The sequence below is a fragment of the Streptomyces sp. NPDC057616 genome (assembly GCF_042800575.1).
GTDB lineage: Bacteria > Actinomycetota > Actinomycetes > Streptomycetales > Streptomycetaceae > Streptomyces.
In genome coordinates, this window is the sequence record NZ_JBHVGU010000010.1 from 43,232 (window position 1) to 86,192 (window position 42,961).

The following is a 42,961-nucleotide window of genomic DNA, read 5'->3' on the forward strand; positions in this document are numbered from 1 at the left end:
GGTGTCCCCCCCCCGCCCCAACTGGATAGAAATGGAGGAGCTGGGGGGTTTGCGAAAGACCGCCGAACACGCACTGCGGGGAGGGAAAAACGCGCCGCGAAACACGGCGCGTTCCCCCCTTCGTGCCGTTCCCGGCCTACTCCTCGAAGACGAGGCAGAAGCCGTCGTGGCCGGGCAGTTCGACGTTCAGGGCGTGCAGGTCGTCGACGACGCCGACCTCCGTGCCGGTGAGGGCGTCCCGGGCCCGCGCGCCCGGCCGGAAGTGTTCCGAGGCCACCGAGCCGGCGACCGGCGTCGAGCCGAAGTTGAGGACGGTCGCCTGGATCTGCCCGCTCTCGGGGATGCGGTGGACCATGACGAGCAGCGCCGGGTGCGGCACGGCCGGGATCTCCAGCTGGTCGGCGGTGGCGATCCCGGTCTCCTCGCGCACCTTCAGCAGGTGCTTCAGGCTGGACGCGAAGGAGTTGGGGTCCGCGAGCTGGGAGGGGAGGCTGCCGTAGAGGCTGTGGCCCTTCGGCATGCCGGAGCCGGACGCCGTCGCCTCGGGCCGGTAGTCCATGAGGTCGTAGGCGGCGCGGTGGATCCAGCGGGTGTCGCCGGTCGCGAGCAGGGCGCCCACCTGTTCGCGCGGCAGCGTCAGCATGCCGCACAGGTCCCAGCCGGAGAGCGAGAACACCCCGGGCTGAAGGGCGTTGAACATCGCCAGGAGCAGATGTGCCCTCCTGATCTCGCGTACGTCCTGGTTGGCGAGGCCGTCCAGCGACGTGTGCCCGAGCGCGGCGGCGATGACGCTGGCCGTGGTGGAGGCGATGCCGTTCGTGGTGAAGATGGCGTTGTAGGGCGCGTCGGGGCCGGTCAGCGTCTGCACCAGCTCGGCGCGGATGTGCTCGGCGAGCTGGCCGCCGGTGACGTCGACGCCGTGGTACGTGAAGTGGTCGTCCTTGTGCAGCGTGGCGAAGTGGACCAGCTCGTAGGTGAGTTCGTCGTGGTTCTGCAGCGCGTGGACGAGGCTGGCGGCCGCCACCCCGCTCTCCATCGCGATGCCCAGGGTGAGCCGCAGGAACTCGGTGTCCTGGGTGGCCAGTGCGTGGTGGTAGGCGGGCCGGTTGACGAAGTCGTACGACAGGTCGGCGCCGGCCTCGGAGGTGATCCGGATGTCGTCGACCGTCAGGTTGAGCTCCTGGAAGGTGAAGCCGCCGAGTTTGCGCACCATGCTGGCGATGAGCTGGTTGGCGGCCTCCGACAGCGGGTGCCCCTCCGACCAGGCCGGCAGGCCCTCCGCGCTCTTCTCCACGCCGAGGAAGCCGTTGGCGTCCAGGCGCAGCGCTCCCGAGCCGAGGTCGCCGATGGAGTGCAGGGCGTCGCCGATGACGAGCCGCATGCCGGCGAAGGTCGGGTCGAGCCAGTTGATGGAGGGCTGGCCGGCCTTGAAGTAGTGCAGGTAGACCCAGCGCCGTTCGATGCCGTCGGGTCCGAGGACGGGGGCCGTCGCGCTCCAGTTGGTGTCCTTGACGCCCGGGTCGTGGAAGATCACGCGTTGCAGGGCGCCGATGATGTAGCCGGCCTTCGCCAGCGCCTCCTCGGCCTCGGTGTCCAGGTTGGCCGAGTCGCGTCCGGGCGGCACGTCCGGCAGCAGGTGCCAGTCCTCCGGCTCGATCTGGACCATGTGGTAGATGCCGGGGTAGTCGCCCACGTTCATCTCGGCCAGCCGGAAGTCGGGCCCCTTGCCGGTGTGGCCGGGCACGATGTCGTCGATGATCGTGCCGCCGTGGTCGGCGGAGACCTGGCACATCCGCCGGAAGTCGTCCTCGGTGCCGAACGCGGCGTCTATGGCGGTGCTGATGCGGTCGAAGTGGCCGTCGACACTCGGGGTCGGGTCCCAGCCCGAGATGCCGCCCGCGCGCTTGACGGGCCCGGTGTGCACGGCCCGGATCCCGATGTCGGCGAAGGTGCGCCACAACTCGGGATCGGCCAGCGTGCCGAGGAAGCTCTCACCTGGGCGGGTGATGAGAGAGATCGGATACGCCGTGAACCACACCGGGGCGACGCTCACGGCGGACTTGGGATCGGGCCGGGCGAAGGGGTTCTGCCACATGCTGCCCTGGCCGGTGAGCTGGACGGAGAGGTCCCGGGCGTCCTGGAGCATCGAGTTGCGCAGCAGCCATGACACGTAGTCGGGGTTGGTGCCGACCGGCTCTCCGGTGCGCTCGTGCGGCCAGGGCTGTCCCTGCGGCCTCAGGCGCGCTCGGGGGCGCAGAGATCGCGGACGCGCCGGATAGAACTGTTCGGAGTAGGTGATCTCTGTGGGTCCGTGCTGACCCTGGTCGTCAGCCGTCGCCTGCTCGTCTGTCATGGATCGGCATCTCCCTGCTGTTTCAGCGCATATGAGACGGCTGCCCCGGAAGGGGCCAGGGATGCTCATCTGTACCCGCTCCAGCCCTCCGGCCGCGCTGTTCGAGCCGGTATTTCGAGAGCCGGTGCGTGGTAGCGTCCGTATACAAAGTGTATGCGAGAGCTGGGGGTTGCCGTGGCGTCCGGTCGGGAGAAGGCGTACGCGTATCTCAAGGACACGGTGCTGACGGATCCCGCGATGCAGGGGGCCTTCCTCTCGGAGCAGGACCTCGCCGACCGCATCGGGGTCTCGCGCACGCCCATCCGCGAGGCACTGCTGCAGCTCGCCGCCGAGGACCTGGTCGAGCTCGTGCCCAAGCGGGGCGCCCGGGTGGCGCCGCTGACCGGGCGGGAGATCCGTGAGCTGATGGAGCTGCGCGGCATCGTCGAGCGTTACGCCGCCGAGCAGCTGGTCGCCGCCGGACGGGCGCCGGTGGCGGAGCTGCAGGCACTGCTTGACCGGCAGCGCGAGCTCACCGGCGCCGAGGACGCCAAGGAGTTCATCGACGTGGACCACCGCTTCCACGCCGCGCTGGTCTCCGCCGTCGGCAACGCCCTCCTGGACCGCCACTACGACGGTCTGCGCAGCCGCCAGGTCCGCGCCGGAGTCGTCGCGCTCTTCAACCAGCAGGGCCGCCAGGACGCGGTGATGGAGGAGCACGAGGCGATCGTGGACGCCCTGGCGGCCGGCGACGCGCGCGCCGCGTGCGCGGCCATCGACCACCACCTGGAGTCGACCCTCAAGGTGCTGCTCGCGGGCTAGACCGAACCTCGCATCAAGAAAGGGGGGCAGCGTGCGGAAGATCTTCAGCACCTGGTGGGCGGGGCTCGCGTTCTGGCTGGCGGCCGGTCTACTGGCGTCGGCCGCGCTCACCTGCCTGGTCTCGCTGTTCCTCATCGGTCTGCCGCACGGCTGGGACACGGCGACGTCGTGGGCCGACGTCCGACTGCGCTTCTCGTGGATCGCCGTTTTCCTCCTCCCGGCCGCCGCGACCGTCCACCTCGTGCTCCGGCTCTGCACCCGGGACCGCGGCCGGGCGCCCGGGGCCGGCGCGGCCCGCCCCGGGTCCTCCCGGCGCGGGGGTCTGCACCGGTGATCGCTCAGGGGTAGGTGATCACCAGCATGGTGACGCCCTCTCGTGAGGCCCAGGGGCCGTGGGGCATGCCCGGTGGGCGGCAGGCGTACATGCCCGTGGTGAAGGTGCGGTCCAGGGTCAGGTCGTGCAGCGCGCCCTCGACGAGGTAGACCTCCTCCCAGAAGTCGTGGCGTGCCACACCGCCGGCCGACGTGTCGGTGCCGGGTGCCCAGCGGACGAGTGCGGTACGGCAGCCGCGCCCGGGGTCGTCGGCCAGGACGCGCTCCTCGACGCCGGGTCCGGCACCCGCCGGAGTGCGCCATGGCCCGTCGGGAAGGTGGAACTCCAGCTCGGGCTTGCTCATCGCCACACCTCCGGGCGCCGGTTGGCCAGGACGGACGTCTTCTGCCGGACGGCGGCGACCTCGTCGAGATCCAGGTCGGCCACGAGCAGTTCGGGCCCGTCGCCCAGGGCGTGCCGGACGGTCCCGTCGGGCCCGGCGACGAGGCTGTGCCCGATGCCCGTCGGCGCGGAACCCGGCTCGCCTCCCGGGTCGGCCTGGTCGACGGCGGCGACCCACACCGTGGCGTCCAGCGCACGCGCCCGCACCAGCAGCTCCCACTGTTCGAGCTTGCCGGGCCCGGCACCCCAGGACGCGGCCAGCAGCGTGCCGACGGCACCGGCGTCGGCCTGGGCCCGGAACAGCTCGGGGAAGCGGACGTCGTAGCAGGTCGCGAGGCCCAGCCGCACGCCGTCCACGTCGATCACCGTCGGGACCGACCCCGCCGCGACCGTGTCGGACTCACGGAAGCCGAAGGCGTCGTAGAGGTGGATCTTGTCGTACGACGCCTCGACGCCGGGTCCGGTGGCCAGCAGGGTGTTGGTGACCCGGCCGCCGGGTGCCGGGGTGAACATGCCGGCCACGACGACCGTGCCGGTGGCCTGCGCGATCTGCCGTACGCCGTCGGCCCACGGCCCGTCGAGGGGCTCGGCGAGCGGGGCGAGCGGCGTGCCGAAGCAGGCCATCGACGCCTCCGGGAAGACGACGACGCGGGCTCCGGCGTCCGCCGCGCGGCGTGTCCAGTCCTCCAGGAGCCGGAGGTTCTTGTCGGGGGCCGGGCCGGTGGTGAGCTGGCTCAGGGCGATCCGCATGATGCGGTTCCTCCTTCGGACTTCGGACGTTCGCGGTCAGTGGGAGCGGGTGGCGCCGGCCGTGGTCGGCGTCCCCGGCGCGGCTAGGGCGGTGTCCTCGTCGACGGCGGCCCCGGGGTCGCGCCCCAGGAAGATCCCGGCCAGGGAGACGGCCGAGGCGAGGGCGATGTACGCGGCCAGCGGCACCCAGGTGCCGTAGGCGCCGAGCAGGCTGGTGAACAGCAGCGGGGCGATCGCGCCGCCGATGATCCCGGCCAGCGTGTAGGCCAGGGAGGAACCGGTGTAGCGCAGCCGGGGCGAGAACTGCTCGGCGATGAAGGCGGCCTGCGGCCCGTACAGACAGCAGTGGATCACCAGGCCGACCACGACACCGGCGGCGAGCGGCAGCCAGCCGCCGCCGCCGATCATCGGGAAGAACAGGAAGGGCCACACGGCGGCGGCCACCGCGGCGCAGCCGGACAGCAGGCGGCGGTTGACGCGGTCGGAGAGCGCACCGGCGAGCGGCATCAGGAAGACCTGGAGCGTCGAGCCGATGAGGACGGCGGCGAGCGCGGAGCCGCGCGACATGCCGAGCTCGTTGGTGGCGTACGTCAGGACGAAGACGGTGAACATGGCGTACAGCACGTCGGGGCCGACGCGGCACAGGATCGCGGCGAGCAGGGCGCGGGGCTGGGTGGTGAAGACCTCGCGGATCGGCGCCTCGGGGCGGGAGTGCTCGGCCTCCATCGCCTTGAACACCGGAGTCTCCTCGAGCTTGGCCCGCACCCAGAGCCCGAAGGCGACCAGGACGCCGGAGAGCAGGAAGGCCACGCGCCAGCCCCACGACTCGAACTGCGCCTCGGTCAGCAGCGCGCCGAGGGCGGCGAGGACCCCGTTGGCGAGCAGGTTGCCGGCGGGCGGGCCGACCTGGGCGGCGGAGGCGTAGAAGCCGCGGCGGCGCGGGTCCCCGAACTCGCTGGACAGCAGGACGGCGCCGCCCCACTCGCCGCCGACGCCGACGCCCTGGGCGAAGCGCAGCACGACCAGGGCGATCGGAGCGGCCACACCCACCGTCGAGTAGGCGGGCAGGACACCGATCAGGAAGGTGGCCAGGCCGATGAGGACCAGCGTGGCCATCAGCACCTTCTTACGGCCGATGACATCGCCCAGGCGACCGAAGACGAATCCGCCGAGCGGGCGTGAGACATAGCCGACCGCGTAGGTGGAGAACGCCAGCAGCGTGCCCGTCAGCGGGTCCTCGGAAGGGAAGAACAGGTCGCCGAAGACCAGGGCGGCCGCCGCGGAGTAGACGGCGAAGTCGTACCACTCCAGTGCGGTTCCGGTCAGGCTCGCGACGAAGGCCCGGCGGACGCCGGAGTGCCGAGCGGACGCCTTCACGTCGTCCTGCGGGGTGCGGGGCATGGATCCCATCCTTGCTCTTGGACATCGACCTTCCGGCATACTTCTTGTATACAGGTCGTATGCGCAACCCCCGCGCGAGAAGTTAACCGTGGAGAAACGGGATCGCCCGTGGTCGCGTCATCGATCCCCGTGCCGATCCCCGCACCCATTCCTGTACCGATTCCTGTACCGATTCCCGGGAGTGCCCTCATGGCCGTGCTGACCTTCGAACTGCCCGACGGATCGACCCGCGAGGTCGACGTCGTCCAGGTCCTCAACGCCGGGTACGCCGGTCGCAGCCAGGAGGACGTCGCCGCGCACGTCGCTGAACTCGCCGAGCTGGGCGTGCCCGGCCCGTCCGTGACGCCGGCCCTCTACCCCGTCTCCCCCTACCTCGCCCAGCAGACCGACCGGGTCCAGGCCCAGCACGGGCGCACCTCGGGCGAGGCGGAGTGGGCGCTCGTCGTCGCGGACGGCGGGGAGCTGCTGCTGACGGCCGCCTGCGACCACACCGACCGCGACCTGGAGGTGCACGGCGTGGCCTGGAGCAAGAACGCCGGCCCGGACGTCCTCGCCCGCCGCGCCTGGCGGCTGGCCGACGTGGAGTCCCGCATCGACGAACTCACCCTGCGCGCCTGGGTGACCCACGGCGGCACGCGCACCGAGATCCAGCACGGCACTCTCGCCGAACTCCTCACCCCGGCCTACTGGGTCGACGTCCTGCGCTCCCGCGACGCCCTCACCCAGGGCACGGTCCTGATCTCGGGCACCATCCCCATGGCACCCGGCGTCGACCAGTTCGCCGACGGCTGGACCGTGGAGCTGGGCGACCCCGCCACCGGGGACACCATCCGCCTCGACTACGCCGTGCAGCCGATGCCGGTGCCGATCGGCTGAGACGACGACGGTGGACGGGAGGCCGTCCGCCCGTAGACGCTCTACGGGCGGCGGTCCATCCGCGACGGTCTACGGGAGGCCGTCCATCCGGGGCGGCCCAGGCGAGCCCGTCTACCCGCGGCCCGTGCTCGGCCCGGTGGTGTCGTCCGAGGGTGCCTCGGGCTTCGTATGGAGGACCTCGCGAGCCTGGTCCGCGGCGCGGGCGATGCTCTCGGAGACGAAGTCGACGAAGCGGGCGATGTTCTCCAGGCGGGTCGCGGCCGGGGTGCCGCGGCCGAGGACGCCGACGCCCTGCCGCGCGGTCTCGCCGAGCTGGGCGGTGCCGCGGGCGCTGGCCATCATGGACTGGTACCAGACGTCGTCGTCGACGACGTAGCGCTCGCGGCGCCGTTCGTCGCGCTCCCGGCGCACGAGACCCTGGCCCTCCAGGAACGCGACCGCCTTGGAGACGGACGCCGGGCTCACCTGGAGACGCTGGACGAGGTCGGCCGCGGTGAGGCTGCCCGCGTCGGTGGTGTAGAGGCTGGCCAGCACCCGGGCCATCATCTTGGGCGCGCCCGAGCCCATGAGCACGGTGGTGAGCATCTCCTCGTACTCCCGTACGGCCGCGGCGTCGCGCCCGTGCGCCTGCGGCGGCGCCTGGACACTTCTCGGCGCGGGCTGCTTGCGGCGGTGGGCGCGGCGTTCGGTGGCCCGGTGAGCGAGGTCGGCGCGGTAGGCGGTGGGGCCGCCGTTGCGCATGACCTCGCGCGTGACGGTCGACGTCGGGCGGTCGAGGCGCCGGGCGATCTCCGCGTAGGCGAGGCCGTCGGCCAGTCCCAGTGCGATCTGCTGACGTTCCTGCTGGGTGAGTCTGCCTCCCGGCATCCGGGGCTCCTTCGCGAGTCGTGACTGCCCGCGAGAATAGCGTTCACGCTCATCTCATTGCAACGACCGGTGGAGGGATTGTTGCGTTACCCGGGAGACCGTTGCAACGATTTTGCGGTCTTGACCTGCGTAAACATGCTCCTGACGCAACAACACTGTTCCCATAACCATGAATGCAACGTAGCGTTTCTCTCATCAGAAACGACGGGCCTCAGGGCCCGCGACACCGATGAACCGATGAAGGAGAGCACGATGCAGAAGTTCGACACCCTCGCCCCGATCACCGCCGTCCTGAACATCCCCGCCGGCCGCATCCAGTTCATCGCCGCGGACCGTGCCGACACCACGGTCGAGGTCCTGCCCGCCAACCCCTCGAAGAACCGCGACGTCCAGGCCGCCGAGCAGACCACCATCGACTACGCCGACGGCGTCCTGCGGATCGACGGCGCCGAGCCCGGCAAGCGGCTCTCCGGCTCCTCCGGTTCGCTGGAGATCACCGTCCAGCTGCCGGCCGGCTCCCGCGTCGAGGCCAAGGCCGCCAGCTCCGAGCTGCGCAGCGTCGGCCGGCTGGGCGACGTCACCTTCGAGGGCGCGTACCACCAGATCAAGATCGACGAGGCCGCGAGCATCCATCTCACCGCGACCGACGGCGACGTGGAGGTCGGCCGGCTGAGCGGTCCCGCGGACATCAGCACCGCACGGGGCGACATCCGGATCACCGAGGCCGTGCGCGGCACGGTCGTCCTGCGGACCCGGTCCGGGGACATCTCGGTCGGCGCCGCCACCGGCGTCTCGGCCGCCCTGGACGCCGACACCGCCTACGGCCGCGTCAGCAACTCCCTGAAGAACGACGGCTCCACCGGACTCGAGATCCGCGCCACCACCTCCCGGGGCGACATCACCGCCCGCAGCCTCTGACCGAGCGCAACGGGGCGGCCCGGCCGGGCCGCCCCCGGGCCCCGCTCCTCCGGAGCAGGCTCACCGGAACAACCCGCACACGACATCGACAAGCCGTGCAACACACCGAACACGACCAAGGAAACGACATGACGAAGCACACCTCCTCCTCGACCGGCTCGCAGTGGACCGGCATGGTGCCGGTCGACGACACGGCCCTCGCCGTCACCGACACCGGCGGCCACGGCACCCCCGTGATCTACCTCAACGGCCAGTTCGCCACGCAGGGCTACTGGCGACGCGTCATCGCCGAACTGGGCACAGGATGGCGGCACATCACCTACGACGAACGAGCCCGCGGCAGGAAGTCGGGGCGCTCGGCGGACTACTCGTTCGAGGCGGCGGTCCGCGACGTCGACGCCGTTCTCGCGGCCCGCGGGGTCGACCGGGCCCTGGTGGTGGGCTGGTCGTACGGGGCGTTCGTCGGAGCGCACTGGACCGCCCGCAACCCGGAGCGCGCCCTGGGCACGGTCCTGGTCGACGGCGCCTTCCCCTACGACTGGCTGGACGACGCCATGGAGCGGCGCATCCGGAAGCAGTTCCGGCAGTGGAACGCGTTCATGCCGCTGCTGCGCCCGACGGGTCTGACTCCGCGGATGACCGCCGACCAGATGGCGGACTGCAACATCGAGCTCGGCCGGCTCTCCCGCGAGAGCGAGCTGGCGCCCGTGCTGGACGGCATCACCGTCCCGGTGCGCTACGTGGTCGCTTCGGGGACCTCGCTGGGCAGCCGCGGCGACGAGCAGGAGCGGATCCGCACCAGCCTCGACGCCGTGACCGCCCGCAACCCGCACATCAAGGTGAGCGCGAAGGTCGCCAGCAATCACGGCGCACTGCTGAAGAAGGACGCCCCGGCGATCGCGACGGCCGTACGCGAGGTCGCCCCACTGGGCGGAACCGACGCGCGGGACGCGTGACGGTCTCATGGGAGTGGGGCGCTCGCGGCCTGCCGCGGGGCGGGGCGTCATCCTCTCCGTCGCGAAGCGGTCCGGCTCAGGTCTGGCACTGCTTCGTGGCCGCGGGAGACCAACCGCTCCAGGCGGCGCCGTCGGCCCGGGCGTGCACCCGGATTTCCACCTTCACCGGGGCGCACACCCGGGTCGTGCTGCCCACCTCGACGGGACCGATCTCCTGGCCCGCCCCGACGTAGGACCGACCGCTGCCCACCTTCGCCCACGAACCGCCGTCGGGACGCGCGAAGGCCTCGTACGCGACATTCAGTCCTCTGGGACCGGTGTTGCGTGCCTTGATGTACGCCGTCATCTCCCGTGAGGGGAAGGCGCCCACCGAGCCCCGCTGGGCACTGATGCAGCCGTTGACGGCCACCCGGCCGGTGGACACGCTGCCGCCGCAGGCGACGCCCACCGCATGAGCGTCGCCCGGGAGCGACAGCATGGTGAGCGCGGCCGCGCCCAGAGCCGTTCCGATACGCCTCAACTGCAACGCCCTGATCCTCTCATCGAGTTCATCTCCGACGAAGAGACCATGGCTCGTCCCGCGGCGCCCTATGCGAGGCCGGCGAATCCTCACTCGTACGGACGCGGTCGGGGCCACCGGCAAAGAGCCGACCGCCGGAGCAATCGGCGGGGGGCCGGAGCCGGGGCCCGAACTCAAGGGGCACCCGCGGCTCCGGCCCGTGTCCTCCGGCCCGGTTCGAGGGGGGACTCGACGGCCGGCAGGACCTCCCGCGCGAGGCCCCGGGGGGACGGGTCCCACGCGCTGCGGTCTCCGTCGGCGCCGACTCGGACGGTGACCGCGGACGTCCGCATACCCCAATTCCCCTGCCCCATGCCCCGGTTCACGACCGGTGCGCGCACGGGCGGAGACCGGCGTAGGACCCGCCGGAGACTTCCTCCGGATATCCCATACGGGCCGGGGTACCCGCCGCACAGCACGACCCAAGGTCGAGCAGGTCGAGTCCGGTACGCGGCGACAGCAACGGAGCGCAGATGAACGTCCGCCGATCAACAGCCCTCCCGGCTCCCGGGCCGACGGCAGAGGATGCGCAGTCCGCTCAAGTCCTCTCCGGGCGCTACCGGTTGGGCGTCAGGATCGGCTCCGGCGGCATGGCCGACGTCTACGAAGCGATCGACACGCGCCTCCGGCGGCCCGTGGCCGTCAAGGTCTTCCGGCCGGGCTCCGACCCGGACACCGAGGACCGTCTCGCCGCGGAGGCCGTCCTGCTCGCCCGCCTGGAACACCCCGGACTGGTCGGCGTCTACGACTCCGGGTGCCACGACGACCGAACGTACCTGGTCATGCGACTGATCGACGGCCCCACGTTGCGCGGCCTGCTCACGGGCGGCCCGCTGCCCGAGCGGCGCGTGGCCGAGCTGGGCTCCGCCCTCGCGCAGGCGCTCGCCCACGTCCACCGGGCCGGCATCGTGCACCGCGACATCAAACCCTCGAACGTCCTGCTCGATCCGGGCGGCGACCCGCACCTGGCCGATTTCGGCATCGCGCGCCTGGCGAACGCCACACGCCGGACGGAGCCGGACGCCCTCACCGGCACGGCCGCCTATCTGGCGCCGGAGCAGGTCGAGGGACGGCATGTCGGACCGCCCACGGACGTCTACGCTCTCGGCCTGGTCCTGCTGGAGTGCCTGAAAGGGGAACTGGAGTACCAGGGAACGCCGTTGGAGGCGGCCATAGCCCGCCTGCACCGCCCGCCCGCGTTCCCCGCCTGGCTCGCCCCCGGCCTGGCGGATCTGCTGCAGGCCATGACCGCCCGGGATCCCGAGGCGCGCCCGCACGCGGAGCAGTGCGCGAGGGCCCTCGACTCCCTGAGCCTGACGGGTGGGAGCGAGGACGTACGGACACGGCCGATGGCCGTCGCCCGGCCCAGCCTTCCGCAACGCCCCCGGCACCACCGCCGCCTGGCCCTGGGCACCGCTCTGGCAGCCCTCTCCGTCGCCCTGGGCACGACCCTCACCGTCGCCGCGAGCACGGGTGATCACCGCGACGACCACGCCGACGCGACGTTCTCCGCCATCCATCCGCCCGACGGCACGGCGACGCCCGAAAGCGGCCGCGACGCCGCTGCCTCCCCCGGATCCCGCCGCGCGTCCACCCCGGGGGCCGACACGGACCCTGCCCTCACGAACGCCAACGTGGCGAACGCGGCAGCCCCGACGCACCAGGGATCGGCGGGGCAGCCCGGCGGCGACTCCCGCGGCCCGGCTGCACACCAGCCCAGGGGCAGGAACAATCCGCATGCCACGACGCACGGCCCCGCGAAGCAGCGCGACGTCACCTCGCCCGCCCGGACCGGCCACCCGCACGGGCGACTTCGCCCGTGACGGCGTACGGGAGGTAGTGAGTCCCAAGGGCGTCGCCGCCGGGTGCCGCTTGACCCTCGACCTTGTGCAGGGCCCAGAGTTCCCGGTGTGGAGAGCGAAATGCGCAGCATTGGTGAGATGGGCCGGGACAGCGGGCTGGGCGTGAGCGCCCTCAGGTTCTACGACCGTACCGGTGTGCTGGTACCGGCCCGGGTGGACCCGGTGAGCGGTTATCGCTGGTACAGCCAGGCCCAGCTCGCGGAGGCGCGGCTGCTGGCCCGGCTGCGGCGGGCCGGCATGTCGCTGGCGGACATCCGCCTCGTCCTGGCCGGCTGGTCCGGTGCGGACAGGAACCTGGTGAACGAACTGCTGCAGGCGCACCTGCGCCGTCTCGAACGCGACCTGGCCGATGCGCGCGCCGAGTTCTCCACGCTCCAGGAACAACTCGCGCGTAGGGAGAACGCCTTGACCACTCAACCCACCACCGCTCGACTGACCGCCTCGGCCGCGGAGTTGGCGGCCGCGCTGGACGCCGTGCGTTTCGCGGTCAGTGCCGATCCGGAGCTGCCGATGCTGGGGGGCGTCCTGTTCGACGTCGAAGGTGAGGCGCTGCGCGTCGTGGCCACCGACCGGTACCGGATGGCTGTCGCGTACGCAGGTGTCCGTGGCCATGACGGACCGGCCGTGCGGGTCATCGTGCCCGCCCCGCTCGCCGACGCGATGCGAGCGCTGCTGACCGGCGAGGAGTCCGCACGGCTCGCCGTCGACGGTGACCGGGTCACGCTGGAGACGGGGGACGGACAGGCGGCGGGCCGGCGGCTCGACCACGACTTCCCCGACTACCGTCGCCTCGTCCGGCTGCCGGCCGGGCGCCGTGCTGTCGTCGACGCGGCGGACTTCCGGAAGACGGTCGAGGACGGTCCCGTCCGCGCGAGCGAAGTGCGCCATCAGGACGAGGAGCCGTACGACCTCACGGTGTTGAGGGTGGTGGACGACGGCACCGTGGCCGTCTGTGCCGACGGCGACGACGACCCGGACCAGGTGGCCGTCAACCGCGCGTTCCTGCTGGACGCGCTGGCCGCCGGAGGCCGGGAGCGCCTGATCCTCGAGTTCGGCGTCCCGACGGCCCCCGTCGCGATCCGCCGTCCCGACGACGAGGAGTCGTTCTCGCTGCTGATGCCGGTACGCCTGGACCACTGACCGCGCCGCGGGGCCGGGCGGGCGCGGTGGTGTCGCCCAGTGGCGGCACGGGTCTTACCGCTGACTTCGGGAGGTCGGTGGCTCATCAAAGGGATCAGGAAAGCCGCCCGTCCTCGTGAAGCGCGTCGAAGACCATCGCGTCCACGGCCGAGACCCGGTCCCTGTCGGCGTAGCCGAACCACGCCTTCTCGGCGATCTCGCGCGACGGAGTCAACTCACCGCGGTGGTCCGCCGTATAACAGATCATCCGGAAGGGGCCGTGCTCCGGATGTCCCTCGCCGATCTCGAAGGTGCCGAAGCGCACCATGGAGTCGGGGTCGATCGCCGTCCGAAGTTCCTCGTCGATCTCGCGCACCAGGGTCTCGGCGTCGGACTCGCCCGGCTCGCGATGACCGCCCGGGAAGTAGAAACGGTCTCTGCCGTGGCTCCGCGTCACCAATACCCGGTCGTCCCGGACCAGGACCCACGCCACCTTTTCCGGCACGCCCTTGCCATTCGCCATGGCCTGGCAACCTATCGCCCGGATCGCGTGCGCCTCCATGGGTGAGCTGGTCGTGATCCGGCACGGGCGGACCGAGTGGAGCCTGTCGGGCCGGTACGCCGGGCGGACCGACGTCGGGCTGACCGGCGCGGGTGAATCCGCGGCCAGGGCTCTTGCCCCGAGGCCGGCCGGCCGCCGGCCGCTGTGTTCGGCAGCCCGCTGAGCCGGGCCATGCGGACGGCCGAGCAGATCCGGGAGTCCCGGCCGGGCTGGGACCTGTGGCGAGACGGCGTCGTTCCCGGCGACGCCGAGCATCCCGGCGAGCAGCCGGCGCAGGTGGCCGCGCGGACGGATGCGGTACTGGACCGCATCCGTCCGTTGCTGAGCGACGGCGATGTCGCCGTCGCCGCGCACGGCCACCTGTCCCGCGTGCTCGCCGTGCGTCTGCGCCTGGAACGTTTCGTAGCACAGGGGGCTTGGTCAGTCAGGTGCGCGCTCGCGTGAAACCGTGGCTTCGCTCCACCTTCGCCACATGCAGCGTGTAGCTCTCGTACCACTCGGCCCGGCCGCGCTTCTGCGCCGCGCGGTGCTCTGCGTTGCTGCGCCACTGGGTGAGGGCCTCGGCGTCGCGGAAGTACCCCACGGTGATGCCCAGCCCGCCAGGCGTCTGCGCGTGGTCCATCCCCAGGAACCCGGGGATGTCCTTCACCAGTTCCTCCATCCGTGCGTTGGTCTCGCCGTAGCCGCTCTGGTCCTGGGTCCGCACCGTGGTGAAGACGGCAACGTAGTAGGGAGGGTCGTAGGCCTCGACGGGCGCGACAGGTGCTTCCGGGTGATCGCTCATGGCGTCAACGTAGGGCGGGGTGCACCCGGTGCTCCAGTGTTGTTCCGGTGCCACCTCGAAGACCGATGAGTTTCCGAGCGCCGTCCGGTCACCACTGTGATCCAAGGAGATGCCATGTCGGACCATGAGCCGGATGTCGTGCTGGGAGCCTTCTCGTCGCCGGGCGCGCGAGCGACGCCGTGGGCGTCGGCGCTGGCCGTCCTCGGTGAGGCCGAGGTGTTCTGGCTGTCCACGGTGCGGCCCGACGGGCGGCCGCACGTGACGCCGTTGCTGGCGGCCTGGAGTCTGGGCGGCCTGTGCTTCACCACAGGCGGCCAGGAGCGCAAGGCGCGGAATCTTGAGCGCAATCCCCGTTGCGTGCTGACGACCGGCACGAACGCGCTGACCGGTATGGACGTCGTCATCGAGGGCGTCGCGTCCCTGGTAGGTGAGCGTGCCGAGCGCGAAGAGGCCGTCGCGGACTTCGAGCGGAAGTACGGCCCGCATCTGACCAGCCCCGAGGGTGTCTGGTACCGGCTGGGCGAGGCCGTCGTCGCCGGGGACGTCCGGCTGTACCGCGTCGCGCCGACGGTCGGATTCGCCTTCGGCAAACTGCCGGCCTCCAGCCAGACCCGCTACACCTGGCCGGACCGGTGACGCCGATGCCCACCTTGCAGCGGAAGGTCCAAGGCGTCGTCGACGAACTCGTCGACACCGGAGCCGAGACCGGCTTGCAGGTCGCCGTCTTCCAGCGGGGTGCTCTCGTGGTCGACGCCGTCGCCGGCGTCGCCGACAGCCGGTCCGGGCGCGGGGTCACCCCGGGGACCCCCTTCTTCAGCTTCTCCGCGGGCAAGGTCATGACGTCGTTGATCGCTCACCTGCTCGTCGGGACCGGTGCCGTCGGGTACGACACCCCCGTGGTCGACCTCTGGCCGGAGTTCGGTGCGCACGGCAAGGCGACCGCGACGCTTCGGCACGTGCTCACGCACTCGGGCGGCGTGCCCGGGATGCCCCGGGACATCGGCCCCGCCGACCTCACCGACTGGACGCGGGTCTGCTCCGCGCTCGCGGACGCCGAACCGCGGTGGCGGCCCGGGACCGAAACGGGGTACCACTCGTACACCTACGGCTTCCTCGTCGGCGAGACGGCCCGCCGGGTCACGGGCAAGCCGATGCGGCAACTGCTGCACGAGTGGGTCGCCGTGCCCCTGGGCCTCGACGGTGAGCTGTACTTCGGAGTGCCCCGGACGGAACTGCCCCGGCTGGCACGCCTCGAAGATGCCGCGCCGCTCCCGGCGGCCCCACCTGATGCCGATTCGCTTCTCGCGCCTTGGGAACGGCAACCGACCGCGGCGATGGGAAACGACCACGAGATCCTGGAGGCGGACATCCCGTCGGTAGGCACCTTCACGGCGCGGGGCATCGCCGCCATGAACGCCGCGCTCCTCGACGGGCGGCTCCTCGGGGCGGATCAGCTCGAGGAGTTGACGGCGGTGGCCTTCGAGGGCACCGACCAGGTTTTCGGCAACCCGGTGCGCCTGAGCCTGGGTTATCCCCTCGGCCGCATCGGCGCTCCGCCGGACGAAGCGCCGACCGCGTTCGGCTGGATCGGTGGCGGCGGCAGCTACGTCTACGCCGACCCGTCCACCGGCGTCTCCTTCGCCCTGGCCAAGACCCGCCTCACCCCCCACTTCGACACGGCCCTACGTCTCGCGGACCTGACCGCGGACGAGGCCGGCAGGTGAGGCCGGCTGCCGCGACAGCTCCGCCCGCCATGGGTGCCCGGGATGCACGCGCTCCAGCCACCCGCTCAGCCGCTCCCGCCGCGCCCGGTCCAGCAGCGGCAGCACCCCGGCGAAGTCCGCCTCGTCCTTGGGCCGCGGCTCCTTCGCCTTGAAAAGGAGCACCAACTCCGGTGCCAGATATGGGATTTCATCGTCCGACCGCTCGATGATCTCCTCGTACGGCAGGCGCAAAGTCTCGTCCCGTCGGCAGATCCACGTGGTGCCGTCGTGCGGTTCGCGGAAGGTGTCCAGCAGGAAGTGGCCTGTTGCCGGGTCGCGGAGCCAGGTCTGGTGCGTGGCCGCCAGAGGCCCGGGGCCCGCCTCCGCCCAGATGCGCCCCGAACCGACCGCGTCCCAGGCGTACTCCGGGAAGCGGTCCCGTACCTCGGCGAAGTCCGCCGCGGGCACCGCGATCTCCAGATCACCGTGCGGCCGGGTCTGCGCTCCACGGAACAGGTCCAGCGCCCAGCCCGCCGCCACGCACCACGGTGCACGGAGCCCGGCCAACCGCTCCGCAGCCTGCTCCGGTCGCCAGGCGTGCGCCCACCGGGCCTCCAGTTCGCCCGCGTCCAGTACGGCGCCGCCGGGTGGCAGGATGTCGGTCATCGGGACAACGTAGCCAAAGGGGGGCCTGCGCGTTCACCCATGCGCGGGCCCCCCTTCGCCACTCCCCCAGCCTGTCACTCGTACGCGATGCTCACCGCGCTGCGGATGCTGTGCGAGGGCATGGTGATCCGCAGGACGTGGGCGTCGGCGTCCCAGTGCCACGCCGATGCGGTCAACTTCGCGCCGTCCGTGGTGACTTGCCTCGGCGCGTGTTCCACTCCGAGGAACGAGACCGTCCATGTGCGGTGGCTCGTCTGCCCCCGGAAGGTGCCCTTCGTGGGTGCGATGGTCAGCTGGTGCGCGTTCTTGTGTTCGGTGTAGCGGAGGCGCGTGGTGGCGTTGCGCCCGGACGTGCTCGTGCCGTCGTCCTCGTAGAGGGTGCAGGCGCCGGACGCTCCCGGTGCCACCGTCACGCCGGCCTTGCTCAGCGGGCTCTGCGCGTCGTTCGGCACGTCGCCCGACCGGGTCGTGACGATGCCGCCCGCTCGGACGAACACCGGCATGGTGTCGAGGGTGGTGGTGATGTCGTACGTGGCTCCGCCCGCAGGGGCGTCGTAGGTGCGGCCGGTGAAGTAGTCCGTCCATCGGCCCGGCGGGAACCACACCGAGGTGGTGGCGCTGGTACCGGGCTTGGTGACCGGGGCGACCAGCATGTCGGGGCCGTAGAGGTACTCGCTGTCGGCCTTGGTGTAGGCGGTCTCCTCCTCCGGGTACTGCAGGTACAGCGGGCGCACGATCGGGGTTCCGGTGGTGCTGGCCTGCTGCGCCAGGGTGTAGGTGTACGGCACGAGCGACTCGCGCAGGCGCAGGAACTTCTCGGCGGACTTCTGCGCGTCGGCGCCGTACTGCCACGGCAGGCGGTCGCTGTGGTTGCTGTGCAGGCGGTCGATGGGCTGGAAGGTGCCGAACTGCACCCAGCGGGCGTACAGGTCGTCGGGCAGCTTGGTGGTGCGGTGGGTCTGGCCGCCGGAGGTGTACGTCTCCGCGCCCGGGATGCCGTATCCGTCGTTGTGGCCGCCGATGTCATGGCTGACGTTGGACAGGCCGGTGGCCGCGGACTCCCCCGGTGTGTAGCCGATCTCGGCGTGCAGGGTGCCCCAGTTCGACGTCGTGTCGCCGGAGAAGTGGAGGGTGCTGCGCTTGTCGGCCCAGGGGCCGGTGGGCAGGCCGACGCCGCCGCTGTAGCCGCCGGCCTGGAGGGAGCCGTAGGCGCGGGACAGGACGAAGCCGCGGTCGCTGGTCTCGGAGGTGAGGTCGGCGTACTTCTGGTTGATCCACGCGTCCGGGGTGACGCCCGGCTGCGAGGAGCGGGAGGCGTCGCAGCACCAGTCCAGCCACCAGAAGTCGTTGCCCGCCCGGTCCATCGGCCGGTGCAGGTCGAGGTAGGCCTTGAGCTGGTCCGGGTCGCCGAAGTCGAAGGTGTAGCAGTCCGAGCCCGCGCTGCCCGCGCAACCGCCCTTGCGCAGCTTGCCCTTGGCGGTGCTCTGGGCCTTCGCGAACTGCGGGTCGGAGCCGAGGATGCTCGGGTGCACGTTCAGGGTGTTGTGCAGTCCCTGGCTCGTGGACCAGTCGAAGAAGCCCTTGGGGTCGGGGAACTTGGCCGGGTCGAAGTTCCAGCCGCTCCAGGTGTTGGGCGACTTGAAGTCGGTGTCCGTGACCAGCACGTCCAGGGGTACGTCCGCGGCGCGGAACGCGGGCAGGATGGTGTTCTCGTAGTCGCTCGCGGTGCGGTCGATGTACTCCGAGTACCAGACGCCGTAGGCCCAGCGGGGCAGCAGTTGTGACGGCCCGGTCAGGGTCGCGAGGTCCGACAGGCCCTGCTGGTAGTCGTGTCCGAAGCCGAAGAGGTATCCGTCCTGGTAGGGGCGGCCGGCGTGGGCGGGGCGCGCCGTCGCCTTCTTCGTGGCGGTGTCGTAGATCGCGGACGGGGTGTCGTCGAGCAGGTACCAGCCGTCGCGGTTCAGGAGCCCGGGTGTGGTCCAGGGGGTGGGGTCGTTGTCGCCGTTGAGGCCGTCCAGGCTGCGCCGGTAGCCGCCCAGGGCCAGGTGGGGTGCGGGGGCCGTCTCGCCCTGCCGGCTCAGCGCGAGGGTGTCCACGTTGACGTGGCAGCTGGTGGACTCCGGGCAGGTCAGGGCGACTTCGTTCGTGCCGGCCTTCAACTCGATGGGCACGGCGGCCGATTGCCAGGTGTCCCAGTTGTCGGTAGCCGGGAGGGTGAGGCTGCGCGAGGCGCCGGTGCCGGTGGCGACCTCCATCGTGCGGGACTGGTGCAGGCCGTCGCTGCCCGTCCCGTTGGCGTAGCGCAGGTTCAGCACGTACGTGCCGTCCGCGGGTACGCCCGTGATGCGGTCCGAGATGCCGGAGCCCTGGTTGAGCTCGGCGGTGAACCCGTAGCCGGCGTGGTTCTTGTGGTCGGTGGCGACGGTCGCGGAGCCTGCCAGGAGGGCGTCCTCGGCCTCGCAACTGGTGCCGAAGCGGCAGCCGTCGACCGTGCTCTGCGTCCGGGAGGGGTAGGTGGCTCCCGTGGTCAGCAGGGCGAGGCTGTCGATGTTGACGCTTCCGGAGTCGGCTGCGGTGCGGTGCAGCCGCACGGTGTGCGGGCCGGCGCCGAGCGTCAGCGGCAGGCGGGCGACGCCCCAGGTGTTCCAGTCCGCCGTCGCGGGCAGCGTGAACGTCCTGTCGGCGCCGCCGTCCACGCCGAGGCTGAGCGTGCGGGCCTCGTGGTGGCCGTCGCTGCCGACGGCATTGGCATAGCGGACGGCGAGGTCGTAGGTGCCGGCCGCCGGTGACGTGACGTCCGCCGACAGAGAGTTGTTGTCGGCCTCGAAGCCGGCGAGGAAGCCCTTGCCCGTGAACCCGCTGTGGTCGGAGGCGAGGCCGGGGCCGTCGTACTGCTGGTCCTCCGCCTCGCACAGGGCGCCGACGGCGCACACGTCGTGCTGCCAGGGCGCCGCGAGCACCGGTGCCGCGCCCGCCTTGAACGACGTGGTCAGGTTGCCGGCGTCGAAGGGTCCTGAGCCGACGCGGTAGCGCAGGGTCATGGCGCTGGTGGTGATGGTCAGGACGCCGTCGTCGACGGACGAGGTGTAGGGCGGCGGGGTGAAGGCGTCCCGGCCGATCGCGTTGAAGGTGGGCCGGTCCTCGAAGTGGCCGTCGCCGGCGTACTCGGTCCGGATCAGCGTCGGGGACAGGACCTCGAAGCGGGCGTCCTGCACCGTCACCGTCGCGGTGCGGGGCTTGTGGTGCGCGGTGTCCGCGGCCGCGGCACCGGGGCCGGCCAGGCACAGCCCCATCACCGCACCGGACGCGACAACAGCCGCCGTACGGCGGGATCTGGACGAGAAGGGTCTCACAGCACTCTCCGTCTCCGGCCCAGCCATGTCTGGGCGACGACCACCACGGCCAGAAAGGCACCGCTGACGACCTGCTGGTACGCGGAGTCGAGCGAGCCGATCTGGTTGATCACGTTCTGGATGACCTTCAGCAGCATCACACCCACCAGCGAGCCGCTGATGAAGCCGAAGCCGCCGCTGAGCAGGGTGCCGCCGATGACGACGGCCGAGATCGCCTCCAGCTCCATACCGGAGCCGAGGATGGTCACGCCGGACTCCAGCCAGGCCGCGTTGAGCGCGCCGGCGAGTCCGGCGCACAGGCCCGACAGGGTGTAGACGGAGATCTTCGTACGGGCCACGGGGGCGCCCATCAGGGCTCCCGCGTCCTCGTTGCCGCCGACGGCGTACACGTACTGCCCGAACCTCGTGCGACGCAGCACGACGGCGCCGAGCACGAACAGCGCCACAGTGATCCACACGGGCACGCCGATGCCGAGCAGGGAGCCCTGCCCGAGGGTGGCGAAGAAGGAGTCCTTGTCGACGAGATACGTCGTCGAGCCCTCGTCGGTGATGGCCAGCAGAATGCCCCGGGCGCCCAGCATCGCCGCCAGCGTGACGATGAACGGCGCCAGCCGGACGCGTGCGATGAGCAGCCCGTTGACCAGGCCGATCAGTCCGCACACGGCCAGCGGCAGCAGCAGCGCCACGACGGTGCCGTACTGCGAGCCCCACGCGGCGAGCACACCGCCGAGGGCGAACAGGGAGCCGACCGACAGATCGATGCCGCCGGTGATGATCACGAAGGTCATGCCGAGGGCGACCACCGCGAGGAACGCCGAGGACAGCGCCATGTTCTCGAGGTTGTCGCCGGTCAGGAAGGTGTCGAAGCTCAGCGACGCCACGGCCATGGCGATCACGAGGGTGACCAGGGCGCCGTGCTGCTGGGCGAGCGCGCTCAGCCGCTCGGAGCGGTTCGGGCGCGCGGGATCGTCGTCCTCGGCGCCCACGGTGTCCGCCGGCATGCCGGCCTCTTCGGTGTGCGTGGTCATCTCCTGCCTCGTTCCCGGGCCGCGTAGACGGCGAGGACGATCACCACGGCCTGGGCGATCTGGGTCCACGACGGCGGCAGATCGTGCTTGATGAGCGTGGTGGTCAGCAGCTGGATGAGGACGGCGCCCGCGACGGTGCCGCCGATGCGCACCCGTCCGCCGCTGAGCGGGGTGCCGCCGACGACCACGGCGGTGATCGCGGACAGCTCCATCAGGGTGCCGAGGGAGGTGGGGTCGCTCGCGGTGAGGCGGGCGGTGGCGAGGACGCCGGCGATCGCGGCGAGGGCGCCGGAGCAGACGTAGACGACGACCAGGACCCGGCGGACCGGGAGGCCGGCGAGGCGGGCGGCCGGGCGGCTGTCGCCGATGGCCAGCACCTGACGCCCGAAGGTGGTGCGGCGCACCACGAACGCGACCAGCAGGGCGAGGGCCGCGGCGATGAGGACCAGGTAGGGCACGCCGAGGACGTCGCCGGAGCCGAGTGAGGCGAGGCCGGGGTCGCGTACGTCCTTCAGCTGGGGCAGCAGGACGAGGGCCAGTCCGCGTCCGGCGACCATCAGGGCGAGGGTGGCGACGATGGGCTGGACGCCGACGAAGGCGATGAGCGCGCCGTTGGCGACGCCGACGACGATGCCGCCGATCACCGCGACCAGGGCGGCGATCCAGGCGCCGTAGCCGAGGTAGAGCGAGAGGAGGGAGGTGGACAGGGCCATCACCGAGCCCACCGACAGGTCGACGCCCTCGGTGCCGATCGCCAGGGCCATGCCGAGGGCGACGATGAGCACCGGGGCCACCTGGACGGCCTGGGTGCGGAAGTTGGCCGCGGAGACGAAGTGCGGGGTGAAGGCGAAGTTGAACAGCAGCAGCACCAGGACGCCGGCGTAGACGCCGTAGTCCTGGAGCAGGCGCAGCAGCCGGTCGCGGTCCAACGTGCCGCGGGCGACGGTGAGTTCAGCCATCCTTGCCTCCAGCGGGTACGGCCGCGATGGCGCGCATGAGCGCGTCCTCGGTGACGGCGTCGCCGGTCAGCTCGCGGACGACGGCGCCGTCCTTGAGGACCACCACGCGGTCGCTGCCCTCGATCAGTTCCTCGGTGTCGGAGGAGATCAGCAGCACGGCGAGGCCGTCGTCGGCGAGTTCGTCGATGAGTGCCTGCACCTCCGCCTTGGCGCCGACGTCGATGCCGCGGGTGGGCTCGTCCAGCAGCAGCACCTTGGGGTGCAGGGCGAGCCAGCGGGCCAGCAGCACCTTCTGCTGGTTGCCGCCGGAGAGTTCGCCGACCTTCTGGTGCGGGCCGGCGGCCTTGATCCGCAGCCGTTTCATGAACGTCTCCACGATCTTGTCGATGCGGGAGTCGTCGACGAGGCCGAAGCGGGACAGTCCGGGCAGCGCGGCGAGCGCGATGTTCTCGCGCACCGACAGTCCGGGCACGATGCCCTCGGCCTTGCGGTCCTCGGGCAGCAGGCTGATGCCGGCGCGGATGGCGGCGGCGGTCGAGCCCGCGCGGACCGGGACGCCGGCGACGACCACGCGGCCGGTGTCCGTGGGCAGCGCCCCGGCGATGGCCTTCGCGGTCTCGCTGCGACCGGAGCCCAGCAGCCCTCCCAGGCCCACGACTTCACCAGGACGAATCGACAGGGACACGTCCCGCAGCCGGTGACCGACCGTCAGCTCCTGGGCCCGCAGCACCGGTTCGGCGGCGGTGTCGTGCGAGCCGGAGAACTTGGTCATGCCCTCCGCGCGCACCTCGCCGATCTCGCGGCCGAGCATCATCGCCACCAGCTTGAGCCGGTCGAGGCCGGCGAGCGGTCCGGTGTGCACCAGGCGGCCGTCGCGCAGGACGGTGACCGTGTCGCAGATCTCGTAGAGCTCGTCCATGCGGTGGCTGACGTACATGACCGCGACGCCGCGCTCGCGCAACATGCGGATGACCCCGAACAGGGTCTGGACCTCCCGGGGTTCGAGGGAGGAGGTCGGCTCGTCCATGATGACGACGCGGGCGTCGACGGCGACGGCGCGGGCGAGGGCGACCATCTGCTGGGCGCCGACGCCGAGTTCGCGCAGTGGCCGGCGCACGTCGACCCGGATGCCGAGTCCGCGCAGGGCCTCGTCGGCCTCGCGGTGCATGCGCCGGAAGTCGATCAGGCCGAACCGGCCGAGGGGTTCGCGGCCCAGGAACAGGTTGCGGGCCACGCTCATCAGCGGGACGAGGTTGACCTCCTGGTAGATGGTCGAGATGCCCGCCTGCTGGGCCTGCAGGGGGGTGGTGAAGCGGACCGGTTCGCCGTCGTACGTCACCTCGCCGGCGTCGGGCCGGTAGACGCCGGTGAGCAGCTTGATGAGCGTCGACTTGCCCGCGCCGTTCTCGCCGACGAGTGCGTGCACCTCCCCGGCGCGCGCGGTGAAGTCCACGTCGGACAGCGCGCGCACGCCGGGGAAGGTCTTGGACAGGTGGGTGACCGAGAGCACGTCAGTAGGCCTTGGCGAGGTCCGACTGGGCGTTGCTCTTGGCGTAGGAGCTGTCCTTGATAACGATGTCCTGGCCCACCTTGTCGCCCTTGGTGAAGGTGTCGAGGGTCTGGAAGGCGAGCGGCCCGAAGCGCGGGTTGGACTCGATCACGCCGTAGATCCAGCCGTCGACGATGCCCTGTACGGCGTTGCGGGTGCCGTCGATGGTCACGATCTTGACGTCGCCGGGCTTCTTGCCCGCACCCTTGAGGGCGTTGACGGCGCCGAGGCCCATCTCGTCGTTCTCGGCGTAGATGCCGGTGATGCCGGGCTTGGACTGGATGAGGTTCTCGGTGACCGACTGGCCCTTCTCGCGGGCGAATTCGCCGGTCTGCCTGAACACGATCTTCAGACCGGGGGCCTTCTCCTTGATGCGGTCCTCGAAGCCCTTGGTGCGCTCGGTGGTGACGTTGTTGCCGGCCGCGCCGAGCAGAATCGCGATCTCGCCCTTGCCGCCGGTCGCCTCGATCATGGAGTCGGCGGCCCGCTTGCCCTGTTCCACGAAGTCGGAGCCGATGAAGCTCACGTAGTCCTTGCAGGCGGTGGCGTTGATCTTGCGGTCGATGGTCACGATCGGGATGTGCTTGGCGGCCGCGGTGCGCAGCACCGGTTCCCAGCCGTCGGAGTTGAGCGGCGCGATGACCAGCAGGTTCGCACCCTTGGCGATGAGGTCCTGCACGTCGCTGATCTGCTTGGAGAACTGCGACTGGGCGTTGGCGGTGAGCAGCTTCACCCCCCGCTTCTGGGCCTCTGCCTTGATGGAGGCGGTCTCCGCGATCCGGAAGGGGTTGGCCTCCTTCTCGGACTGGGAGAAGCCGACGGTGGCGCCCTTGAGGTCGAGCTTCTGGCCGCCGTAGGCGTCGATGGTGCAGGTCGGCCCCGACCCGGTGCTGGGCGAGGCGACCACCTGGCCGGCGTCGTCCTGCTTCGAGGCGGAGGTCTTCTTGCCCGAGTCGTCCTCGGACTTGGTGCATCCGGTCGCGAGCGCGAGGCTCGTCACGAGGCCGGCGGCGAGGAGGGTTCGTGCGGAGGTGCGACGGACAAGTGCGGTGGGCTTCATGGGTGTCCCCAAACGGCGCGGGCCCCGGGAGGTGAGAGCGCTCTCGGGGAGGCTGGCTCTTGCGGTCAACTCGGCGTGCACGTCGTTCGGGGAGGTTTTTACATCGTTGGAAGGGGCGTGTAAAGCCTTCCGTCCGAAATCTCGTCACCGTCGGCCGAGAGTGCTCTCCCGCTCAACTAGCTCGAAATCAGCCGTGAGTTCGCGCCCACCAGGCTCCTCGCGGCCCGACAGGCTGCGCAGAAGCGAGCCGACGGCCATCTTCGCGATCGCCTGCTTGTCCGGCGAGACCGTCGTCAGCGTGACGGCGCCGAACCTCCCCTCCGCGATGTCGTCGAACCCCACCACCGCCACGTCCCAGGGCACCCGCAGACCCCGCTCGTGCAGCACCCGCATCGCCCCGATCGCGATCAGGTCGTTGAAGGCGAAGACGGCGTCCGGGCGCACCCCGGCGTCGAGCAACTCGGCCATCGCGCGCGCCCCGTCGTCCCGGTCCCAGCCGCCCACCGGCACCACCAGGCTGTCCGGCGCGGGCACCCCGGCCTCCGCCAACTCCGCGCGCCAGCCGTCCAGTCGCAGGTGGGCGGGCCGGTTCACGGAGTCGGTGCGCACACCGAGGTAGGCGATCCGGGTCCGGCCGCGGCCGAGCAGATGGCGCACCGCGCAGCGCGCCGCGGCCACGTTGTCGATCGCGATGTGGTCGAAGGGCAGGTCGTACTCGCGCTCGCCGAGCAGCACCAGCGGCACGTCGTCGGAGCGGCCCTGCAGATCCTCGGCCTCCAGGGCCAGCGGGCTGAGGATCAGCCCGTCGATCACCCGGCCGCGGAAGCCCTGGCTGACCAGAATCTCCTGCTCGCGCTCGCCGCGGGTGTGGTCGAGCAGAACGGTGAACTCGTGCTCGGCCGCCGCGTCGATCACGGCGCCGGCCAGCTCGGCGAAGTAGGGGTTGCCGAGTTCGGGAACGGCCAGCGCGATGATCCCCGTACGGCCCTTGCGCAGATGGCGCGCGGTCAGGTTCGGCCGGTAGCCGAGCTCGTCGATCGCCGCCTGCACACGGGACCGCATCCCCGGTGTGACGTGCGGATAGTTGTTCACAACGTTGGACACGGTCTTGATCGAAACGCCCGCGCGTTCCGCCACGTCCTTCAGGCTGACCCGCAAGGGATCTCCTCAGCGTCGATGGGTGCCTCGTCCACGAGGCTTCGTCATGCCCCCTGGACAGCGGCCGGGAGCCGTGCTCTCATGCCAACTGCCGTTCCTTCCAACGTTGTACAGACTGAAGCAACGAGCCGCCACCCTTCCTCAGCCAAGGAGGATTCGTGCGCATCAGCCCCGTCCACAGACCCATCCGTCAACGCCTCGCCCTGCTGCTCGCCGCGGCACTGGGGGCCGCGGGCCTCGCCGCGGCCCCCGCCGCGACCGCGGCCGACGACCCCGTGGAGGTCCACGGCCTGAAGGGCGAGTACTACACCCAGTCCGCCCCCGGCGCCTTCGATTTCGACCAGCTCAAAGCCACCGGTTTCGATCCGAACCTCGACTTCGACACCCTGGAGCCGCGCCTCAACTTCGCCACCGGGCAGTCGGACGACGTGAGCGTCCGCTGGACCGGCAAGATCGTCCCGGAGAAGACCGGGCCCACCACCTTCTCGATCATCGGCGACAACGGCTTCCGGCTGTGGGTCGACGGGAAGATGGTGATCGACCACTGGGTCGACGACTGGGACCGTGAACAGACCGGCACACCGGTCGACTTGACCGCCGGCAAGGCCTACGACATCAAGGTCGAGTACTTCGAGCACTACGGAGGCTCCAACCTCCACCTGCGCTGGACCCCGCCCGGCGGCACCAAGACCGCCGTACCGCAGTCGGCCTTCCGGCTGCCCGACGGATGGGCCTACGACGGCGCCATCTCCACCACCGTCCTGGCGAGCGGCCGCACCCTCAAGCTCGACTTCGCACAGCCGCTCGGCGCGCCGCCGGCCGGTCTGAGCAGCCACTTCGACGCCGTGATCGGCGGCGCCACCTGGCCCCTGGGCGACGCGAAGCCGGATCCGGCCAACCCCCGGACCCTGCTCGTCGCGCTGAAGGAACCCGTCGTCGGCAACAAGACCGGCACCGCGCCGGGCCTCGCCGACGTCCGCTACGACGGCAAGGGCGGCCTGACCGGCACGGACGGCAACGTTGTCAGCACCTTCTGGAGCAGCGGAGCCAACAAGTCCACCTACGAGCTGCGCACCAAGTGGGCCGACCAGGTCTCCCCGCGCAACGCCCATCCCGAGTACCCGCGGCCGCAGTTGACCCGTGCGTCCTGGCAGAACCTCAACGGCTCCTGGCAGTTCGCCGCCGCCAAGGCGGGAGAGCAGCCGCCGGTGGGCAGGAACCTCGGCGAGAAGATCCTCGTCCCCTACCCGGTCGAGTCCCAGCTGTCGGGGATCGAACGGCACGAGGACCGCATGTGGTACCGGCGCACCTTCACCGTGCCGCCCGGCTGGAAGGTCGGCTCCGGCAAGCGGCTCCAGCTGAACTTCGGCGCGGTGGACTGGCAGTCCGAGGTGTACGTCAACGGCACCAAGGTCGCCGAACACAAGGGCGGCTACGACAAGTTCAGCGCCGACATCACCGACGCGCTGAAGCCCGGACGTACCCAGGAGCTGATCGTCGGCGTCTACGACCCGACTGACGCGGCGAACGGCGAGAACCCGCCGATCGGCAAGCAGCGTCTGGACCCCAGCGGCATCTGGTACACGCCGACCTCCGGCATCTGGCAGACGGTGTGGATGGAGCCGGTCGCCGCCGACCATGTCGACCAGCTCAAGCTCACCCCGGACGTGGCCGCCGGCACGCTCACCGTCGAACCGCAGGGCGTGCGCGCCGGGTTGCCGGTCACGGCGACGGCCTACGAAGGCAAGCGCAAGGTGGCCACGGTCACCGGCCGCAGCGGCGCACCCCTGACCCTGCACCTGCGCAAGCCGCACCTGTGGTCGCCCGACGACCCCTTCCTCTACGACCTCAAGGTCACCGTCGGGGCCGACCACGTCGGCAGCTACTTCGGTATGCGCTCCATCAAGGTCGAGAAGATCGACGGCGTTCCACGCACCGTCCTGAACGGCAAGCCGATCTTCATGATGGCCACGCTCGACCAGGGCTTCTGGCCGGACGGCCTGTACACGGCCCCGACCGACGAGGCCCTCGCCCACGACCTGAAGATGCACAAGAACATGGGCTTCAACTCGGTGCGCAAGCACATCAAGGTCGAGCCCGACCGCTGGTTCTACTGGGCGGACAAGCTGGGTCTGATGGTGTGGCAGGACATGCCGGCGATGACGGCCGGCGTGAACCCGTCCACCGCGGCCCGCGCCGAGTACGAGCGTGAGATGAAGCAGATGATCGACGAGCACATCAGCAGCCCGTCGGTCGTCATGTGGGTCACCTTCAACGAAGGCTGGGGCCAGTACGACATGGCCCGCATCGCCGACCAGGCCAAGTCCTGGGACCCGACCCGGCTGGTGAACTCCATGTCCGGGATCAACCTCGGGGCCGACGGCGGCACCGGCGACATCATCGACGAGCACGGCTATCCCAGCCCCGCCCTGCCACCGAACCCGGACGGCAAACGCGCTCTGGTCAGCGGTGAGTACGGCGGCCTGGGGCTCGCGGTGCCCGGGCACGCCTGGTCGGTGCAGCAGTCGTACGTGGACGTCGATCCCTCGACCTACACGGACGACTACCTGGCCAAGCTCGCCGAGGTGCACGCGCTGGCCTGCAAGGGCGGCAACGGCGCGGTCTACACCCAGATATCGGACGTCGAGGGCGAGCTCAACGGCCTGATGACCTACGACCGCAAGGTGGTCAAGCCGGACGTCAAGCGGCTCAAGGCGGCCCAGCAGGCGCTGATCTCCGACGCCTCCCGGGCCACTCCGGCGGGCTGCGCCTGACCTCGGCCGGCACCCGGCGCACGCCTCCCCGCGGGGCGTCGGGTGGCCTGTACTGAGCCGGTTGTTCCAGAAAGGTGCGGTCCGTTCGTCCGAGCCACGGGCGGGCGGGCCGCACGACCGCCGGTCAGGCGGCGAAGACCTGCGAGTCGTCGGCGAAGGCCTTGAACTCCAGGGCGTTGCCGGCCGGATCGTGGAGGAACATCGTCCACTGCTCGCCCTTCTGGCCCTCGAAGCGGACGTAGGGCTCGATGACGAACTCGGTGCCCGCCGCGCGCAACCGGTCGGCGAGTTTGTGGAATTCGGGGACGGTCAGGATCAGTCCGAAGTGCGGCACCGGGACGTCGTGGCCGTCGACCGGGTTGTGGACGCGCTGTCCGCGTCCCGGGGCGAGATGGGTGACGAACTGGTGGCCGTGCAGGTTCCAGTCCACCCACCTGTCCGCGCTGCGCCCCTCCTCCAGGCCCAGCACCTCGCCGTAGAACCGGCGGGCGGCGGCCAAGTCGTCGACGGGCATGGCGAGATGGAAGCGAGGGATCGGGGAGTCGAGAACGGTCATGGGATGCCTTCCTGCTCGGTCCTGTGCCGCCATTGTCGCCATGTTGACATTGGAGGCGAACCGAATGTTAACATTCCGACATTGAGGAGGTGAAGGCGATGAGCGAGCGGGGACGGGTGACTCCCGCCCGGCGCCGGGGCCTGGCCGACGAGGTCGCCGACCGTATTCGCGAGGCCATCTTCGACGGCACGTACGAGCCGGGCGCGCAGTTGCGCGAGGTGGAGCTGTCCGGCGACATGGACGTCAGCCGCGGCCCGGTCCGCGAAGCCCTTCGCCTGCTGGAGCGCGAGGGGCTGGTCCACTGCGCCTGGCACCGCGGCACGACGGTGACCTCGCTGTCCGCCGACGACGTGGCCGAACTGGACAGCCTGCGCGGCGCGTTGGAGGACCTGGCCGTCCGCGAGGCGATCGCGCGCGCCTCGGACGAGGACCTCGCCTCCATCGCGAAGACGGCCCACCTGATGGAACGGGCCGGCGACGCGCACGAGATGGTGCGCTGCGACATCGCCTTCCACGACGCGGTGTTCGCCGCAGCGGGCCACCGGCGCCTCGCCGACGCCTGGGACGGCATCCGCTGCCAGGTGCACCTGTTCCTGCTGACCCGCATCGGACGCAGCACCGAGGGCTACCTCGACCGCATCCCGCGCGAGCACCGCGAACTCGTCGGCGCGTTGCACGCCCGCGACACCGACACGGCCCTGGCGCTCTTCGCCGCACACCGACGCCTCGCCGTCGACGTCATCTCCGCTTCCCCGGAGCCGAGTTGAGCGGCGCGCACCACTTCCCGGACGTACAACCGGCACACGAGGAGACACCAGCGTGACCCGAACGACGACGTGGACTCCGACCTCGGCCACCGGGGTGTGGTCGCTCCTGGGCGCCGCCGCCGCGGAGGCCGTCAGCCACGGCCGCCCCGGCTGGATCGGGCTCGACGCCCAACACGGCTTCTACGACGACCGGTCGATGCGCGACACGCTGCATGCCGTCACAGGGGTCGACGTGCTGGTACGGGTGCGCTCGCTCGACGCGGGCGAGATCGGCCGCGCGCTGGACGCCGGCGCGCGCGGGGTCATCATCCCGATGATCGAGAGTGCCGAGTCCGCCGCGCGGGCGGCGGCCGCCGTGCGCTATCCCCCGATCGGCAGCCGCAGTTGGGGACCGTTCGCCCCGTACTGGGGCCGCGCGGAGGTCGGCGTCGAGGAGGCCAACCGCCAAGTGGTCTGCGGCGTCATGGTCGAGACCCGCCTCGGCCTCGACAACGTCGAGGAGATCGCCGCGACGCCCGGAGTCGACATGGTCTTCGTCGGCCCCTACGACCTCGCCCTGTCCCTCGGCGTCGCACTCGACGATCTCATCGCGGGCGGCAAGGGGGAACTCCGGTCGATCGTCTCCGCGTGCCGCGCGAACGACGTCGTCCCGGGCGTGTACGCGGGCAGCCCCGCACGCGCCCGGCAGCTCGCCGAGGCGGGGTTCGAGGTGGTGGCGGCCCGGTCGGACCGGGATCTGCTGATCGACGGGGTGGCCAGTCTTCTTTCCTAGCTCCGCGCGAATTTCCCAGCTCCGCACGAACTCATGGCGATGATCGTTGCCGCCGGACCGAGGGGCGGTCTCTGCGGTGACGGCATGCGAAGCTCAGCCGTGCAGCTCCCGGTACGCCGCGATCGCTCCGGGATGCAGCGCGATGCTCCCCGTGCCGATCAGGCTGCGGACGTCGAGGAACTGGGCTCCGACCGCGCTGCCGGGCACGAGTTCGCCGGCGCGCTGGACCAGCAGGCGCGTGATCGCCTCGGCCACGCCGGTGTCCAGGTCGGGGCGGCACACCAGCAGGTTGGAGACTCCGACGGTGGCGACGCCGGCGGCCGTGCGGTACGCGGTCTCCGGGAAGGTCACCTCTTCCAGGCCCGAGGCGGCCAGTCCTTCGGTGCCCCCGGTTCCACCCCCGCGTCGCGGCAGCAGATCGGTGAGCGGCAGGAACCGTAGACCCGGATCGTCGTCGAGTTCGGTGAGGGTGGGCAGGGGGACGCCGCCGGCCACGAGCAGGCCCTCGATGGTTCCCGCCCGGACGGCGTCGGCCGCGGCGGCCAGCCGCAGGTGGCGTACCGGGACGTCGGTCCCGGGCGTCAGACCCGCGGCGCGCAGCAGCCGTTCGCCGAGCTCGGCCGCCCCGGAGCCTACGGCGCCCAGGGAGACGGTGTGCCCGGCCAGGCCGGAGACCGAGTACACGGTGGAGTCCGCGCGGACGGCGAACTGCAGGTAGGTCTCGTACAGCCGGCCGAGCGCGCGCAGCGGCACCGGATGCGGGAAGAGGGTGGTGCCCTGGGCCTGGCGTGCGGTGTCGGTGAGGACGAGCGCGAGGTCGACGTGGCCGTCGCGCAGCAGCTCCAGGTTGGTGACGCTGCCCGCGGTGGTGCGGATACGGCAGCTCAGGCCCGGGTACGCCGCTTCGATCTCGGTGGCGAGGAGGCGCCCGAAGGCGGCGTAGAACGCCGTGGGCTCCCCGGTCGCCAGGCGAAGCACGCCGCTGGGCCCGATGCTCTGCCGCGAGACATCACCGTCGAGGGCACCCCCGAGCGCCGCCGAGGCGGCCACCCCGACGGCGGCCCGCATGGCGGTACGGCGGCTGACCGCACGACCGCTCATCGCGCACCCCCGTCCACCCGCGGGGCGGAACGGCGGCTGCCCCTGGCGCACCGCCATCGACCCGCACCCTGGTACCGCGATCGGCGGTCTGGCCGGTCATCGCGCACCCCTCGCCGCCCCGCAGGGCGGAACGGCGGATGAACCCGACGCCGGTCATCGCCCCCCGTCGACCCGCGGACCGGAACAGCGGCTGACCCCGCGCCCGCCCATCGCGCACCCCCGTCCACCCGCGGAGCGGAACGGCGGCTGACCCCGCGCCCGCTCATCGCGCACCCCCGTCCCCCACGCCCCGCGGCACGTACGCTCTCGCACGCAAGCCCCGCGGTCGTGCCCGGCGGAGTTCCAGGCGGCCTCCTCGGCCGGTCAGGAGTTGCTGGGCGATCGCCAGGCCCAGGCCCGTGCCCGTGGTTCCGCTCTGGCGGGACGAGCGCCAGAAGCGTTCCGTGGCCTGGGTCAGCTCCTCGGGTGCGAGGCCCGGGCCGTTGTCCGTCACCGTGAGGACCGCCCAGGGGCCGTCGGCGGTGCAGGAGAGGGTGATCTCGGCGCCCTCTCCGGCGTACTTGATCGCGTTGTCCAGCAGGATGTCCGTGATCTGGGCGAGTTCACGCTCCGTGCAGACCGCCGGGACGGGGGCGTCGGCCTCGGTGGTGAGGCGGATGCCGGCGCGCTCGGCGACCGGCTGCCAGAGCCGGTGCTGGGTCAGGGCGACCTCGGCGGCGTCGCAGCGCGCATCCACGTCGTCGGTCACCGTCAGCTCACCGGCACGGTGCTCCGCGGTGGCGAGGGCGAGCATGTCGTCCAGCAGGGTCTCCAGCCGGTCGAGTTCGGTGGTGACCCCGGTGTAGGTGCGCTCGGCGGAGGCGGGCAGATGGGTGTGCAGCGCGTCCACCCGCAGCCGTAGCGCGGCCATCGGGTTGCGCATCTGGTGGGAGGTGTCGGCGACGAGCCGGCCCTGCTGCTCCAGCGCCGCCATGACGGTGCGCGCCATGCGGTTGAACCCGGTGGCCAGCTGACGCAGTTCGGGCGGGCCGGAGGCAGGGGTCTGGTCGGGCGGCAGACCCGCGGCCAGCCGTCCGACGGCCCGGTCCAGGCGGCGCAGCGGGCTGACCACCCAGCGGGTCGCGGCGCGGGCGAGGGCGGTGCAGGCCAGCGCGACCAGCGCCGTGCCGGCGAGAACGGCGGCCCAGCGTCTGGTGACGTCCGCCGAGGCCGTCGTCACCGAGGCGCGCAGGACGACGGCCCCGGTGACCTGGGTGCCGGTGCCGGCGGGCTCGGCGAACATCCGGTGCCCCCGCGACCAGGGGCGCAGCGCCCCCGCGGGGCGGGCGCTCTGATTGCGCAGGGCCGCGTCGATCAGCCGGGCCACGGCGGGCTGGTCGGCCCGCATGCCGCCGGTCTGCACGACGGGGCTGCGCCGCAGGTCGGTCACGACGAGCGGTTCGCCGTAGAGCTGCGTGTAGCGGCGCGCCTCCGCGACGACCTGGGAGGTGTCGCCGGTCCTGGCCGCCTGGTCCATGAGGGAGGCGAAGCGGTCGAGGTCGGAGCTACGGGCGAGGACCAGCTGCTGGGTGCGGTCCGAGGCGGTGAACAGCAGCAGCGGGATGGCGAAGGCCGCCGTCGCGAGGATGCCGAACAGCAGCAGGACGGCTTGTACCCGGGTCCGCACGGCTCAGTCCCCGAAGCGGTAGCCGAAGCCGCGGATCGTGGTGAGCAGCTCGGGGCGGCCCAGCTTGGCGCGCAGCTGGGTGAGGTGGACGTCGAGGGAGCGGGAGGTGGCGTGGCGGGCGTCGCCCCACACCTCGTCCAGGAGCTGCTCGCGGCTGACGGCCGTGCCCGCGCGCCGGGCCAGCACCGCGAGGACGTCGAACTCCTTGGCGGTCAGCTCGACCTCCGCCCGGTCCACCCGGACCCGCCGGGCGTCCAGGTCGATCTCCACGCCACCGGCCCGGACGACCCGCGCACCGGCAGCGGGGTCCTTCGCCCGTGTACGCCGGGTGACGGCGTCGATACGGGCGAGCAGCTCGGTCAGCCGTACCGGCTTGACCAGGTAGTCGTCGGCGCCGAGCCGCAGCCCGCGCACCACCGAGCGCTCGTCGCCGCGCGCCGTGAGGATCACGACCGGCAGGTCGCTCACCGCGCGGAGCGTGCGCAGCACCTCCAGGCCGTCGATGTCGGGCAGGCCCAGGTCGAGGAGGAGCAGGTCGGCGCTGCGGTGGTAGGTCATGACGTCCTTGCCGCGGCTGAGGCGCCGGGTGTCGTGTCCGTGGTCGTAGAGGACCTCCACGAGGGCCGCCGCGACCCCGTCGTCGTCCTCGGCCAGCAGCAGCTGCATGTGCCCACCTCCTTTCGCCCGTGGTCCCCGCTGCCGAATGTAGACCACGAGGTCAGGAGGGGGTCGCCAATGTTAAGCGGAGGTTAGTTCCGTGCCAGGGCGGCTCCCGGCGCCCGTGGCGCGGAGCCAGGCTGCACCGGTCAGCGACGACGTACGACCGCGAATGGGTGCAGCAATGATCATCGACTGCCACGGCCACTACACGACCGCGCCGCCGGCCCTGGCCGCCTGGCGGGAGCGGCAGATCGCCGGGCTCGCCGATCCGGCCGCCGCCCCCGTCCCCGCGGATCTGCGCATCGGCGATGACGAGCTGCGCGAGACGATCGAGGCGAACCAGCTGCGGATGATGGACGAGCGCGGCATCGACCTGACGGTCTTCTCGCCGCGCGCCTCCTTCATGGCACACCACATCGGCGGTTTCGAGACGTCCGCCGAGTGGGCGTCGATCTGCAACGAACTCTGCCACCGCGTCAGCCGGCTGTACCCGGAGCGCTTCGTCCCGGCCGCGATGCTGCCCCAGTCGCCCGGCGTCGACCCCGCCACCTGCCTGCCCGAACTCGCCCGTTGTGTCGAGGAGTTGGGTGCGGTCGCGGTCAACCTGAACCCGGACCCCTCCGGGGGCCGGTGGACCGCCCCGCCGCTCACCGACCGGTCCTGGTACCCGGTCTACGAGAAGCTGGTCGAGTACGACGTCCCGGCCATGGTGCACGTCAGCACGAGCGTCAACGCGGCGTTCCACACCACCGGCGCTCACTATCTCAACGCCGACACCACGGCGTTCATGCAGCTCGTGCAGGGCGATCTGTTCACGGACTTCCCGACGCTGCGGCTGATCATCCCGCACGGCGGCGGGGCTGTGCCGTACCACTGGGGCCGCTTCCGGGGGCTCGCGATGGCGCTCGGCAAGCCGGAGCTGGAGGAACACGTCCTCGGCAACGTCTTCTTCGACACCTGCGTCTACCACCAGCCGGGCATCGACCTGCTCCTCGGCGTCGTCCCCACCCGCAACATCCTCTTCGCCTCGGAGATGATCGGCGCCGTCCGCGACATCGACCCGTGCACCGGCCACCACTTCGACGACACCCGCCGCTACGTCGAGAAGGCCGGCCTGAGCACGGAGGACCTGGCCGCGATCCAGGAACACAACGCCCGCGCCGTGTACCCGCGCCTGGACGCCCTGCTCAGGCGTCAGGGCCGCTGATCCACGACCGCCGGAGCCGCTGAGCCGTGTGCGCCCGGGCCACTGAACCACGAGCGCCGGAGCCGCTGACCCGCGCCCCTCGGAGGCGCCGACCCCACGCCTCTCAGGGCCGCCGACCCTCGAGCACCAGAGCCGCTGATCCACCCACCCCGTCAGGAGAACCCGTGCCCACCGCTGTCCCCAACTCCCCTGTCACACCCGGCTGGTTGGACTGGCATCCGAACCCGTCCAAGCCGACCTTCGCGCTGCCGGCCGGGACGGTCGACACCCACTGCCACATCTTCGGCCCGCAGGCCGTCTTCCCCTTCGCGCCGGAGCGCAAGTACACGCCCTGCGACGCGAGCAAGGACCAACTCTTCGCGCTGCGCGACCACTTGGGCATCGCCCGGAACGTCATCGTGCAGGCCACCTGCCACGGCGCGGACAACACCGCGATGGTCGACGCCCTGCAGGCGTCCGGCGGGCGGGCCCGCGGCATCGCGACCGTCCGCCCGGACATCGGCGAGCGCGAACTGCGCGCCCTGGACGCGGCGGGCGTACGGGGCGTGCGCTTCAACTTCGTACGGCGGCTGGTCGATTCCTCGCCCGAGGACGACCTGAGCCTGATCGCGAAGAAGATCGCCCCGCTCGGCTGGCACATCGTCCTGTACTTCGAGAGCGCCGACCTGCCCGACCTGGAGGACTTCTTCGCCTCGCTGCCCACTCCCCTGGTGATCGACCACATGGGCCGGCCGGACGTGACCCGGCCCGCGGACGGACCGGAGTTCTCCCGCTTCCTGCGCTTCGTCGCGGCGAACGACGTCTGGGTGAAGGTGACCTGCCCCGAGCGCCTGAGCGTGACCGGCCCGGCCGCGCTGAACGGTGAGCGCCATCCGTACGCCGACGTCGTCCCCTTCGCCCGCCGCGCCGTCGAGGAGTTCCCCGACCGCGTGCTGTGGGGCACCGACTGGCCCCACCCCAACCTCACCGACCACATGCCCGACGACGGGCTCCTGGTCGACCGGATTCCGCAGATCGCGGTCACCGCCGAAGAGCAACGGCGGCTGCTCGTGGACAACCCGATGCGCCTGTACTGGCCGAACGAGAAGGTCTGATCCCCGTGGTGCACTCCAACGCCCTGAACAGGCTGAACCGGCTGCCGATCGGCCGGTTCCACAAGGTCACTCTGCTGGCCGTGTCCTTCGCGTACTTCTTCGAGTTCGCCGACATCAACACGTTCGCCACCACCGCCCCCAAGCTGATCAAGGTGTGGGGGGTGACGATCGACCAGGTCGCCTACGTCACCTCGCTGTCCTTCGTCGGCATGTTCATCGGGTCGATCGTGGCGAGCGCCCTGGCCGACCGGTGGGGCCGCAAACGCGCCCTGCTGCTCACCACGTTGTGGTTCGGCGTCTTCTCCTTCGCGTCGGTGTTCTCCTGGGACATCGTGTCGCTCGGCGTGTTCCGCGTGCTGACCTCGGCGGGCCTCGCCGCCATGACCGTCGTCGCGGTCATCTACGTCAACGAGCTGTACCCGGCCGCCGTCCGCGGCAAGTACCAGGCGTACGCCATCGTCGTCGGCATCTGCGGCACTCCGGCCACCAACCTCGTGGCGAGCGCGGTCGTGCCGCTCAACGACTGGTCGTGGCGGCTGATCTACCTCTGGGGCGCCCTGGGCATCCTGCTCGTCCTGTTCACCCGCCGGCTCAAGGAGTCCCCGCGCTGGTACGAGAGCCGCGGCGAGCACGCCAAGGCCGACGAGATCCTGCGCGAGATCGAGGCGAGCGTGGCCGCGGAGAAGGGCCCGCTGCCCGAGCCGGCGCCTCCGGTGGACGAAGCGCCGCAGACCCGGGCCCCGTTGAAGCTGCTGCTGCAGAAGAGGTACCTGTTCCCGACCCTGCTGCTCACGGTGCTGTGGGTGACGCAGACCATCGGCTTCTTCGGCTACTCCAGCTGGGCGCCCACCCTGCTGGCCAAGGAGGGCTTCAGCGTCGAGAAGTCCGTCTTCTACGTGGCGCTCACCACGGTCGGCGCGCCGCTGGGCTCGTATCTGGCGTCCCTGGTCACCGACCGGTTCGAACGCAAGTGGTGCCTGGCCGCGTTCGGCATCGTCATCGCCCTGTGCGGCCTGCTCTACGGCCTCACCTTCAACCCGGTCCTGATCATCGTGTTCGGCTTCCTGGTCAACATGTTCGAGCGCGGCTACACGGCTCTCGCCTACGCCTACTCGCCCGAACTCTTCGACACCCGCGGCCGGTCGCTGGGCACGGGCGTCTCCTACGGACTGGGCCGCCTGTCGAACGCCGCGGGTCCTCTGATCGTCGCGTCGCTCTACCAGAGCAGCGGTTACCGCAGCGTCTTCTTCTTCATCGCGGGAACCTGGCTCGTCGGCGCCGTGGTGCTGGCCGTCTTCGGCCCCCTCACCCGCCAGGCCCGTACGGCCGCGAAGGAGGCGCGGCCCGAGGCCGTACAGGTGCCGTAAACCCTCGTCGGAGCAACTGTGGGCCGTCCTGCGATGCGTGAAGTGCCGCGGGACGGCCCGCCGTTGTCACCGTGTGACCACGGTGAGCCCCTCCGGCGCGGTCACGTCCACCGTCCCGTCCGCCGCGACCGTGATGTCCAGCGCGCCCGGGCCGACGTGGAGTCCGCTCACGCTCAGCGGTGCGTAGGCCGTGGTGAAGGCGGGTGCCACGGTGACCGTCCCGGCGGGGACGTCCGCGTCGAGCCCGAGGGCGGCCTGGAGCACGGAGACCGAGGCGGCCGCCGCCCATGCCTGCGGACGGCAGGACGCCGGGTAGGGGGCGGGGCGGGAGGCGGCCTCGGCGCCGTGCCCGGCGAACAGTTCGGGCAGACGGGAGTCGAAGGCGGCCGACGCGGTCAGCAGCCCCTGCGCCAAAGACGCGGCGGCGTCGGGGAAGCCGGCCCGCACCAGGCCGTGCACGGCGATGGCGGTGTCGTGCGGCCAGATGGAACCGGTGTGGTAGCCGAAGGGGTTGAAGCCGACCGCGTCGCTGCTCAGCGTGCGCAGACCGTGGCCCGCGTCGAGGTCGGGGCGGCTCAGCCGGGCCGCGAGCAGGGCGCTCTCCTCGGCGGTGAGCAGTCCCGTGCCGAGAAGGTGGCCGAAGCCGGAGGTCACCGCGTCCGCCGGCCGGCCGTCGCCGTCCAGGGCGACGGCGGGGTAGGGGCCGTGGGCGTCCTCCACCCAGAAGTGCTTGCGGAAGCGGTCGGCCAGCCGCTCGGCCCACTCCTCCCACGCGTCGGCCCCGGGCCGGCCGAACGCCCGCAGCAGGGCGGCCCCGCCGCGTGCCGCCTCGTAGGCGTACGCCTGCACCTCGCACAGCGCGATCGGGGCGGCGGCGAGGCGGCCGTCGTGGAAGCGGATGGAGTCGTTGGAGTCCTTCCAGCCCTGGTTGGACAGGCCGTGGCCGCTGCGGTCGATGTACTTGAGGAAGCCGTCGCCGCTCGCGCCGGCCTGGGTGCGCATCCAGGCGAGCGCGGCCTCGGCGTGCGGCAGCAGGGCCTCGACTTCCTGGGGTGCCAGACCCCAGCGCCAGGCGTCGTGCAGGAGGGTGATCCACAGGGGGGTCGCGTCGACGGTGCCGTAGTACACCGGCGGGAGGGCGAGCCGGTTCGCCAACTGCAGGGTGTCCCGGCGTACTTCGTGCAGGATCTTGCCCGGCTGCTCCTCCGTGGCCGGGTCGGTCACGGCGCCCTGGCGGCGGGCGAGGGTGCGCAGGGTGCCGGCCGCGAGGCCGGTCCCGAGCGGCAGCAGCATCCGGGCGGCCCAGAGCGAGTCGCGGCCGAAGAGGGTCAGGAACCAGGGGGCGCCCGCGGCCAGGAACTGGTCCGGGCGGCCCGGATCGGAGGAGCGGGGGTCGGACAGGCGCAGGCGGTCCAGGTCGGCCAGGGACTGGGTCAGCCACCGGTCGAGGCCCCGGTCCGCGCTCTTCAACGTCGGCGTCAGCCAGGGGAGTTGGCGGGGCGGCGGGGCGGGGAACTGATCGCCGTCGGCGTAGGCGGCGACGCAGTCGAGCGTGACGCTCCACGAGGTGCCGGGCGGCAGATCGATGTCGTAGGAGAGCCGGCCTTCCGGCAGTTGGACCATGTCCGGGGCGGGGTCGCTGGTCAGTTGGGCGCCGAAGTCGCCCGCGCTCCAGGAGAAGCCGATGGAGTCGGCGTCGGCGGCCTGCGGGGACAGCACCCGCGGGGGCCGCCCGGACTTCACCTGCTCCATGGCGGCGAGGTCCGTGTTCGCGGTCACCGTCAGCCGCAGACCGACGTGCCGGACGCCGGAGTTGGTGACCTCGACGACGTCCGTCATCCGCCCGCCCGCGGTGCTGCGGAGCCGGTGCAGGGTGACGGCCGGGTCCGGCGTCGTCTCGCCGAGACCACGCAGGACGGCCCTGAAGTCCGCCCGGTCCGCTCCACGCAGCCCGCCCTGCACGGGCGCGAGCGCGATGCCTTCGGCGGCGACGGTGAGTTCGGACAGGGCCCGGCGGTCGCCGTGGTAGAAGCCGTCCACACCCCCTGCGAACTGCCCGTCCGCAGACGAGATCACGAGACTCGGCGCATGCAGCGTGACGACCGCGTCGTGCAGGAACGGCTGCAGGCCGTCGGTCGCGGAGGCCGGCCGTGCCACCGAGGCGTCGGTGTCCTGGGGCTTGACAGTGGAGTCCAAAGGAGTAGAACCTCTCAGCATTCGAACGTTCCAAAGACAGTAAGTGACTCGTCAGAGAGCTCGCAATGCTTTTGGAACGCTAAAACTGCCGACAGAACTCCCCTCTCGTTCGCTCGACCAGCCGGAGAGCCGCATGCCCCGCTCCAGCAACACCTCCGCCGCCGGCAAGGGCGGCCCGGTGACCCTCACCCAGGTCGCCCGCCGGGCCGGGGTCTCCGCGCAGACCGTGTCCAACGCGATCAACTCGCCGGAGATGCTGCGGCCCGAGACCCTCGAGCGGGTGCGCCGGGCGATCGACGAGATGGGCTACCGCCCCAGCCGTGCCGCCCAGACGCTGCGCACCCGCTCCAGCAGACTGATCGGCTACGGCATCCAGCCCGGCCCCTCCAGCAGCCCGGTCCTGGACCGCTTCCTGCACGCCCTCTCCCAGGCGGCCGACGCGGCCGGCTACCGCATCCTGCTGTTCGCCTCCCCGTCCGGCGGCCCCGCGCTGGACGGCTACGAGGAACTGCTCGGCCAGCACGAGGTCGACGGCTTCGTGCTGAGCGGCACCGAGCGGGGCGACCCGCGCCAGGCGTGGCTGGCCAAGCGGGGCGTGCCGTTCGTGGGCTTCGGCCGGATGTGGTCGGGACGGCAGATCGGCGACTGGGTCGACGTCGACGGCGCCTCGGGCACGGACGCCGCCGTCGAGCACCTGGTCGCCCAGGGCCACCGCAAGATCGCCTTCCTCGGCTGGGAGCGCGGCATCTCCGGCGCCGGTGACGACCGCGCCGAGGGCTGGCAGCGCGCCATGCGCCGGCACGGCCTGTCCACGCGGGGCCGGCGCGGGCAGAGCGTCAACGACACGGACGCGGCCCGCACCGCCGTGAAGCCGCTGCTGGACGGCGGCGCGACCGCCGTCATCGCCGCCAGCGACATGCTGGCCCTCGGCTGCTACCAGATGCTGCGCGAGTGCGGCGCCGTCCCGGGCCGCGACGTCGCCGTGGTGGGCTTCGACGACTCCCCCGCTGCCGAGCTCCTCTCCCCCACGCTGACCTCCCTCGCCCAACCGCTTGAGGACGTCGGCCGCGAGTGCGTACGGCTGCTGCTGGCCCGTATCGCCTCCCCCGACGCCCAGCCCGAACGGCTGCTGCTGGAGCCGTCGTTGGTCGTGCGCGACAGCACGGCCGCGGCGGCGCCGGGCGCCGGCCGGTAAGCGCCGCCGGGCGCCGCCCGGTCAAGCGCCCGACGGCGAAGGCCCCCCGCCCGCCGCCTCACCGATTCACCCCACCCCTCTCCTCCCCATGCCGGGCACGCCTGCCGCGCCGCCCGGATGGAGCCGCACGTATCGCACCCCGCACCCCCCGGAGGATTCCCATGGTCCACCGCACGGCCGCCGCCGCCCTCGTCACGGCCACGGCGCTCCTGACCGTCACCGGCTGCTCGTCGAACTTCGGCGGCGACCAGAAGACGGCTCAGGACTCCAGTACCAAGCAGCACTTGACCGTCCTGATCGCCTCCTCGGGCGACGCCGAGACCAAGGCGGTGAAGCAGGCGGCGACCGCCTGGGCCAAGCAGTCCGGCAACACGGTGACGGTGGACGTGGCCAAGGACATCAACCAGCAGCTCGCGCAGTCCTTCGCCGGCCACAAGCCGCCGGACGCCTTCTACGTCAACTCCGACCAGTTCGCCAACTACGCCAAGGCGGGCTCCCTCTACGCCTACGGCGACCAGGCCAAGGACAAGGGCGACTTCTCCGCGCAGCTGCGCAGCTCGTTCACCTACGACGGCAAGCTGGTCTGCCTGCCCAAGGACACCTCCACCCTCGCCCTGGCGATCAACACGGACCTGTGGAAGAAGGCCGGCCTGACCGCCGCCGACTACCCGACCACCTGGGCCCAACTCAGGTCGGTGGCACAGAAGTTGACGAAAGGCAAGGTCACCGGGCTGGTCGTCAACGGCGAGTACGCGCGCGTCGGTGTCTTCATGAAGGAGGCCGGCGGCTGGATCACCAACGGTGACCAGTCGAAGATGACGGCCGACAGCAGCCAGAACGTCCAGGCGCTCACCTACGTACGGTCGTTGCTGAAGTCCGGCGCCATGAAGTACGCGACCCAGGTCGACACCAACTGGGGCGGCGAGGCCCTCGGCAAGGGCAAGGCCGCCATGACCGTCGAGGGCAACTGGCTCACCGGCGGCATGCAGGCCGACTACCCGAACGTGAAGTACGCGGCCGTCCCGCTCCCCGCCGGGCCGGCCGGCAAGGGCACGCTCGCCTTCAGCCAGTGCTGGGGCGTGGCCAAGGACAGCGCCCACCAGAAGGCGGCCGTGGACCTGGTCGAACACCTCACCACCAGTGCCCAGCAGGTCAAGAACGCCGACGCGTTCGGGGTGATGCCCTCCCGCACCAGCGCCCTCGCCGAGTACGCGAAGAAGAATCCTTCCGCCAAGGCCTGGGTCGACGCCAACTCCTATGCCCAGGGCCCGGTGACCGTGGCCGGCTTCGACAAGGTCCTCACCCAGTTCAACTCCGACCTCGCGACGCTGGGCAGCACCGACCCGAAGAAGATCCTCGCCGACCTCCAGCGCAACGGCGAAGCCGCCCTCACGAAGGGCGAATAGCCCGCCATGCCTCCCCACGACACGACCCGTACGACGGCGGCCGGCGGCGCGGTGCGCGCCGGCGCCCCACCGACGGCCGGCCTGCCGGGCACCCCTGACATGCCCGGCCGGTCCGGTCCGGGGGGGGGGGGGGGGGCGCCCGATCCAGGGCGGATCGAGGGCATGGGCAGAGAGGAACACAGGGGGGGGGGTGGTTCGCTA

39 protein-coding genes are annotated in these 42,961 nt (G+C 71.5%); 19 read left to right on the forward strand and 20 right to left on the reverse strand.

Features of this window, described 5'->3' with window-relative positions:
- Positions 1-136: 136 nt before the first annotated feature.
- Positions 137-2,353, reverse strand: a complete 2,217-nt coding sequence (gene treS / locus ACFU97_RS14440; protein ID WP_384255464.1) for a maltose alpha-D-glucosyltransferase — start codon at positions 2,351-2,353, stop codon at positions 137-139.
- A gap of 174 nt (positions 2,354-2,527) precedes the next feature.
- Here treS and ACFU97_RS14445 point away from each other — a divergent pair, with 174 nt between their 5' ends.
- Positions 2,528-3,154, forward strand: coding sequence for a GntR family transcriptional regulator (locus tag ACFU97_RS14445; protein WP_384255968.1), 627 nt, complete (start codon positions 2,528-2,530; stop codon positions 3,152-3,154).
- Positions 3,155-3,185: 31 nt separating this feature from the next.
- Complete coding sequence (locus ACFU97_RS14450; RefSeq protein WP_384255467.1) at positions 3,186-3,488, forward strand: hypothetical protein; 303 nt, start codon at positions 3,186-3,188, stop codon at positions 3,486-3,488.
- A 4-nt stretch (positions 3,489-3,492) separates the two neighbouring features.
- On the opposite strand, the gene ACFU97_RS14455 is transcribed toward ACFU97_RS14450, so the two are convergent.
- The 3 genes from ACFU97_RS14455 to ACFU97_RS14465 are packed head-to-tail and all read right to left on the reverse strand — an operon-like array spanning position 3,493 to position 6,020.
- Positions 3,493-3,831 carry a cupin domain-containing protein gene (locus ACFU97_RS14455; protein WP_384255469.1) on the reverse strand — a complete coding sequence of 113 codons (339 nt, stop codon included), beginning with the start codon at positions 3,829-3,831 and terminating at the stop codon, positions 3,493-3,495.
- Complete coding sequence (locus tag ACFU97_RS14460) at positions 3,828-4,619, reverse strand: carbon-nitrogen hydrolase family protein (RefSeq protein WP_384255471.1); 792 nt, start codon at positions 4,617-4,619, stop codon at positions 3,828-3,830. Before ACFU97_RS14460 ends, ACFU97_RS14455 begins: the two co-directional genes overlap by 4 nt.
- Positions 4,620-4,655: 36 nt before the next feature.
- Positions 4,656-6,020 carry an MFS transporter gene (locus ACFU97_RS14465; RefSeq protein ID WP_384255474.1) on the reverse strand — a complete coding sequence of 455 codons (1,365 nt, stop codon included), beginning with the start codon at positions 6,018-6,020 and terminating at the stop codon, positions 4,656-4,658.
- Positions 6,021-6,209: 189 nt separating this feature from the next.
- On the opposite strand from ACFU97_RS14465, the gene ACFU97_RS14470 reads away from it, so the two are divergent.
- Positions 6,210-6,896: a DUF2848 domain-containing protein gene (locus ACFU97_RS14470; protein ID WP_384255476.1), complete on the forward strand. Its 687-nt coding sequence runs from the start codon at positions 6,210-6,212 to the stop codon at positions 6,894-6,896.
- 111 nt (positions 6,897-7,007) lie between these two features.
- On the opposite strand, the gene ACFU97_RS14475 is transcribed toward ACFU97_RS14470, so the two are convergent.
- Positions 7,008-7,763, reverse strand: coding sequence for a helix-turn-helix domain-containing protein (locus ACFU97_RS14475; RefSeq protein ID WP_384255479.1), 756 nt, complete (start codon positions 7,761-7,763; stop codon positions 7,008-7,010).
- A gap of 252 nt (positions 7,764-8,015) precedes the next feature.
- Here ACFU97_RS14475 and ACFU97_RS14480 point away from each other — a divergent pair, with 252 nt between their 5' ends.
- The gene (locus tag ACFU97_RS14480; RefSeq protein ID WP_384255481.1) at positions 8,016-8,681 is read left to right on the forward strand and encodes a DUF4097 family beta strand repeat-containing protein; all 666 of its coding nucleotides are present in this window, start codon (positions 8,016-8,018) and stop codon (positions 8,679-8,681) included.
- A gap of 128 nt (positions 8,682-8,809) precedes the next feature.
- Entirely contained in the window at positions 8,810-9,637 is an 828-nt protein-coding gene (locus ACFU97_RS14485) for an alpha/beta fold hydrolase (protein ID WP_384255483.1), read from the forward strand.
- 76 nt (positions 9,638-9,713) lie between these two features.
- On the opposite strand, the gene ACFU97_RS14490 is transcribed toward ACFU97_RS14485, so the two are convergent.
- A complete protein-coding gene (locus ACFU97_RS14490) occupies positions 9,714-10,163 on the reverse strand; it encodes a hypothetical protein (RefSeq protein ID WP_384255486.1) in 450 nt (149 codons plus the stop codon).
- 623 nt (positions 10,164-10,786) lie between these two features.
- On the opposite strand from ACFU97_RS14490, the gene ACFU97_RS14495 reads away from it, so the two are divergent.
- Both ACFU97_RS14495 and ACFU97_RS14500 read left to right on the forward strand, forming a co-directional pair.
- Positions 10,787-12,019, forward strand: coding sequence for a serine/threonine-protein kinase (locus ACFU97_RS14495; protein WP_384255489.1), 1,233 nt, complete (start codon positions 10,787-10,789; stop codon positions 12,017-12,019).
- A gap of 99 nt (positions 12,020-12,118) precedes the next feature.
- A complete protein-coding gene (locus tag ACFU97_RS14500) occupies positions 12,119-13,198 on the forward strand; it encodes a MerR family transcriptional regulator (protein ID WP_384255492.1) in 1,080 nt (359 codons plus the stop codon).
- A gap of 94 nt (positions 13,199-13,292) precedes the next feature.
- Here the strand turns inward: ACFU97_RS14500 and ACFU97_RS14505 are convergent, their stop codons facing one another.
- Positions 13,293-13,700 carry an NUDIX domain-containing protein gene (locus ACFU97_RS14505; protein WP_384255494.1) on the reverse strand — a complete coding sequence of 136 codons (408 nt, stop codon included), beginning with the start codon at positions 13,698-13,700 and terminating at the stop codon, positions 13,293-13,295.
- Between the two features lie 37 nt (positions 13,701-13,737).
- Between ACFU97_RS14505 and ACFU97_RS14510 the strand changes: the two genes are divergently transcribed.
- Entirely contained in the window at positions 13,738-13,902 is a 165-nt protein-coding gene (locus ACFU97_RS14510) for a histidine phosphatase family protein (RefSeq protein ID WP_384255970.1), read from the forward strand.
- Positions 13,903-13,910: 8 nt separating this feature from the next.
- On the forward strand, positions 13,911-14,183 hold the full coding sequence (locus ACFU97_RS14515) for a histidine phosphatase family protein (RefSeq protein ID WP_384255496.1): 273 nt from the start codon (positions 13,911-13,913) through the stop codon (positions 14,181-14,183).
- Here ACFU97_RS14515 and ACFU97_RS14520 read toward each other — a convergent pair.
- Complete coding sequence (locus tag ACFU97_RS14520) at positions 14,164-14,523, reverse strand: antibiotic biosynthesis monooxygenase family protein (protein WP_384255498.1); 360 nt, start codon at positions 14,521-14,523, stop codon at positions 14,164-14,166. The two genes, ACFU97_RS14515 and ACFU97_RS14520, sit on opposite strands and share 20 nt — an antisense overlap.
- 114 nt (positions 14,524-14,637) lie before the next feature.
- Here ACFU97_RS14520 and ACFU97_RS14525 point away from each other — a divergent pair, with 114 nt between their 5' ends.
- Positions 14,638-15,159, forward strand: a complete 522-nt coding sequence (locus ACFU97_RS14525; protein ID WP_384255501.1) for a pyridoxamine 5'-phosphate oxidase family protein — start codon at positions 14,638-14,640, stop codon at positions 15,157-15,159.
- Positions 15,160-15,164: 5 nt separating this feature from the next.
- Positions 15,165-16,247 carry a serine hydrolase domain-containing protein gene (locus ACFU97_RS14530; RefSeq protein ID WP_384255503.1) on the forward strand — a complete coding sequence of 361 codons (1,083 nt, stop codon included), beginning with the start codon at positions 15,165-15,167 and terminating at the stop codon, positions 16,245-16,247.
- Here ACFU97_RS14530 and ACFU97_RS14535 read toward each other — a convergent pair.
- The 7 genes from ACFU97_RS14535 to ACFU97_RS14565 form a co-directional block, all read right to left on the reverse strand.
- Complete coding sequence (locus ACFU97_RS14535; RefSeq protein WP_384255505.1) at positions 16,206-16,892, reverse strand: nucleotidyltransferase domain-containing protein; 687 nt, start codon at positions 16,890-16,892, stop codon at positions 16,206-16,208. The genes ACFU97_RS14530 and ACFU97_RS14535 overlap by 42 nt on opposite strands.
- Positions 16,893-16,966: 74 nt before the next feature.
- Positions 16,967-20,185: a TIM-barrel domain-containing protein gene (locus ACFU97_RS14540; RefSeq protein ID WP_384255973.1), complete on the reverse strand. Its 3,219-nt coding sequence runs from the start codon at positions 20,183-20,185 to the stop codon at positions 16,967-16,969.
- Between the two features lie 56 nt (positions 20,186-20,241).
- Positions 20,242-21,273, reverse strand: coding sequence for an ABC transporter permease (locus ACFU97_RS14545; RefSeq protein WP_384255508.1), 1,032 nt, complete (start codon positions 21,271-21,273; stop codon positions 20,242-20,244).
- Entirely contained in the window at positions 21,270-22,232 is a 963-nt protein-coding gene (locus ACFU97_RS14550) for an ABC transporter permease (protein ID WP_384255510.1), read from the reverse strand. Before ACFU97_RS14550 ends, ACFU97_RS14545 begins: the two co-directional genes overlap by 4 nt.
- Positions 22,225-23,742 (reverse strand): sugar ABC transporter ATP-binding protein, encoded by a 1,518-nt coding sequence (locus ACFU97_RS14555; protein ID WP_384255513.1) that lies wholly within the window; start codon positions 23,740-23,742, stop codon positions 22,225-22,227. The genes ACFU97_RS14550 and ACFU97_RS14555 overlap by 8 nt, the downstream gene beginning before the upstream one ends.
- 1 nt (position 23,743) lies before the next feature.
- The gene (locus ACFU97_RS14560; protein WP_384255515.1) at positions 23,744-24,841 is read right to left on the reverse strand and encodes an ABC transporter substrate-binding protein; all 1,098 of its coding nucleotides are present in this window, start codon (positions 24,839-24,841) and stop codon (positions 23,744-23,746) included.
- A gap of 144 nt (positions 24,842-24,985) precedes the next feature.
- A complete protein-coding gene (locus ACFU97_RS14565) occupies positions 24,986-25,999 on the reverse strand; it encodes a LacI family DNA-binding transcriptional regulator (protein WP_384255517.1) in 1,014 nt (337 codons plus the stop codon).
- Between the two features lie 164 nt (positions 26,000-26,163).
- Between ACFU97_RS14565 and ACFU97_RS14570 the strand changes: the two genes are divergently transcribed.
- Positions 26,164-28,773, forward strand: coding sequence for a PA14 domain-containing protein (locus tag ACFU97_RS14570; RefSeq protein ID WP_384255975.1), 2,610 nt, complete (start codon positions 26,164-26,166; stop codon positions 28,771-28,773).
- Between the two features lie 124 nt (positions 28,774-28,897).
- Here the strand turns inward: ACFU97_RS14570 and ACFU97_RS14575 are convergent, their stop codons facing one another.
- A complete protein-coding gene (locus tag ACFU97_RS14575) occupies positions 28,898-29,329 on the reverse strand; it encodes a VOC family protein (RefSeq protein WP_384255520.1) in 432 nt (143 codons plus the stop codon).
- A 98-nt stretch (positions 29,330-29,427) separates the two neighbouring features.
- Here ACFU97_RS14575 and ACFU97_RS14580 point away from each other — a divergent pair, with 98 nt between their 5' ends.
- Both ACFU97_RS14580 and ACFU97_RS14585 read left to right on the forward strand, forming a co-directional pair.
- Entirely contained in the window at positions 29,428-30,096 is a 669-nt protein-coding gene (locus ACFU97_RS14580; RefSeq protein ID WP_384255523.1) for a GntR family transcriptional regulator, read from the forward strand.
- A 52-nt stretch (positions 30,097-30,148) separates the two neighbouring features.
- Complete coding sequence (locus ACFU97_RS14585) at positions 30,149-30,868, forward strand: HpcH/HpaI aldolase/citrate lyase family protein (protein ID WP_384255525.1); 720 nt, start codon at positions 30,149-30,151, stop codon at positions 30,866-30,868.
- Positions 30,869-30,961: 93 nt separating this feature from the next.
- Here the strand turns inward: ACFU97_RS14585 and ACFU97_RS14590 are convergent, their stop codons facing one another.
- From ACFU97_RS14590 to ACFU97_RS14600, 3 genes are all read right to left on the reverse strand, one after another.
- Positions 30,962-31,969: a TAXI family TRAP transporter solute-binding subunit gene (locus ACFU97_RS14590; protein ID WP_384255528.1), complete on the reverse strand. Its 1,008-nt coding sequence runs from the start codon at positions 31,967-31,969 to the stop codon at positions 30,962-30,964.
- Between the two features lie 262 nt (positions 31,970-32,231).
- Positions 32,232-33,635: an ATP-binding protein gene (locus ACFU97_RS14595; RefSeq protein ID WP_384255530.1), complete on the reverse strand. Its 1,404-nt coding sequence runs from the start codon at positions 33,633-33,635 to the stop codon at positions 32,232-32,234.
- A gap of 3 nt (positions 33,636-33,638) precedes the next feature.
- Positions 33,639-34,301 carry a response regulator transcription factor gene (locus ACFU97_RS14600; RefSeq protein ID WP_384255532.1) on the reverse strand — a complete coding sequence of 221 codons (663 nt, stop codon included), beginning with the start codon at positions 34,299-34,301 and terminating at the stop codon, positions 33,639-33,641.
- 175 nt (positions 34,302-34,476) lie between these two features.
- Here ACFU97_RS14600 and ACFU97_RS14605 point away from each other — a divergent pair, with 175 nt between their 5' ends.
- From ACFU97_RS14605 to ACFU97_RS14615, 3 genes are all read left to right on the forward strand, one after another.
- Positions 34,477-35,502, forward strand: coding sequence for an amidohydrolase family protein (locus ACFU97_RS14605; protein ID WP_384255535.1), 1,026 nt, complete (start codon positions 34,477-34,479; stop codon positions 35,500-35,502).
- A gap of 164 nt (positions 35,503-35,666) precedes the next feature.
- Positions 35,667-36,596, forward strand: a complete 930-nt coding sequence (locus tag ACFU97_RS14610) for an amidohydrolase family protein (protein ID WP_384255537.1) — start codon at positions 35,667-35,669, stop codon at positions 36,594-36,596.
- Positions 36,597-36,601: 5 nt separating this feature from the next.
- Positions 36,602-37,963 carry an MFS transporter gene (locus ACFU97_RS14615; protein ID WP_384255540.1) on the forward strand — a complete coding sequence of 454 codons (1,362 nt, stop codon included), beginning with the start codon at positions 36,602-36,604 and terminating at the stop codon, positions 37,961-37,963.
- A gap of 66 nt (positions 37,964-38,029) precedes the next feature.
- Here the strand turns inward: ACFU97_RS14615 and ACFU97_RS14620 are convergent, their stop codons facing one another.
- The gene (locus ACFU97_RS14620) at positions 38,030-40,159 is read right to left on the reverse strand and encodes a glycogen debranching N-terminal domain-containing protein (RefSeq protein WP_384255542.1); all 2,130 of its coding nucleotides are present in this window, start codon (positions 40,157-40,159) and stop codon (positions 38,030-38,032) included.
- A 133-nt stretch (positions 40,160-40,292) separates the two neighbouring features.
- On the opposite strand from ACFU97_RS14620, the gene ACFU97_RS14625 reads away from it, so the two are divergent.
- Together ACFU97_RS14625 and ACFU97_RS14630 are read left to right on the forward strand one after the other, a co-directional pair.
- Entirely contained in the window at positions 40,293-41,354 is a 1,062-nt protein-coding gene (locus ACFU97_RS14625; protein WP_384255545.1) for a LacI family DNA-binding transcriptional regulator, read from the forward strand.
- Between the two features lie 161 nt (positions 41,355-41,515).
- Positions 41,516-42,760 (forward strand): extracellular solute-binding protein, encoded by a 1,245-nt coding sequence (locus tag ACFU97_RS14630; protein WP_384255547.1) that lies wholly within the window; start codon positions 41,516-41,518, stop codon positions 42,758-42,760.
- Positions 42,761-42,961 lie beyond the last annotated feature (201 nt).

Excerpts from the sequence above, each read along its gene's own strand:
- treS (WP_384255464.1), bottom strand. The coding sequence starts at position 2,353 with ATGACAGACGAGCAGGCGACGGCTGACGACCAGGGTCAGCACGGACCC.
- ACFU97_RS14455 (WP_384255469.1), bottom strand. The coding sequence starts at position 3,831 with ATGAGCAAGCCCGAGCTGGAGTTCCACCTTCCCGACGGGCCATGGCGC.
- ACFU97_RS14460 (WP_384255471.1), bottom strand. The coding sequence starts at position 4,619 with ATGCGGATCGCCCTGAGCCAGCTCACCACCGGCCCGGCCCCCGACAAG.
- ACFU97_RS14465 (WP_384255474.1), bottom strand. The coding sequence starts at position 6,020 with ATGCCCCGCACCCCGCAGGACGACGTGAAGGCGTCCGCTCGGCACTCC.
- ACFU97_RS14470 (WP_384255476.1), top strand. The coding sequence starts at position 6,210 with ATGGCCGTGCTGACCTTCGAACTGCCCGACGGATCGACCCGCGAGGTC.
- ACFU97_RS14475 (WP_384255479.1), bottom strand. The coding sequence starts at position 7,763 with ATGCCGGGAGGCAGACTCACCCAGCAGGAACGTCAGCAGATCGCACTG.
- ACFU97_RS14480 (WP_384255481.1), top strand. The coding sequence starts at position 8,016 with ATGCAGAAGTTCGACACCCTCGCCCCGATCACCGCCGTCCTGAACATC.
- ACFU97_RS14485 (WP_384255483.1), top strand. The coding sequence starts at position 8,810 with ATGACGAAGCACACCTCCTCCTCGACCGGCTCGCAGTGGACCGGCATG.
- ACFU97_RS14495 (WP_384255489.1), top strand. The coding sequence starts at position 10,787 with ATGGCCGACGTCTACGAAGCGATCGACACGCGCCTCCGGCGGCCCGTG.
- ACFU97_RS14500 (WP_384255492.1), top strand. The coding sequence starts at position 12,119 with ATGCGCAGCATTGGTGAGATGGGCCGGGACAGCGGGCTGGGCGTGAGC.
- ACFU97_RS14505 (WP_384255494.1), bottom strand. The coding sequence starts at position 13,700 with ATGGCGAATGGCAAGGGCGTGCCGGAAAAGGTGGCGTGGGTCCTGGTC.
- ACFU97_RS14510 (WP_384255970.1), top strand. The coding sequence starts at position 13,738 with ATGGGTGAGCTGGTCGTGATCCGGCACGGGCGGACCGAGTGGAGCCTG.
- ACFU97_RS14515 (WP_384255496.1), top strand. The coding sequence starts at position 13,911 with ATGCGGACGGCCGAGCAGATCCGGGAGTCCCGGCCGGGCTGGGACCTG.
- ACFU97_RS14520 (WP_384255498.1), bottom strand. The coding sequence starts at position 14,523 with ATGAGCGATCACCCGGAAGCACCTGTCGCGCCCGTCGAGGCCTACGAC.
- ACFU97_RS14525 (WP_384255501.1), top strand. The coding sequence starts at position 14,638 with ATGTCGGACCATGAGCCGGATGTCGTGCTGGGAGCCTTCTCGTCGCCG.
- ACFU97_RS14530 (WP_384255503.1), top strand. The coding sequence starts at position 15,165 with ATGCCCACCTTGCAGCGGAAGGTCCAAGGCGTCGTCGACGAACTCGTC.
- ACFU97_RS14535 (WP_384255505.1), bottom strand. The coding sequence starts at position 16,892 with ATGACCGACATCCTGCCACCCGGCGGCGCCGTACTGGACGCGGGCGAA.
- ACFU97_RS14540 (WP_384255973.1), bottom strand. The coding sequence starts at position 20,185 with ATGGGGCTGTGCCTGGCCGGCCCCGGTGCCGCGGCCGCGGACACCGCG.
- ACFU97_RS14545 (WP_384255508.1), bottom strand. The coding sequence starts at position 21,273 with ATGACCACGCACACCGAAGAGGCCGGCATGCCGGCGGACACCGTGGGC.
- ACFU97_RS14550 (WP_384255510.1), bottom strand. The coding sequence starts at position 22,232 with ATGGCTGAACTCACCGTCGCCCGCGGCACGTTGGACCGCGACCGGCTG.
- ACFU97_RS14560 (WP_384255515.1), bottom strand. The coding sequence starts at position 24,841 with ATGAAGCCCACCGCACTTGTCCGTCGCACCTCCGCACGAACCCTCCTC.
- ACFU97_RS14575 (WP_384255520.1), bottom strand. The coding sequence starts at position 29,329 with ATGACCGTTCTCGACTCCCCGATCCCTCGCTTCCATCTCGCCATGCCC.
- ACFU97_RS14580 (WP_384255523.1), top strand. The coding sequence starts at position 29,428 with ATGAGCGAGCGGGGACGGGTGACTCCCGCCCGGCGCCGGGGCCTGGCC.
- ACFU97_RS14590 (WP_384255528.1), bottom strand. The coding sequence starts at position 31,969 with ATGAGCGGTCGTGCGGTCAGCCGCCGTACCGCCATGCGGGCCGCCGTC.
- ACFU97_RS14600 (WP_384255532.1), bottom strand. The coding sequence starts at position 34,301 with ATGCAGCTGCTGCTGGCCGAGGACGACGACGGGGTCGCGGCGGCCCTC.
- ACFU97_RS14605 (WP_384255535.1), top strand. The coding sequence starts at position 34,477 with ATGATCATCGACTGCCACGGCCACTACACGACCGCGCCGCCGGCCCTG.
- ACFU97_RS14625 (WP_384255545.1), top strand. The coding sequence starts at position 40,293 with ATGCCCCGCTCCAGCAACACCTCCGCCGCCGGCAAGGGCGGCCCGGTG.
- ACFU97_RS14630 (WP_384255547.1), top strand. The coding sequence starts at position 41,516 with ATGGTCCACCGCACGGCCGCCGCCGCCCTCGTCACGGCCACGGCGCTC.